The sequence below is a fragment of the Lactiplantibacillus sp. 3062 genome (assembly GCF_055413545.1).
In genome coordinates, this window is record NZ_JBVAYE010000004.1 from 57,672 (window position 1) to 115,342 (window position 57,671).

Consider the following 57,671-nt stretch of genomic DNA (forward strand, 5'->3'; position numbering starts at 1 on the left):
TCTCAATGATTATTTCGAAGTGCAAGACTAGTCCAATCGGTTACTTTAGTCTGAGCGACTAAATTGACGGCGGAATTAATGGCGATTTAAAAAAGTTCTTTCGGAGTTTTAGTTGTTCCTGAAAGAACCTTTTTGCTGGGAATGATTGGTATCGTTTAGTTAATAATAATATGCTAAGAACGCCAGTTTTTCGGCCGGAAATACTTGCTTGAAAGTAGCTGCTGGACTACTATAAACATGGTTTCAAAGAGCCCAAGAATTTTACTAAATAAGGAGTTGAGTTTGTGATGATGATGACGGGAATGATGGTTCTATTTGTATTGTTAGTTGGTTTAGTTTTAAGTGGGATTTTCTTCCGATATATGGATACAACTGCCGGTATCTCATTCAGCTCACTGAAGTTCGCTGATTTGCGGATGGAATTGTTAAACTTGGTACTCGTTATTGGACTATTGCTGTGGGCACTGGTTTTAATTCGTTAAAGCGACAATTAAACTTATCAACTTAGCTATTATTGCGAGTCCGGTTAACGCCGGACTTTTATTTTGGCTTGTGATTGACGAATTATGTTAGTGCGGCCGCCAAAATACTTGCGCTTCAACGTGGAACACCGCTATTATGGATAAGTGATTATTATCTAGAAGGGAATGAATAACTATGACGCAGTCGCCATATTGGCAACGGATCGCGGCCAAAGCTCAGGCCGCCCAGCGACCGTTTTTTAGTTTAGCACCGATGGAAGCCGTGACCGGCTCCGTTTTTCGCCGGGTCGTGATGCGCGCTGCGGCCCCCGATGTCTTTTATACTGAATTTACGAATGCGTTAAGCATTACCCACCCGAAGGCTAAGTTTACAACGCGGGGACGACTATATGTTGATGAGGCCGAGTCGCCCCGACCAATCGTTCAACTTTGGGGCAATAGTGGTGAGGACTTTACGAAAGCGGCCCATGAAGTGAAGAATCAAGGTTATCAAGCCATTGATCTTAATATGGGCTGCCCAGATATGGCGGTCATTAAAAATCATAGTGGTAGTGATTTAATCCGACATTTTGATCGTGCCAAAGAAGTGATTGAGGGCGCACGTCAAGCAGAGCTTCCCGTTAGTGTTAAGACGCGGTTGGGCTTTGACGATGTGCATGAGTACGAGACTTGGATTCCATTTTTGTTGCAACAGCAGGTTCCCGTGTTAACGGTTCACGTGCGTACGAAGATGGAGATGAGCAAGGTACCAGCGCATTATGAGTTAATTGATAATTTAGTTCAAATGCGTGATACTTTGGCACCAGCGACGCTATTACAAATTAACGGGGATATCCTGGATTATCAGGCTGGTCTGAAGCTTGCCAAAGCCCATCCAGGAGTCGATGGTATCATGATTGGCCGCGGTATTTTTCAGAACCCATACGCTTTTGAACCGATTCCCCAGCCTCATTCAACGCGTGACATGCTAGAATTGTTACGGTATCAAGTAGATCTGTATGATCAATTTATTGGCTTAGGTCTACAAGGGCATTTCGCACCGCTTCAACGCTTCTTTAAGATTTATGTTCGCGGTATGCGTCATGCGGCCGAATTGCGCAATGAATTAATGCAGACGAAGACAACGGATGATGTCCGTGCGATTATTGATCGCTTAGAGGCTAAGCTACCAGCGGATTAGGTCGCGTTATTTTAACTAAAACGGCTATATTTTTGCCATTTAGCTGTGCTTGATTAAAATGGTTTTAATGTCGAACGTACCGCATCTAAAGTCAACTGCAAATTAAATGCTAGCCTGTAAGTGGACCATAAAATAAGCTAGGTCCTTCAAGACGTTAATTTCTTGGAGGACCTAGCTTATTTTGTGGTCTAAATTATTGTAAACCGGTCATCGAGTAAGGTAACTTGTTCAGGTGATAAGCCAACGATTTGAAGCTCACGTTGTTTAGTCACAAAAATGGCGCCGTAAATATCGGGTCGCTGAGTTGCCCAATCGGGAATCGGTTGGCCCGCAAAGAAGAGCCGCGTTGTTTCGATTTCACCATCAATGGAAGCTTTCGAGAAAACGGTGACACTTTCAAGGTCGTTTTGTCGGGGATAACCCGTTTGCGAATCTAAGATGTGGTGGTAGGACTGGCCGTTAAATTCAAGGTGCCGCTCGTAAATACCGCTGGTCACGGCCGAGCAGGGGCCAATCGTAACGCTGGCAATCGCGTTACCGCGGTCAGTGGTGGGATCTTGGATACCAACGCGCCATTGCCCATCCGGATGAAGTGGGGACGTCCCCACCATTAACAGATTACCACCTAGGTTGATCATTCCGGCCCGCTGTCCAAACGCTTCCCAGTAATCTTGAATGCGGTCGGCAATGTAGCCCTTGGCAATTGCGCCTAGATCCAGCTCCATTCCCGTGACCTTGAGAAGCACACTGAAATCAGCGTCATTACAAATGACGGCTTCGGGGTCGATCAAGGCCAATCGTTCGTTAATTGCAGACTGTTCAGGGACGTGCGCGTTAGTAAAACCAATGTGCCAGAGTTTCACGAGCGGACCAATCAACGCATTGAAACCAAAATGTTGTCGACTGAGTTCGACAGCTTGCCGAACGAGTGTATAGGTGGCGGCGCTCACTTGAACGGGGTGTTGGCCCGCCGCCTGGTTGATTGCCATGACCTCAGAAACAGTCCGGTTGACAGTCAAGCGGTCTTCATATTGGTCGATAAGATCGCAAGCAGCTTGTAGGTACTGGTCACTATCACTACCAAAAAGGGTCAAATCAATGTCGGTACCGAGCGCGTGATGAGCTTGGTGTCGACGCTGCTGAGCGAGTGCAGGAATTGCTGTCTCGCCATTATAAGCTAAAGTTGTCATAAAACCAGTCCTATCTTTCATAAATATCAACGAGTTCAGCAAACTGAACATTTATTCCCGCTCAGTTAGAAGTAGGCACAATTAAATCAGTTTCCCTGCACAGTGATCTAATTCATGTTGAATAATTTGTGCTGTGAAGTCGTTGAATCGTTGTTGTTGCGGTTTAAAGTGTTGATCTTTATATTTCACCGTGATTTGGTGATAGCGGCTAGTCGGACGTTCACCAGGTAAGGACAGGCAGCCTTCCTTAGTCTCGTAAGTGCCGTGATGATCAATGATCTTCGGATTGATCATTGCAATTGCAAAGGGACCGAGTTGCACGACAATAATTTGTTTGTTGACCCCAATCATATTCGCGGCCATTCCAACGCAATTATCGGTGTGTGCGGCGAGGGTATCCAGTAAATCAGTCAAGACTTGAGTGTCTGCAGGGGTTGCTAAGTCAGCAGGGACACTAAGCGCGGCGGGATCATGCACAATTGGTCGAATCATTTGATGTTCCTCCATTGATTAGTCATATTAATTTAATTATAGAGAGCACGGTTGACAGAAGCAAGTCGTTCGCTAGTTGTCAGGCCCTAAAAAAAACACCACACTCACACAAGTCAACGTGCAAATGTGGTGTGGCCTTCAATTAGTACGACAATTTAAATGTTGGCGTTAAGGTGCCCGCCTTTAAGGCGTCATTAGTTGTGGTGGGAACCTGGTTGTGTTCAGGCTGCCAATTTGGATCTTTAATCAGTGCGATATTAGTCCCTTGATAATTCATGGTCATTTGATTAGCGTCGTTGAGGGTCAGTTTTGCAACATTGTGATCGATTGTGAACGTGGCACGTGTATCACTTAACGTTAACGTTGCGCGACTACGAATGGACGTATGTCCGCGTCGGAACCAAGCAACTTGATGATTGGTACTGAGGTACAGACTCATTGCTGGTCTAGCGCTGACCCAGCGACCTAAGAAATCCCGAGTCGTGACTGAGCGAACGGCGCTGACTTTTGATGTTGCTGGTTGAACGGTGGGCGTTTGTGTGTCAGTGGCAGAATGGCATCCTGTCAGTAGCCCTGTCAACAACAAGCCAACGATTATTCCCCTGCTTTTTTGCATAATTATTCTCTCCTCCAATGTCCACATCCCTCAATGAGGACTTAATTTCATTATAGCGAATCCGCCGCATGAGTTAAACAAAATAGTCATAAGTTAATCAGTTTACAACAACTTGGTTGTGTTCAGCTTAATTTTTAACGAATTAAAATTCGGTTTATGGCGTGTGAAAAATATTGAAAGCAAGCCGTATCAAGGTTGGTTCGGTAGTTAACGAGATTGATTAAATATTCTGATATTAGATAAAAAACAGTATAAAAAATATTTTTTAAATATTCCAAAGACGCACTAACCGGACGATTAAAGCGATTTGGTGTACACAACTGAAGGTGACAGTTAATTTTGGCAATGGGCAAGTTAATGGAAATGAGCTACTATATATAGTATTGATTCAAACAGAACGCACTATCAATTGTATTCAATCAATGACTTTGAAAAGTGGGGAATTAAGATGCTAACAACGACAACTAACGATATATTAGACCAATTACGGCCACTGACCGTCACAAAGCGGGGTGGCGAACAAACGAAATTTCATCCGTATAAAATTGACTTTGTCTTACGACGGTTGTTAGCGACTGATGACGAGGTACGGGTCGTCAAGCAGGCCCTTGTTGCCCAGTATCAAGATGCTGACAACATTGATACTCGGGAGCTACGTAGTACCATGATGCAGATTTTGAATGCGCAAGGCCTGACCGCGGCAGCTAAGGCATATCAGGATTACTTTGAAGCTGAACAGCAGCGGTTTGCGGCAGCAACTAATGTTCAAGGACGGATTGAAAAGTTGTTTGAGCGCGATGCCAGCGTTGTGCATGAAAATGCAAATAAGGATAGTACGATTTTTAACACGCAACGCGACTTAGAAGCCGGTGCTGCAAGTCGCGCCATGGGCTTGAAGATGCTACCAGATGTCGTGGCTAAGGCGCATCTGCGTGGCGATATCCATTGGCATGATCTCGATTATTCACCAGTCACGCCTGAAACGAACTGTTGCTTGATTGATTTTGACGGCATGTTCAAAAATGGGTATAAGATTGGGAACGCCGAAGTTGCCTCACCCCGGTCGATTCAAACGGCTACAGCGCAAATGGCGCAGATCATTGCCAACGTGGCTTCATTACAGTATGGTGGCTGTTCCGCTAACCGGGTCGACCAATTATTGGCTCCCTATGCGGCAATCAACTATCAAAAACATATGACTGATGCGAAAAAGTGGGTCCCTGCCGATCAGCGGGAAGCTTATGCGAAAGCCAAAACTAAAAAAGATATCTATGACGCGATGCAAGCCCTTGAGTATGAAATCAATACGTTATATTCGTCACAGGGCCAGACGCCGTTTACCACGGTCAATTTTGGTCTAGGAACTAGTTGGATTGAACGAGAAATTCAAAAGGCGATTCTCCAGATTCGAATCAAGGGACTCGGTAAGGAGCACCGAACTGCGATTTTTCCTAAATTGATCTTCACGATGAAGCGGGGGTTAAATTTAAGTCCGAATGATCCCAATTATGATATTAAAATGCTCGCGATTGAGTGTTCGACCAAGCGGATGTATCCCGACCTTTTAATGTATGACAAGATCAAGGCATTAACGGGGAGTTTTAAGACGCCGATGGGGTGCCGGTCCTTCTTACAAGGTTGGCGTGATGAAAATGGTGTCGAGGTAAACTCGGGCCGGATGAATTTGGGCGTGGTGACAGTCAACCTGCCACGAATCGCGTTAGCCGCACATGGGGACCAACAGTTGTTCTGGGAAATCTTCGAGGAACGGATGGCGACTTGTCATGAAGCACTCGCGTACCGTATCGAACGAACGAAGGAAGCTAAGCCGGAAAATGCACCACTCTTATACATGTATGGGGCGTTTGGTAAGCGGCTACCAGCAGGTGGTAATGTCGATGAGCTCTTCAAAAATCAGCGGGCGACTATTTCACTGGGATACATTGGAATTTATGAAGTCTGCACGACCTTCTTTGGTCCGAACTGGGAACAAGACGAGCACGCGTTAGCTTTTGCGGAGACCGTGGTGAAAGCGTTACGGGATAAGTGTGCGCAGTGGGCGGCTGAAAGTGGCTATCATTATAGTCTGTATTCAACGCCGGCTGAATCGTTGACGGATACGTTCTGTCGTGACGATATTGCGAAGTTTGGCCGGATCGCAGATATTACGGATAAGGAATATTACACGAATAGTTTTCATTATGATGTCCGTAAGCACCCGACGCCCTTCGATAAATTAACTTTGGAGGAACGTTTTCCACAATATGCGTCAGGCGGCTTTATTCATTATTGTGAATATCCTAATTTGACTCAGAATCCTAAAGCCTTGGAGGCCGTCTGGGACTGGGCCTATGATCATGTCGGCTATTTGGGAACGAATACGTCGATCGACCAGTGTTTTAAGTGTGGGTTTAAGGGTGAGTTCAAGGCCACTGCCCGTGGGTTCGTCTGTCCAGAATGTGGCAATCACGACCCTAAATACTGTGATGTTGTTAAGCGGACGTGTGGGTATCTAGGTAACCCACAACAACGACCAATGGTACATGGTCGCCACGTTGAAATCGCGTCCCGTGCTAAAAATATGTCTCCGGAGATGATTAAGAATGCCGCGCGCTACGAAAGGACCAAACAATCCGATGCCCAAAGAATGGCTGGCAGAGGACTTAAGTGAACAATATGTTGCTGATTATAAGGCATTTAACTTTGTTGATGGGGAAGGGGTCCGCTGTAGCTTGTACTTGAGCGGCTGCCCATTCCACTGTCCAGGCTGTTATAATGTGGCGGCACAAAATTTTCATTATGGACAACCGTATTCACAAGAATTGGAAGATCAGATTATTGAAGACCTTGGGCAAGATTATGTGCAAGGGTTGACGTTGCTAGGTGGTGAACCGTTTCTAAATACTCAAGTCGGCATTCGGATTTGTGAACGCATTCGCTCCGAATTTGGAAACACGAAGGATATTTGGTCGTGGTCAGGTTATACTTGGGAAGAATTGCAACAAGACTCTGAGGATAAACTGAAGATGCTATCATTAATTGATATCTTGGTAGATGGGCGCTTTTTACAAGATAAGATGGATCTCTCGCTACAATTTCGGGGGAGTTCCAATCAACGTATTATCGACGTTCCTAAGTCGCTAACAGCTGGTAAAGTCGTCATCTGGGATAAGTTGGTTAAGTGAAATTAAGACTGGTAAAAAGAGCGTTATGACGAGGTCGTCACGACGTTCTTTTTTGTTACGGTCAATATAACGGTTACATATAACCCTTAATAATTTTTTTAATTAAAGTCTGTAACTATGTCTCGATATTTTAGTTAAAAGCGGTTATACTTTACAGGAGTTGTCAATTTATATTGACATAAAGAAATCATTAAAAGCGAGGCTTCATGAATGTATCGTTTTTTTGTTCAACCCCAAGTTGATCACAGCCATCGAGCTGTTTTTGGTTATGAATTACTGTTACGTAAAGAGATGAATGGTCACTGGGCCGTTCCGAAGTCGTTCACTGAATTATCATTAGATAAACAAGCTGAATTATTAGAACAACTTGCTAGTCAATTGCAGACGAAAGCGACTAATCAGGTGTTAGCCCTTAATTTAAACCGGCAACAAGCTGAGGACGACCTGATGTTAGGGACGATCATTTACCTAAAAAAAAGGTTGAATCCGGCCGCGCTGACGATTGAGTTGACAGAATGTCCTTCATTAAACGAGATTCAAAAATATAGTCTCTTTTTCCACCAACATGATATTAAATTAAGCATTGATGACGTGGGGACGGGCTCGAACACGTTTGAGAATATTCGCCACGCACTACCGTTTGTTGATCAAATCAAGTTTGCGATGCAAAACTTACGGATGAGTGGGCAAGCGGAGCGCATTCCTCATGAATTAGCATTTTGGCGTGATATTGCTCAGTCTTACCATCTGGAATTTATTCTGGAAGGTGTCGAAGACCAGGGTGATCAAAAGATGGCCGAACAACAAGGTATTGAATGGCACCAGGGTTACTATTATGGGAAACCGCGGTTAGTCGATGATGGTCGGCAATTGGTCAACGGCGGATGCTGAGAAAGGATCCTTACGATGACATGGTCTAATTGGCGAATTTCGCCGTTCGTAACGAGTATTTTCTTTATATTAGGTGTTCTAACACTTTACTGGGTCCTCTTTAATTGGATTACGACGTGGTTTCATGCCCGTCACATTAACATTGACGATGATACCGTCAATGCTTGGCACGGTGTGATTTACATGTTGGTCTTTGTGTTTGTCATGCAACTGTCGGTCGTCGGTAAAGCAGATAGTTGGGAGTTTGTTAACTTTCACTTGATTGCCGTCGTGTTCTGCTCGTTTTTTTTGAATATTCGAATGCCGTATTATTCATTGTTACCTGTGGTCATAGTGTACATGGTTTTCGACCAGTCGATTTTTTACTGGGAATCGTGGAGTTACGCCGTCGTGTTCGTGCTATTTTTCTGGAGCATGAATTATCTACGGCTGTGGGTACCTAAGCATCGGTATCCTTGGCTATATTACTATGGCGCGGTCGCTTTTTACGGCGGAATCTTGTGGGGCCTGATCAAGCTTAAATATTCGCTGGATTGGGACAATACTTTACAAGAATATGGCTACTTAATGATTTTTGCAGGATTATTGTACGCCTACGTTAATATGCTGACCCAAGATAGTGAGATTAAATTACGGTTGGCCCAGTTTGCGAGTCACGACGCTTTGACTGAGACTGAGAACTTTGCCGCTTACACGGAACATATCAAATATTTATTCGATGATAGTGCCAAGAACAATCTCAACTTATCGATGATGATGTTCGATATTGATCACTTTAAGCACGTTAATGACACGTACGGTCACCTTGCAGGGGACCGCGTTTTGCAAGAAGTTGCCGCCACGGTCACAACGGTCTTGGCCGCCAATGACGAGAAGGTCAAGCTGTATCGCACCGGTGGTGAAGAATTCAATGTCCTGTTTCCCGGTTATGATCTGGCTAGTACCAAAGTGATTGTCCGTCAGGTCTTTGAAGCAGTCAATCATCTCGTTGTTAAGTATGAAGACGAGGAAATCAATGTGTCGATTTCGGTTGGTGTCTCGACACTGCATCAAGCCGATGGTAGTCCGATTGATTTGTACAACCGTGTTGATCAGAACCTCTATTTTTCAAAGCGGCACGGGCGGATGCGTGTTACGGTTGAATAGTGGCTGAGATTAAAAATAAATAACGTTGACTTGTTGAGCTCCCGGAATAAAAGCCGGAAGCTCTTTTTTGCTCGCAATCGGTCTGACTGAAATTGTAGGCCTAACCGTCATTGCCTGATTGACGTATTGGGGAAACATGATGTCAAATCTACAAGATTGATTGAGTGCGACATTGGGGTTATGGTGGCCAATTTCAGCTATTTAGTAGCATCGTTCGTTAATTGAGTTTACGAATTAACGCTAACAGATGTAAACCTTAATCGAAACCGTTAATTATGCTGGTATTCTAGTTTAATTATGGTATGGTTTATGTTGTAAAGATAACAGTCAATGACTTAAACTAATTGACTTACATATTAAAGAAAACAAGTTTTTTACGTTACGTTTGTTAAGGTTATTTAAATACGAATGGTTGCCAATTTATAAAGTAAGGAAGTGAGAAGTGTGCCAGTGGTCATTAGCTCATTAATTCCCGTAGTTGCGCCGGTTAAACGCCAAGTGATCAATGTGACGACCCTTGCAAATACGGTTCACTTATATGGGTTACTAGGATTTAAGCAGCAAATTATACCGGCAACGGATCAAATTGTTGCGCCCTTTGCTGGGGTTATCACAGCCGTGGCAGCCAATCAACGGTTAATTGGCTTTCGAGCGGCCAACGGTCTGGTGGGCTGGCTACGGATTGGTCAATTAACCAGTGCTTTGGAATCGCCTACATTTAAGTTCAACGTTAAACCGGGTGACTGGGTGGTTGCTGGGCAGATGTTGGTTGAAGTGATTTCACTACTGACACAACGGCTCCAACCAGTTAAAACGACGGTGGTATTGACGATTAGACATGCGGTTGTTCGTGTTCGAGAACGGTTGCTGGCAGCAAGTAATCAAGTCGATCCGATGGGAACTGTTATCTCAGGTATTACGACCAGTATGGCTGGTAATCATCGGGTCGCAACGATCGGGCCACCCCAAGGTAATTAATTGTTTGACAATAAGCAATCGACGTCCTAGATACGGGGTGTGTCTAGACGTCACGCTTCGACGCAGCCCATTGAATGGGCAGTAGTGGCTGAGGTGTGCGTTTTAATAACGCAGTTAGGGGCAGTACTGGACACATGAACAGTACTGGTTCACAAGGTCGCCGTACTAGGAGGTACGGCGTCGCTGATGTTATAAGGTATTAAGATTAAGTAGTTGTGGGTAGCAGTAATTGGTCAGCGATTAAGTTTTGGCAGACTTATAAGCACAACTGCTATCACGGGTACGATTAATTGGGTGCTAACGTAAGTATGGTTACCTAGTCAATTAAGTTTCGTCGGTCAAAGGTTAGGCCGGTATTACCGAGATGGTTGTGGGGGTATAACTACTTCGGCGATCGTTTGATGTCGCGTTATGTTCAAGATAGGTCAATTATTTGGTTTAAGAACGGATCACTTGCTTTTACTTGGCAGTCCAGTTTATCATGACGGTAAATTGTGAAGGAGTGATTCGGCATGAATTCAGCGACATTTAATCAAACTGAATTAGCAAAATATAATGGTCAGGATGGTCAACCCGCATACGTGGCGGTTGATGGTGTCGTTTATGATGTAACGGGGGTTGCAGCATGGGCTGGCGGTAAGCATCATGGTAATCTTGCGGGGCAAGAATTAACCGCAGTCATTGACACCAAATCACCACATGGACGTAAAGTGTTAACGGGACTGACCGTCGTTGGTCAATACGTGACTAATTAAATTATTGAAGACTGGTTGATTGTGACCAGTCTTTTTTTGTGTGGATATGCGGCTGTTGTGATTGCTTAAACGAGCTTTCACACCAAAATTTTTCGTACTGCGAGGCAAGTATTGACCAATTTTAGGCGACTGTTTGTGGGCTTGAGACATTGTGTAAAATAAGTGCGTGATGATAATCGATATTCCAAGTAAACGAATAGATAACAAAAATACTAACTTATGATTAGTTAAGACCTGTAATGGTTGCTGGCACGTCTATTGACAGTCATCCACTGTTTATATAACAATACAAAATAAATTATATAAAGAGTTGAATGTTGTATGAAAAAGCGTGAAAATAGAATTGAATTAAAGGAAAGTTAATAAACTATATTTTAGGTGGGTAAATGATGGAGCGAAAACGGACGAATTTTAAAATGTACAAAATTGGCCGTCGCTGGGCGTTTGCATGTGCCGTTATCTTGACGATGGGCACAACAACGCTGGTGGCTCGGGCTGATGATGGAACGACTGCAACGGGGACTGATACGGCATCAACCAGTTCAAGCACAACCAAATCAGTCACGGCTAAGACACAAACTTTGAAGACTACGGCCACAACTGAAGCGGATGTGACTAACCAAAATCAGCCGGTTTTAGATACCGATGGTTCGAATTCAAAGACTGCTGCTGGCACAGTGGCTGGAACTAAGGCGGCAACGGATACTGATACAAACGCTACCACCAATTTGGATGAGACAACTAGTGCCAATACTGAAACTGGTTCAGATACGACAGCTGGTTCAAAGACGGCAAAAGAGACGAATGCGACAACCGGTTCAGAGTCGACAAAAGAGACGTCGACCACAACTGATTCTGCCACTGCAACGGCTGCGCGGACAACAACTAGTTCTAATAAAGGTGCGACTACTGACTCAGCTACCAGCAATGATACCGCGGCAACGGTTGCTAAAACTACCGATGCTAGTGCTAAGACTACCGGTACGACGACTAGTGATAGTGCAACCCAGCAAACCGCGACAACTAAAGACCAGTCGACGACAATTGCGACGCCTCAGACCGCCGCGGTGGCGCTTAGTCAAGCTGTGACCCAAGCAAACGATGCCGTTGCCGATGGTGGCAATGTGACGGACGACTACCCGGATCTACATAACATGCTCGGGGTTTCGTCTCAATTCCATATTTTTGCGCGGGAAGCGGAACTACATGCCCATACGAATGGGAACGTTGCGGTGCAAAACTTAGTGGGCAACGTTAACTTTGGGACGAACATTATTGAAGAATTACTAGATAAAGATATTTCGTATATTCAAAATATCAGTAATATTGCTGGGAGTTCGTTTGTTTCGGCTGGTGAGACGCGGAGCAATAAAGTCATCTTTGGCGAAAATATTGAGATTGATGTTTCGAATCCTAATCGGCCGATGGTCAACGGGGTCTATATCGACCATTTACTTGCCTCTGAAGTTTATCAAGACAAAGATGGTAACGTCTATATTGATTTTGACAAAGAGTTTGCTAAGTTGGAACAATTGAGCGCTAGTCTTAGCGAAGCGTCCGCGAACGCCACCTATACGAGTGACAGTTTTGAAGATATGAATCAGCGGGTCATCGATGTGACGGATATGCAACCTGATGCGGATGGACACATTGTGATCAATCTGTCAGCGGATGTTTTAAACACGAGTACGCCGCTGACAATCAAGGGACTATCGGCAGATGCGGATGGTAATACGGTCATTATTAATGTTGATACGGCAGGTGCGACCAACTATCAAGTTAACTCGCAGATCAAAATCATTTATGATGACGGTACGGAGCGGAATAATAAAGAAACTGAAGACTTTGGTGATAACCATTTGCTTTGGAACTTCTATGATTCAACCGCGAGTGACAAGTTAGCAACTGGTGTCATTAGTGTCGACCGGCCATTTCAAGGCAGTATTTTAGCCCCAGCGGCGGAAATTGATGCAAATCAAAATATTGATGGCAACATCATTGCTAATAAAGTCAACGTGAAGGCGGAGACCCATCGTTGGGATTTACAGGATAATGTTGATAATGAAAATGATCCAGAACCAGTTCCGGACTATGAGAAACCGGTACATCCAAGTATTGATGCCGAATTACCAGATGGTGGCGAGGGCGAAGAGCCAGAATACGACAAACCGGTACATCCAAGTATCGACATTGAAATGCCAGATGACGGCGAGGGGGAAGAACCAGAATACGACAAACCGGTACATCCAAGTATCGATATCGAGATGCCAGACGATGGCGAAGAAGAAGAACCAGAATACGACAAACCGGTACATCCAAGTATTGATATCGAAATGCCAGATAATGGCGAAGAAGAAGAAGAGTACGACAAACCAGTTCATCCAAGCATCGATGTTGAAATGCCTGACTTTGACGAGATTGAGGACGAAGAAGAAGCTGAAGACGCAGAAGAAGAATTTGAAGACGATATTGAGGATGAAATCGAAGCTGGTGTGACGCCAGACGAAGTTGTCGACCAAATCGAAGAAGAAGTCGACAATGAAATTACAGCTGACTGGGTCACGGACGAAACTGCGACTGAATTGGAAACGGCGTTTGAGGAAGTTCAAAAAGAAGCAGTGGTTGGCGATCAGATTAAGGATGAGGAAACACTGATCAACTTGATTGACCGGGCAATCGCACAAGCTAAAGCGCATCATAATACGGCGTTAGTAGCGCAATTACAAGCTCTACGAACTAAGGTGGCTAGCGCGTTGGCAGTGGCTAAGGGGCAAGCATTACCACAGACTGATGAAGCGCCAAGTCAGATGATTAGTTTAGCGGGAATCGCATTAGCAAGTACATTAGTATTAGGTGCTGCAGCGGTTAGCCGGCGGAAGCGTCAGTATTAAGCTTAAAATTGTATTTTGAAGCAACTGTTGATTCGGCAAGTTTAATCTTGCGAATCAACAGTTTTTTTGCATAAAAAAGTCACTAAACCAAATTGGTCTAGTGACGCTCAATTCTCTCTACTCCATGACCGACCTAATCTCTTGACCCCAAATGCGCCACTAGTGAAACGTGGTATAAATGCTAACCCCCATTAGCATTTATGATATTTATTATAAATAATTCAGCACATTAGTCAACTTTTATTCGAATATATTTTTAATTTATGTTGAAACCTATTCACGGATAAATTTAATTGACCGACTGAATTGGTCTAAAGTAAGTAACCATAATAAAAAGCTGGATGGTCCGGATGACCATTCAGCTAAGTAATGTTGGTAAGGTTTAATTACGAATTAATTCATTGAAGTTAAATTCGTTCGGAATAAAGTGGGATTCAGTGTATTCAACCTGGCGTCCTTCATCGTTAAATGCGATGCTAATCATATTACCGACGCAATTATTATCACCGAGCGCTAGCTGAGCTTTGTCGAGTTCGTTGGCGGATTCGACTCGTAGCATTCTTTTAACGACAGCAATTTTCAGACCATTTTTTTTGAAGTGTTGATAAATTGAGTGTTGGGCAATGGTCTTAGTCAGAGTGGGAGTGCGCTGGGCGTTAAAATAGTTAATGTCCAGCACTGCCCGAATACCGTCTACGATCCGAACCCGTTGAATAGCATACACTGGAATACCCACCTCAAAAGCGGTATGTGTGCTAAGCGGCTGGTCAACGATTCGTTGCTGAAAGGCCACGACCTCGGTCTGATAATCGAGGTGGCGCTCCGCGTTGAGGCTCTGCAGACCGTTGAGATTATTTAAAGCCAGATTGAATTGCTGGGTTTGTGGCGTGTGCTCCAATAAGACCACCCCGCGCCCCTTAACGCTGTAAACTAGGCCGTCTTTGGCTAGTTGTGCGATTGCCTTACGAACAGCATAGCGACTGCTATCAAATTCTGTAATTAATTCGTCTTCAATGGGTAATCGCATCTTAACGCTGTAGTGTCCCGTGAGAATGCGGTCCTTTAAAACGTGATAGATGTCGCTGAATGTTTGTTTCCCCATTTTAATACCCCCGCTCATCATATAATTAATTTAATTATAGCAAATAATAGTCATTAGCGAGTAAACAAGCGAATAAATATCGATATTTATTCGAATAAAAATTGACAAGCAATCATGTGACCTACTATAATGAAAGCGAAATCAAGTCGGTAATACGGGAGTAGGAGGGGGAACATATGCAAGTTGAACAGCGCACATTAAATACTGCGGCACACCCATTTCAGATCACGGCGTATTGGTTAGACCAAATTAGTGATTTTGAAACAGCTGTTGATTATCCAATCATGATTATCTGCCCGGGAGGTGGCTTTACTTATCATTCTGGGCGGGAAGAAGCGCCAATTGCAACCCGGATGATGGCCGCCGGAATGCATACGGTGGTCTTGAATTACCAATTAATTGTGGGAGATCAGTCCGTCTATCCTTGGGCGTTGCAGCAATTAGGTGCAACAATTGATTGGATTACGACCCAGGCGTCCGCGCACCATGTTGATTGTCAGCGGATTATTCTTGCCGGGTTTTCGGCTGGCGGCCACGTGGTTGCGACTTATAATGGTGTTGCGACCCAACCAGAATTGCGCACACGGTATCATTTGGATCATTATCAAGGCCAGCATGCTGCCATTATTTTAGGCTATCCAGTCATTGATTTGACAGCGGGGTTTCCCACGACTTCGGCGGCGCGTAATCAGATTACCACGGATGCCCGGTTGTGGGCAGCCCAGCGCCTAGTCACACCAGCTAGTAAACCCGCTTTTGTCTGGCAAACGGCGACGGATGAGTTGGTCCCGCCAATCAATTCGTTAAAATATGTGCAGGCCATGCTACAACATCAGGTCGCAACTGCGTATCATTTATTTGGTAGTGGGATTCATGGGTTAGCGTTAGCCAATCATGTGACGCAAAAACCTGGCAAGGACAAGTATTTGAATGACCAGGCTGCAATATGGCCACAATTAGCATTGCGGTGGTTACAAGAACAGGGATTGTTAGCTGGTAATTATTGAAAATAAATCTGGGCGATCAGTCGTGCTTCACTGATCGCCCGTTTTTTGTCAACGATCCTGACACCAATTAATTTTCTGCGGTATAATAATACGAATAAGCTTATTAAGTAAGAAGGAGCGATTGAGATGGCAACAAATCAACACTTGGTCATTATTTCCTTAGATGCGTTAGGATTTCGTGATTTACGCGAACATCAAGCAGAATTACCCGTTCTGAGTGGATTGATGACCGGTGGTACTTGGGTCAAGTCGGTGACAGGCATTTATCCAACACTGACATATCCGTCACATACCACGATTATTACGGGACAGTATCCCAGCGTGCATGGAATCGTTAATAATACTAAGTTACAACCGACACGCCGTTCACCAGATTGGTATTGGTATCAAAAGGACGTTCAAGTACCAACACTATATGATTTGGCACGGCAAAAGAAGCTAACAACGGCGGCTTTTTTATGGCCAGTGACGGCTGGCAGCAAGATTACATATAACCTTGCCGAGATCTTTCCTAACCGCATTTGGACGAACCAAGTTCTCGTCTCGTTGAAGGCGAGTTCACCGCTCTTCTTACTCGCGATGAATCATAAGTATGGGCATCTTCGTAATGGGATTAAGCAGCCCCAACTAGATGAATTCATCACGGCTTGTGCAGTCGATACGTTAACGAATAAGAAGCCGAACCTAACGATGATTCACTTAGTCGACATGGATAGTATGCGCCATCGCTATGGTGTGCGATCCAGTGAGGCCATGGCAGCTTTACACCGGCTAGACCGGCACGTGGGCCAGTTGATTGACGCGACTAAAGCTGCGGGCACGTTTGCGGATACCAACTTTGTTATTTTAGGTGATCACTATCAAATCAATGTGGATCACATGATTCATTTAAATACGTTATTCGCTCAGCAGGGCTGGTTGACCGCACGTCAAGATCAGACGTTTGAAGATGACTGGTCCGTGATGGCGAAGACGGCGGACGGCTCAACGTACATTTATACGCGACCGGAATTTGACCAGTTAGATGAATTGAAGGCCCTGGTTAGTCAGGTGGAAGGTGTTGAGACCATCATTACTGGGGAGGCAGCTGCACGTCGTGGTGCCGACCCCGCTTGTGCATTGATGGTTGAAGCCCAGGAAGGCTATTATTTTACTGATGAAAGTCGACGACCAACTGTGGTTGAACCCGTCCATCCAGCGACACTCGGACAACCAGACCGTTACCACGGGGTTCATGGATATGACCCGACTAAGCCTGACTATCAAACGACCCTGTTATTCAATGGACCAGCAGTTAAAGCTGGTGGGACGATTGAAACGGCTAACTTAGTCGATGAAGCGCCGACATTTGCGCGGTTACTCGGATTGAATTTCGATGGCCCCATGCCGGGACATTGCCTCGATGGTGTTTTTAAAGACTAGACAAAAAAGAGAGAGAGAGGAAAAGCGGGCGGACATCAGCACCACTAATATTGTGGTTAGTGCTCGTTCCGCCTCCGATTGCGATCAGAGGTTCCCGCGAAGTAACTTAATGAAATTTAATAAACAGCAGTGGGGTTGGATCTTTTACGATTGGGCCAACTCGGGCTATGGCATTATTGTCACAACGGCGGTGCTACCCGTTTACTTTAAGGCAGTTGCCCAAAGTAGCGGTGTGACACCGGCTAATGCAACGGCTTACTGGGGTTATGCCAATAGTATTGGGACCTTACTAGTTTCGATTTTGGCGCCCGTCCTAGGTGCACTAGCAGACTATCCCCATGCCAAGAAACGAATGCTCAACATCTTTTCGATACTTGGAATGGTGATGACGCTAGGGCTGAGTGTTGCCCCGACTAGTGCCTGGAAGTGGCTATTAGGTATTTATATTTTATCAATTATTGGTTATTCCGGTGGTAATCTGTTTTATGACAGTTTTCTGACTGACGTGGCGCCAAACGATCAGATGGATCGATTATCGTCATATGGTTATGGGTTTGGCTATCTCGGTGGTGTCTTGGCGTTTATCTTATTCTTGGTCTTACAATTAACCAGTGGTTTTGGTCAATTATCAAGCTATGGGGTCGCGCGGTGGAGTTTTGTCTTAGCCGCTGCGTGGTGGATTATCTTTTACATTCCTTTGTTGAAAAACGTTCACCAAAAGTACGCGTTAGCACCCAGTGCACATCCGGTGCGTTCAAGTTTTCAACGGGTATGGTCGACTTTGAAACACATCCGGAATTATCGCGCTGCGGCGTGGTTCTTGGTGGCGTACTTCTTCTACATTGATGGAGTCGACACGATCTTTACAATGGCAACTTCGATTGGGATGGATATGGGAATTACGACGACCACGTTGATGATCGTCTTGCTGGTTGTTCAGCTAGTCGCGTTTCCGTTTTCACTGCTTTACGGGTGGTTAGCGAATAAAACGTCGACCCGGACGGGCATCTTGCTTGGCATTATTATTTATTTAGGTATCTGCTTGTACGCGTTGCGGTTGAATAGTACGACGGATTTTTGGATTTTAGCCATACTAGTTGGAACCAGTCAGGGTGGGATTCAAGCGCTCAGTCGTTCGTACTTCGGTCGTTTGATTCCTAAGACTAGTGGGAGTGAGTTTTTCGGCTTTTACAATATTCTCGGTAAGTTCTCAGCCGTGATGGGCCCCGTCCTAGTTGGAATCGTGACCCAAATGACGGGGAAGTCAACGATTGGTGCTGCTTCTTTAAGTATTTTATTTGTTATTGGATTAGTGATTTTCTTAGCTCTACCGCATTTGAACCAGACAAAGTCGGTTTAAGCCAGGGGTTGTTTTATATCATGCAAAAAGAACTTCTTCTAATTTGGAGAAGTTCTTTTTACGTTGCTCAAGCTCAGACCATCATGAGTTATAAATTCATTTCCGTATTCCGCTGTAATACACGCAAGATGAGATAGTAGCCAATACCAATAAGTAACCAAATTCCGCCAATTTCTTTTGCTAATACGTTTAAATTAATCATAACGAAGCCAATAATGATAAAACCGATAATTGGTACAATGAGATGATGCCAATAGTCATGGGAATGTTGCTTGATAAAGAAGTGGTTAATAACGGCAATATGAATCACTAGAAAAGCGGTCAGGGCACCACAATTGACGATTTCAGAGAGTGTCCCACTGTCATTCATAAAAGTTAACCCGACAAGCAGTGAAATAATAGCTACTAGTAAAGTACTCATATATGGGGTCTTGAATCGGGGATGTACACGGGCAAGAACGTGTGGCAAATTGTGGTCACGGGCCATTCCGAATAGGATTCGTGAAATTGCAGCTTGGGCAGCTAATGCATTGGCAAATCCCCAAGAGAGAATGGTGGCAATAGTGGTTAAATCAGTTAGGAATGGGCCACCGACCTTGCCGGCGACGACGTAAAATGCAGTATTTAGATCGTTAAAAGAATGCCAGTTAGGAACGATTAGAGCAGCTAAGTAAGTCTGAATGATGAATAATGCGCCTACAATTAATAGCGACCATAGGATACCTTTTCCCACAGCCTGATTACCACCAGTGGTTTCTTCCGCTAGGGTACTAATGCCGTCGAAACCTAAAAAGCTGAGAACTGCTACTGAAGTGGCTGTCATGACAAAATTAAGATTAAAGTGACTTGCGTCATAAAATGGTTTTAGTGTGAAACCATTTCCAATTCCCCGCATTAAGCCATAGCTCCCGAGGATAATGAAAAAAACAAGTACAATTAATTCACCAATGAGAAAAATTCGATTTGCAATAGCAGTGAAGGCAATGCCTCCAACATTAATAAGGGTATTGATTGCAATAAAACCAACCAGCCATAGCCAAGTTGGAATGGTTGGTAGGAGGGATTTTAATGAATTGGCAGCGATGATGTAGAGTAATGCGGGGACAAAGATATAATCTAAAATAATCATCCAACCAGACAGAAAACCAATTGATTTATTGATGCCAAGTTTTGCATAGGCATAAACTGATCCAGCCACGGGAAAGGCCTGTGACATTTGTCCGTAGCTGAGAGCGGTAAAGAACATCGCCAGCATCCCAATGGCATAGGTCAACGCAATCATACCTTGTGAAACCGAAATAACAGCGCCATAAATCCCCATTGGTGCGATTGGCACCATAAAGATTAGGCCGTAAATAACCAAATCTTTAACAGATAGTGTTCGTTTTAATTCTTGTTGATAGCCAAATTCGTCAAGGTTAGTATTAGATGAACTAGGGGTGTGTTTTAAATCCATAGGCAATTTCTCCTCAGTATGGCATAAAGTCAGGGCATTGAGATGGTAAACGAGTGAGCGTAGATGTTTTCATAAAGTGGCACTGTGGTTGCTGGCGTTGACAATTAGTGAGGCGTCGTTTGTCGCAACTGACAACGGTGCTTTGTTAGCGGCCCAATTGATCAGAAAAATAGTTTCGTAGATAAGTAAAGAATACGGCTGGATTGTCGACCATATGATTATGCCCACTGTCCGGTGTTACGACTAACTTTGCGTTCGGCATGCGCTGTTGCATTCGTTCAGCCGTTGCTAGTGGCATGGTTTCGTGATCAGCAAACATTAACAGTGTCGGTACTTGGATTGTTGCAAGTGTATCCGAGAAGTCCCAGTCATCAAGTACCCCATAAACGACAAACTCGTTGTCGCCTTGAAAATGGTTGTAAACGGGCTTGGCTTGAATATCGAGTTGATGTTGCATCATACTGGGGTGACGACGATTGATATATTGGTGGTAGAGGTGTGTTATTAATTGGCGATAGTGGGGGTTATTCCATTGTTGACGTTTTTCAATTGCGAGCATAAAGGCATTTTCAGCTGGTGAAAACTCCGCGGTGCGAATTGCGTGCATCCGCTTTAAGTAATCGGCAATATTGTCGATCATGCTAATGATGATTAGCCCGTCAAGTTGGTCTTGATGATCTGCTGCGTATGTCATTGCGAGCATGCCACCCCAGGAGTGACCTGCGAGATAGCAGTGTTTATACCCTAATTGTTGGCGAACCTCATCAACCTCGCTCAGGTAATAATCTTCGGTGAGATACTGTTGTCGGATAGCATCGTCGTCCCAGTTAGGGGTGTCGGAGTACCACGAACCGAGTTGGTCATACATCGTCACCTCAATGTCGAGGTCGGCTAATTCAGGACCAAAACGTTCAAAAACTTCATGAGTATCTCCAGGGCCACCGTGAAGGCAGAGCAATTTTGTGCGACCGCCTAAGTTACTAGTGTGGCTCCAAAGATGATACCCATTACTAAGCGTTAAAATTCGTGTCACGTTTTTCATTAAAACGCCTCCTTAATTATTTGGTTGACATAGACGATACGCCAAAAACTAATTATTTTCAAATCTAATTTTAATGAAGACGTCTGCTCACCAGTATCAATACATACTAAAAATCATACATGTGCCCAGGTGTCACCAGTTTTTGATGGGGTCTGTGTGTACACTTACGGCTCAACTCTTACGATTTGTAAACTAAGTAACTTAGCGCTAACTGAACGAGCATCTTCAAGGTTGAGTAACCCTGAAGAACCAGACAGGGCTATATCAAATGGCAGTTTCTCAGTGGGCCTTGCAGATTGTTGGTCTTTGGGACTGGCGCAAGTGAGACTGTATTATTCAGTAAGCCTTAGGCCAGTTAATCAGTATGTGTGATTAAGAAAAAGCCTGTTCCAGTCTGGCATAATTTATTGCCAGGCTAGAACAGGCTTTCGGTGTTAAAGATGCTTGTGAGACTGATGCGATTGGCGATAAGTCTGGGCTTGCTTAGTGCGAACGTTACGAATTGCAAATAACGTATTATCAATCCGGGGGTGATGATGTGTTTCTAAGACGCTGACTTCATCAAGCAATTGGTTGCCAATTTGCCAGTCGCCAAAGTAGAGATTCCAGATGCCAAGCCAGAATTGTTGGCTCAACCGCCCATCCCAGTTTAACTGGTGACTGTCGATGGCAGTGAACTTGGTTTTCAGATTTTGAGCGGATTGAAAATCATGAAAGTTCAATTTAGTTTGAAATAGTGATCCATAAAAATCGAGTAAGTCGTTGCTGACGTGAAAGGGATCGCCCCAAGCCGTTTGATAACTGGCACAATTGGCGGCCATACGGGTTGTCAGTGGTGTTAGCGCGGCCAAGCCGTCGATGGATGCAATAATTGGAATTAGAACGGGCACTAATTTTAGTTCCTGCAGGGTCCAAGTCTTGGCTTGGCGCAGGTGATCAAAAGCGGGCTGGGTCGTGGTTGTTATGCCGATTGAACGATGGTCATAGGATAGCATCAAGATGCTGGCATAACTGGCGATGAGTTGTTCGTAGGCGTGGGGGCTGTGTCGATGTTCGCGAATCCAAGTGGCTAGGGCGGGAAAATTTAGCGTTTCATAAGCGTGACGAATTGTCCAAAGGGCCTGGTCATATGCTGATGGTTGGTAGTTTTGGTGTATGAATCGTAACTCGTCGGCTGAAATTGCTAAGTTATCCAGAATTGCAAAGAGTTTACTGGCGCCAATATCGTTGGCACCACTCTCAAAGCGTGAGGCGAATGAGCGCGAGATAATACCGCTATACACTTCTTGTTGAGTTAAGCCCTTACTTAATCGAATCTGATGAATAGTTTCTCCGATGTTTGTCATCTAGCACTCCTTAATGTGGCATATATGCAACCTACTTGCTGATTGTACCACGGTAATGACGAGTAAGCTAAGTCCATTATCTTAATGGGAGATGGGCTAATGCTGACTTTATTAAAAAATCGGACCCTCCAAACGATTGCTAGTGCAAATTTTTTTACGACGCTGGGGGTGAGTTTGTTCAATATCATTTTACTCACGTACGCAAAGAATTTTCCAAATCCGCATTGGTTTGTTGCCATCGTTTCGGTGGTGACAGTTGTGCCGTACGTTTTTGGGGGATTAACGGGGCGACTCGCTGATCAGACGCGTCGAAAAACTAACTGGCTGATTGGAATTAAGGTCGTTCAAGCGGGGTTATATCTCGTCTTGGCCCAAGTGATTACTCAGCAAACGGTGGTTGTTTTCTACGTGGTCGTTGCGATTAATTTTATTTCGGATCTACTAGGTCGATATGGTGGCAGTATTTTGACAATTGTTATTCAAGACCGGATTGGGCCTGACGATCGCCAACAAGTGATGGGGCTTAATGCGAGCGTAAGTACACTTGTTGAGCCACTGGGTCAAACACTAGGGGTCTTGATTATCGCCCAGTGGCATGATTATGCGTTAGCTGGAATAGTGAATGCGATGACTTTTATTGGAGCCGCTAGCTGCTTGTTGGCCGGACGTTCAGCGATTCAGTCGACTCCCAAAGTTGCTGTACGACCACGACATATTGAGGCCTGGCCCGTGATTCAGCGAGTGATGCTGACGACGACTAGAATGGGTGCAGTCAGTTATCTGGGTATTCTGATGATTTTAAACGTCGCAACGATGAGCATTGATGCGATTTTGAACTTAATGTTTATTGATTTGGCGTCCCGCATGCCCGTGAGCTATTCGGTCGCAATTTTAATGGTCAACGTGGTCTTTGTTACCGGGAGCGTATTGGGTGGCATTACTAAAAATACTTGGTTTGATCGGCTCTCATTGTTTCAATTGTTACTGGCAGCGATGCTAGCGCCGATGCTGACCTATGTGATTTTACTAGTCGTTCCACAACTAATCTTGATTCTTGGGGGCATATTTGCAGTGGGCTTCATGAGTGGCAAACTGGACCCGAAGATGTTCGCCATCATGATGCCACAAATTGACCCGCACTTAACAGGGACGGTCTTTGGTACCATCAGTTCGATTGTGACGTTCGCGGCACCCGTTGGTAGCGTCGGCATCGTTTTATTATATAACTTAGTTGGTGCGACGGCGGCGTGTTCGGTGATGATTGGTGTGAGTGCGCTGGCGTTGATCTGGGCAGTGATGGCGCACCGGCAGTGATTAATTGTTAATCTTTTGTTATTGATATTTCAATTTGGCGTTAGGATGTGGCTATCAGCTTTGTGATGACTTACGAATGGATTTAGTGAAATGCAGTGCTCAAAAAGACATCTTGGGACGGCTGACTAACTGAAATGGTACATTAAGGAAAAGGACGTTAGTTTCGTCCGCTTCATTGGCACCATCGCAGCACAACAAAAGCGTGTCTAACCCCTAGCAAGTTGACTAGCTGGGGGTTAGACACGCTTTTTGATTAAATATTCGATAAGACCGTTGTGATGAATGAGGTCGGTCATCAGTTCATTGGTTAAACGTGGAATAGGGCCAAATGCGTCTTCAAATATTGCCCTGTTACACTAGTTGGATTTTGACTAACGGCTAATGGGGTACCGGTGGCGACAATGTTACCACCGTTGATACCGCCCGCGGGTCCCATATCGATAACGTAATCAGCGTTGGCGATTACGTCGAGATCGTGTTCGATGGCAATGACGGTTGCCCCTTGTTGAATCAGTTGGTCAAAGACTTTGACGAGTTGCTGAATGTCGAGCGGGTGCAAACCGACTGAAGGCTCATCGAAGACAAAGAGCGTTCCCGTTTGGCGTTTGCCAATGCGGGAGGTGAGCTTCAGGCGCTGAGCTTCGCCACCCGAGAGTGCCGGCGTACTTTCACCTAATAGTAAGTAGCCTAGTCCCATATCATGCAGAATCTGGAGTGTATTAGCGATGGCGGATTGCGCTTTGAAAATTGGTAGGGCCTCGTCAACCGCGAGATCTAAAATATCCGCAATCGAATAGCCATGCCATTTGACGGTCAGCGTCTGTTTATTGTAGCGCTTGCCGTGGCATTGGGGGCAGACTTCGGTGATGTCTGGCAGGTATTGCACATCTAAGGAGATTTGGCCCGTACCACCACAAGTTGGGCAAGCACCCGCAGCGACGTTATATGAAAATTGGCTAGCGGTCCAACCGGTTGCTTGTGCTGCTGGGGTGGCGGCGAATAATTGGCGTAGATGGTCGAGAATGTTGGTATAAGTGGCGACCGTTGACCGTACATTCTTACCAACGGGCACTGAGTCGACGGTAACAACGTGCCGAATGTGACCATTGTCAAAGGCCTTAACGTGGGTTGGGAGTGGTCGCTTTTTAGCTGTGGCAATCAGTGCTGGAATCAAACTATCTAGTACCAGAGTCGTTTTACCAGCGCCGCTCATACCCGTGACGGTCGTGAAACGGTTTTTGGGAATGCGCGCCGTAATGTCTTGGATGTTAAAGTGATGAGCCACTTCAATAGCAAGGGCCCCCTTTTTCCAGAGCGCATCGTCGGTTAATACGGGGCGTTCACGCAGCGTGGCAGTACCGGTGAGAAATGGCGCAATTAAGGACTCTTTGTCCTGCTTGATGGCTGCGACAGTGCCTTGTCCGACAACGGTACCGCCGTGCTTACCAGCCCCCGGACCAATCTCAATAACATCATCAGCTGCACTGATAATACTAGTGTCGTGGTCAACCACCACGACGGAATTTCCTTGGGCGACTAGCCCGCGGAAAGCTTTGATTAGGCCCGCCACGTTAGCTGGATGAAGTCCAACGGAAGGTTCATCAAGGACATATAACACGCCAGTCGTGGTGCTACGCAAAGTGCGTCCGAGCTGAATGCGTTGTAATTCACCAGTTGACAGGGTCGCGCCGGGGCGACTGAGTGTGAGGTAGTCGAGTCCAAGTTCTTCCATGGGTTGCAGGCTGAGTAGCAATTCATCAACAAGGGATTGTCCAAGATGATGCATCTTAGTAGGTAGCCACGGGACAATCGTGGCCGCAAAATCATGCAAGGCGGCGACAGTCATATCACTAACCGTCGCAATGTTTTGACCATTTAATTCGTAGTTAAACAACTGAGGATTGAAGCGTGATCCGTGACAATCTGGACAAGTATCAAACTTGTAAAAGCGATTCAGCCGAGTAATTGCCCGTTCATTTTTGGTCGTCGCCATACTATCTTCAACGGCGGCAAAGGCGTTCTCGTAGACAGCGTTGTCCATGTGAAAGATTTTACCTTTAGCGCTTGGAATGTTGATGGCAACGGTTTGCTTAGGACCATGCAATACGCGTGTTTTATCGGCTTCACTAAGGTCTTTATACGGAATATCGATGGGAATCCCAATTTCGCGTGCAACGATCGGCATAAAGTTACGTCCAGGCAGGTGCCAAGAAGCAACGGCCCCTTCTTCGATAGTTTGATTTTCATCCGCAATAATGAGTGCCGGGTCAATTTGGCGAACTTGGCCTAGGCCACCGCAAGTCGGACAGGCCCCACCTGAATTGAAGGCGAAATCTTCGGCGCCGGGCGCTCTGAATTTGGCGCCACAAGTCGGACAGGTGACGTAACCATCATTTTCAGCCACATCGAGCGTTGGTGGCATGCGGTGACCATTGGGGCAAACTGCTGAGCTGAGTCGTGAGAAGGCTAGCCTTAAGATATTTAAGCTTTCAGACATGGTGCCGACGGTTGAACGGACGCCGGGAACCTGGGGGCGTTGGCGTAGCGCTAATGCAGATGGTAAGTATTGTACTGAATCAACACTGGCTTTGCCGACCTGATTGATTCGGCGGCGGGTAAAGGTTGACAGGGCGTTTAAGTAGCGGCGGGCCCCCTCAGCGTACAGGACGCCCATTGCGAGTGATGACTTACCGGACCCACTGCGACCAGTAATCGCAACAAATTCGTTGAGTGGAATGTCGATATCGATATTTTTTAAATTATTGACGTGTGCGCCTCGCACTTGAATGTGAGTCGGTAACGTGGTTTGTGGCATGACTAAAACCCCTTTCGTGTCACTTTATATGCTACAACAAAAGGACGGCTTTGCCTAAGAAAGCGGTGGCAGTATCTCGCGCCCCACGACCGGGGGAGTATGATAAACTAGGGCTAACGATTATTGGAGGGGGCGATGGTGAGATGTCGAAGAAGCGACGATTAAGTTGGCTGAGCGTGCTCGGACTATTGGCAGGATTTTGTTGGTGGTTTAGCTTAGCAATGCGCGCGGCTGCGGATTATGATATTGACCAATATCAAGTCAATGTAGCCATTCAACGTGATGGTAGTGCGAATGTAACGCAAGCGATGACTTATCAATTTGATGATGATTATCACGGGGTATTTAATGTTCAAGATTTGAAAGGTATTCAGGGGGCCCAGTTGGAAGGGGTCACGACGCAACTGAATGGTGGGACCACGGTGACGGCGGCGCCAAGTGAAACGGGGGCCAACAACACGTATCAGTTGACCCAAAATGCTGACCGGATGCGTGTCAAGCTCTACCGGCAAGTTCAAGAAGATGATAAGTTACGGGTTGTCTATCGGTATCGGCTTAAAGGGGTCGTAACGAACTATGCAGACACGGCCGAACTGAATTGGAAAGTGATTGGTAGTGGCTGGGATGTACCACTGAATAATGTCAAAATCGTGATTCAGTTACCTGCCAAGAATGTGAGCGCGTTACAAGCCTGGACGCACGGACCGTTGAGTGGTCAGACGAAAGTTGAGCGCGCGGCAGGCCGGGTGACGATGACGTTGGGACATAATCCCGCGAACCAATTCGTTGAAAGTCACCTACTATTTCCAACCACGGTCACGGCGACGAATACGCGGACGAATACTGCCAAGCGAAAAGCGACGGTCCAAAAACAAGAAGCTAAGTTGGCACAGGAAGCTAATGAAAAACGGCGACGTAATCAGTTACTGCGTCGCGTTATCTTTGGTGCCGCGGTGGCTGGTTGGTTATTGGTCATGATTGGCTATCTTTGGTGGCTGGCTCGTCATCCGGCTAAGCCACATCAGCAGCCGATTCCCATCAATCATTCATTTGACGTGCCACCAGTAACACCAGCAGTTGCTGAGTCATTGTGGGCACAGCGGTCGCCGAATACGGATGCTTTAACGGCTGAAATTTTGCGAGCAGCAGCTAATCACGAAATAACGATTGAAACGGTTGCGGGTCACCGAAAACCGGATGTGCGGTTAACGCAATTGAAACCAGTGACTAACTCATTTTTGGCTCACTGTTTTGATAAAATCGCGGTTGACGGGCAGTTCATGTTAACGGATCTCAAAAAATATGGGAAGCGTGATAAAGCTGGTCGGTTGGGCAAATGGTTTAGCCGCTGGCAGACCGAAGTAGACCAAGACGTGGCGGTCTATCAAGACGAAACTAATTATCGGCTTCGTAATCAATGGCTGATGGCAGCAGTTGTCGTGAGTGTTATGGGGATGATTGCCACGGGTGCTGGGTTATTAGTTAGTCCGAAGGTCGTGACCCTGATGGTGATTCCAGCGGTAGTGGCCGCGGTGGCTTTCTGGATCGGCTGGATAATTCAAAGGCGGCGGATTGCCATCAATACTGACGCAGGCTTGGAATTACGTAATCAAATCAATGGACTACGCCGCATGCTTAAGGATATTGGGCACTTTAATACGGTCCAAGTCGGTGATTTGATTTTGTGGGAACAAATCTTGCCATACGCCGCGGCTTTTGGACTAGCTAATCAAGTGACTAAGCAATTGGCGATTGATTTTGGTACGGAAGCATTGGCTATGGGGATGCTCGTGTATTACCCACTCTTCTATGCGAATGGTGGGCTGGACTTCGATTTGTCCGGTGCAATCAACGATAGTTTTAGTGGCGCCTTAGATGCCTCTGGAAGCGCTAGTTCGGCGTCGGGTGGTTCAGGAGGCTTCTCCGGCGGTAGTTCTGGTGGCTTTGGCGGTGGCTCCGGTGGTGGTGCCTTCTAACAAAGTATCAGAAAAGACTTGTACTTTGCGGGCATAATCGGTAGGCTAAGGGGTAGAAAAGGCTTACATGAAATGGATGATTAGTAATGACGATTAAATTAATAGCAACGGATATGGATGGGACGTTTTTAAATGATCATGGTGATTATGACCAGGAGCGGTTTGCCAACGACTATGCGGCGCTACAGCGGCGCGGTATTCAGTTTGTGATTGCCAGTGGTCACCAAGCGGCGGAACTAGCCACGACCTTTAGTGCTTACCCTGAAATGTGGTTGATTGGTGGTAACGGCGCAGAACTGTGGCAACGAGAAGCGGGACTCAAAGCCGCGACGTTCAGTCCCCAAGCGACTCAGCAAGTGTTAGCGGCCCTGGCACCGTATCCTGAATTACAAGTGGCATTGTGTGGCACCCAAACGGTCCATGTGTTGGCGCACGCGAACCCGCAGTTTGTAGCTAATATGCGTGACTACTATTACCAATTAGAGACATGTGCGGATTTAACCACAGTTACTGATCCGGTTGTGAAGTTCGACGTTATTTGTCCCGCGGCAATGACGGACCAGTTAGTATATGAACTTACCCCTAAGCTCGCTGGCATTGCCGTACCCGCTTCAGGTGGTCAGGGCAGTATGGATTTGATTCAGCCGGGAATGCACAAAGGCCGCGCCCTCAAACAGCTTGGTGAACAGTTGGGTATTCTGCCGGATGAGATGTTAGTTTTTGGCGACGGCACCAATGATCTTGAGATGTTTCACTATGCGACCCATGCGGTTGCAATGCAAAATGCGCCTGAAAATGTCCAAGCCAATGCGACAGCGGTGACAGGTACCAATGTGGACAATGGTGTATTGGATTATATTGAACAACATATTTTGAGTTAACTTTTGTGAGACCAGTATTTTGCTAACTTGGGTTACTTGGTGTGCGTGATGATCGTCAGACGGGGCTTTGGTCGCGCAAGCCTGTTCACTAGACACGGTTCAAACTGGTGTTTACGGGTGGGGTTAATTTAGTTTGTTTATGAAAATGATAAGATACTTTCAGAAAATCACGTATGGTTTTGATTGCCAAACGAGCTGAAAGCATGCTAAAATTAAAGTTATATAATTAACGACACAGAGGTCTGGAAGGTTTGTTTAATTCCGACCTCTTTTCTATCGGACAATTTCACTTTAAAAAAGAAGAGGTAATGGAATGCTCACCGTAAATAATGTTAGTATGCAGTTTTCAACACGTAAGCTTTATGAAGATGTCAATTTAAAATTCACGCCGGGAAACTGCTACGGCGTTATTGGTGCCAATGGTGCTGGTAAGTCGACGTTCTTAAAAATCTTGGAAGGTAAATTACAACCGACTACTGGGACGGTCTCGATGGGGCCTAACGAGCGGATGTCTAGCTTGAATCAAAATCACTTTGCTTTCGAAGATGAAGAAGTGTTAGCAACTGTTATTCGTGGTCACGAAAAGTTATACGAAATCATGACTGAAAAAGATGCGTTGTATGCCAAGCCTGATTTTAGCGATGAAGATGGGATTCGGGCCGCTGAATTAGAAGGCGAATTTGCCGAAATGGATGGCTGGAACGCGGAGTCGGAAGCGGACCAGTTGTTACAAAACCTTGGTATCGATGAATCGATGCAACACTTGAAGATGAGCGAGTTAACTGAACCGCAAAAGGTGAAAGTCTTATTAGGTCAAGCGCTGTTTGGAAGCCCCGACGTGCTATTACTGGATGAACCGACGAACGGGTTGGACGTCCAATCAATTAGCTGGTTGGAAGACTTTTTGGCTGGTTACGAAAAGACAGTCATTGTCGTTTCTCATGACCGGCATTTTCTAAATCAAGTTTGTACCCACATGTGTGATGTCGACTTTGGCAAGATCACACTATTTGTTGGGAATTATGATTTTTGGATGGAATCTAGCCAGTTAGCGGCCAAGTTGCAAGCGAATGCCAATGCCAAGAAAGCTGACCAAATTAAAGAGTTGCAAGAATTCGTGGCGCGATTCAGTGCCAATGCTTCGAAATCTAAGCAAGCCACCTCACGGAAGAAACAATTGGAGAAAATTACGTTGGATGATATCAAACCATCATCACGTAAATATCCGTTCATTAAGTTCACGCCAGACCGTGAAATCGGTAATGACCTTGTGAAGGTCGAGAATGTCTCCAAGTCGATTGAAGGCGTTAAGATTCTTGATAACATTAGCTTCACGCTCCGTCCCAATGAAAAAACGGCGTTGATTAGCCGCAACGATTTGGCAACGACAACGCTGATGCAAATTATTGCTGGGTCGATGGCACCAGATAGTGGCACGGTGACCTGGGGACAAACGACTTCGCGGACTTATTTGCCTAAAGATATTAATGAAGAATACGCGGGTAGTGAATTGCCAATTATTGATTGGTTACGCCAGTTTGCATCGAAAGAAGAAAGTGACAATACTTTTTTGCGAGGTTTCCTGGGTAAAATGTTGTTCTCTGGTAGCGATGTTGAACGACCAGTGAACGTGCTATCTGGTGGTGAAAAAGTACGGGGAATGTTATCAAAGATGATGCTTAGTCGGGCTAACGTCTTATTATTAGATGATCCGACCAACCATTTGGACCTGGAATCCATTACCGCACTGAATGATAGTCTGATTGATTTCAAAGGCGCCATCGTCTTTACTTCTCATGACCATGAATTTATTCAAACGATTGCCGACCACATTGTCGAAGTGAGTGCGAAAGGCGTTGTTGATCGTGGTGATACGACTTATGATGAATACTTGGCCCATGAAGCAACACAGGGCCGGGTGCAAGATCTTTATTAGTTAGTCGTGGAATCCGATAAATCTAAACAAAATCACGTGTGAGCGTCCCCCAATCTGGTATGATTAATGCATATCAGATTGGGGGATTTTTTTTATGACGCCGGAAACCGAACAATTATTACGACGCTGGTACATGGGGCAGCTCATCGTGTTATTTGGCGCGGCCTTTATTCAACTATTTACGTTTGATGGTGGTGTGTTTTTCCCAGTTGGTGGTATGCAGTTGCTGATATGGGGACTGTTAGCCTGGTGGCCAGCTGCCGAGGAGGACCAAGCACAGTGGCGGCGTTTGCGACATGTTAATTATTATGTCCAAACAGTACTGCAGTTCACACTCTTGCCGATTTTACTGGCGAACCTCGTGGCTTGGTTAAGTCAGCTGTCATGGTTAGACGAGCAGGGATTGATTGCTGTGGGGATGGCTTATTTAATGGTCGCATTCGTACCGGTGGCAGTGGTGGTCACTAAACCGATCGAATCTGTGATTGGCCGGATTGCGGTCCTAATTACGGCTATTTTTAGTGGTGTCGTCAGTGCGCAGCAGACTTTTTTGATTTTACCGAATCTGCAAGCACCATCAGTATTCGAGATGGTCAGTGATACTGGTATTTTAGGCGCCCTGGGCTTTGTGATTGCTGTTGGGGTCTTACTGCGGGGATGGGGATTGACGGGCCCATCGTGGCGGTTTAATCGTCAGGCCCAAACTAGTTTAGTGGTTGGGCTGATCGTGGTGGGAACGGCTTTTAGTCTATGGAATGCCTTTAGTGCGGGTGGTTCATGGGCGACAACGTTCACACATTGGGACTTCCAGCTACGGTCAGCGACTTGGAAAATGTTTTTGAGTGGGTTAGAACCGGGAATCGCGGAGGAATGGTTGTATCGTTTTGCCGTTTTAACCTTGTTATTACAAGCTTTTCGGCATCGGCGTTACCAGATCGACTGGGCAGTGTGGCTAAGCGGTGGCCTATTTGGAATGTGGCATATTACAAACGTTTTTGCGGGCCAACCCTTGTCAGCCACGGTTGAGCAAATCATTTTTGCAGCGACACTAGGCTGGTTTTTAGCCTCGACGTACCTATACTCAGGTAGTATCTTGCTGCCGATGGTGATCCATGCTGCTATTGATATTTTGAGCATGATGGCATCAGGTAGCCAGACAATGGTTAAGCCGGATGTGTTCGAATGGCAAACAATCGGTGCTACCGTCATTATTTTTGTTGGCATAACGATTTATTTCTTGACCGGTTCTCGGCGACAAGTTATTCAAGCACATGTCAATCAACGGCTTTCAGCTCAATAAAGGCCGACTGTTAAGACCATAGTGGGCGACTTTGTTCGTTAAAGATAAACTGGGTGTCCGTAGCCAGAGACGATTAAGCAATACCAGGCTAACTTTTAGTTGGTTTAGACCAGTTGTAACATTTTTGTAATCTTCGTGTTATCTAAACGCAATGCTGGCTCGCTATACTAAAGACAAAGTTATGAAGCAATACATACGCTTTGTCAGCGGATTTAGGTTGGGAGCCGGATCGATTTACTTTGTCAGGACATTGTTAATAAGCAATTATTGATAGTGATAAGTAGCTCAGTTAGCTGAATCATAACGTTTGACAAGCATTTATACCTCTCGGGATGGGCTGGGTCCATGACGAGGCACATACACAATGGCAAGCTTGGGGTTTGCAAGTCGATCAGAGAAAGGGACGGTTGGTTACCGGCCCTTTTATTGTGGTTAAAATTTGCGAGAATTGGATTTAGGAGGACGAAATGAGAACGCTGCATAAAACGTTAACACGGTTATTACAGGCAGACTTGATTCCGATTGCGCATGTTTCATTTAATGAGATGTATACCGGCTATAGTCGCCGCTATGACACCGTAGTTTTTGTTAAAGTTTTCAGTCCGAATCACGAACGTAAATTTAGAACTGAGCAGCAAGTGACAGCGCAACTCACAGACCGGGTCTTAGCCAGTTTTCAATTAGCAAGTCGCGAGTGGGTGTTGGTGTTGCGAGATTGGCAACTAACTCCTGTACCGACAACTTTGACTCCAGCGCTCGTTTACCAAATGGGTCAGGTAGTCTCCAGATTTCACCACGCAATTCAACTTCCAACAACCGCAGACCTGATGCCGGTTCTGGATTTCGATGGGATGGCCGCCCGGGTTGAGCGGTTAAAGACTAGTCCCCATTACGACGCGCTGGTGTCCTTATTACCATACTTTCTCGACCACCGGACGATGATTATAACCGCACTAGCACCGCAACCAGTCATGACACTGCATGGGGATATGGGTACTCGTAACTTTCGCTACCATCATGGTCAGCTTGTTCTGATTGATTTTGAACGAGCCCGTCACGGGTACGCCCTCGAGGACTGTTTGAAATTCTTTTTTGAAGATCTTCAACAATCTGCAACGTTGATTCAAGCTTTTTGGGCTGGTTATGGGACAGACTTACAAATACCACCATTAGTGACACAGTGGTTACTGTTACAATGTAGTACTGGGATATTTACGTACGTTAATCAGATTACTGACCCCCGATTTGAAGCGGTAGGAACTGCGATGCTGGCACAGGTGACTTTGCCAAATCATTGAGAGTGGAACGAAATAATTTACATTTGCCAGTAGATTATTATAATTAACGAATCAATAATAATTTGGAGATGGCAATTTGACTCAGTTTGAAACGGAACGGTTGATATTACGACCAATGACAGCGGCGGATCATGATGCGTTAGCGGACATGCTTTTTGATTCGCAGGTTGTCGCTTATTTACGTTACCGACGGGTTCAGAGTCCGGCCGCGTTCGAGCAACTGTTTACGACGCACTTTTTGGCAGACACGACCACTGTTTTTGGCATTGAACGTCGCCGTGATCATCAACTGATTGGGTTTTATGAGTTTCATGGTAGTGGTGCGACTGGTGAATTGACGTACGCTTTAAGCCCAGCTGCGTGGGGGCACGGTTATGTTGCGGAAGCCGGCAATTGTTTGATGCATTATGGGTTTGAAACGCTGAACTATGAGACCATCGAGGCTCACTATGCGAGTGCCAACCCTAATTCTGGCCGAGTGATGGCTAAGATGGGCATGCAAGCGGCTGGAGAACTGCACACGTTTACCAGTGATAAAGGTGAAGTGATCCACGTCATGCGGTACTTACTGACCAAAGCAACCTGGCGCCAACTTAGTGCTTGACCTGAAACGCGTTTCAGCAGCTATACTAAAATTGTTGCGACAGCTTGCAACACACGCTTAAGACTTATGACCACCATTCTTTCAGCCAGAATGGTGGTTTTTTTAGCTGTCGTTGTCCCTAAGTGAGCTAAAGTCAAGGACGGCCAGCTTCGGTTCGCTGGAAAAGGGGCCGTTTAATGTAAGTTTATATGTCCACGAATGTGATTGTTGTTAGGGTGGTTTTTCGATATAGTAGACCTATGAATTGAGAGGGCGTGATCAAATGACGGCAACAATTACAATTCGACCGCTTCAGCGCGCAGAATTAACGATGCTATGGCAACTAGGTTTTAGTGATCCAAATGCGGAGTGGACGCGCTGGAATGGACCGTATTTTCATGACCAACTACCGACTCAAACAGACTTTGAGACAATTATTGGCCCCCGTGATTGGTTGATTCGACCGCGTAACTGGGTCATCACACGGGATGGTGTGATTGTCGGCAGTGTTAATTGGCACTTTGTGGATGGTTCCCTCAAACGCTGGTTAGAGGTAGGCATCATTATCTATAATCAGGAGCATTGGGGTGAGCATATTGGGCGCACCGCGTTGACTAAATGGTTGACCCACTTATTCCAAGAGGAGACGACTTTGCCGCACATTGGATTGACAACGTGGTCGGGGAATATGCGGATGATGCAGTTAGCGGAAGCCGTGGGATTAAAGCAGGAGGCCTGGATTCCACAAGTTCGTTATTGGCAAGGGCAGTATTATGACTCGGTCAAGTATGGGATTCTAAGGAACGACTGGCAAGTACAAAAAGATTAAAAGAAAACGTTTGTTCCCCTTGTAAAAGTACGGTATGATAGAACCGTACTTAAAAAAGACGGGGTGGAAGAGAATCATGGTGAAATTAATGCGACGCGTTGGCATAGCGGGTCTCTTGAGTTTGAGCTTGCTGTTGGGTGGTTGTAGCTTGTTAACGTCTGGTACGGATACGACGAGTTCGACGACTAGTCAGCAGTCTGAATCCAGTCGTAATCAAACGACCAGTACGACTGGTAATACGCAACAAACTTACAAACAACTGGCAAAAATGACTTATCAATCGGGCAGTGCTGCGGCCATCAAAGTTAATAGCGGTAAGAGTACGCTGGCAGCGAGTCAGTGGAAAAATTCTAAGATTGATTACGGTAATTTAGATTCATTGAATCGGACAACCACGGACACGGCTTACTTGAGCAAGGCCAATTTAGGACGGTCTGAAGGACGGACGGCGCAAACGTGGAGCCCAACTGGCTGGCATAATCAACCGCTTACCGTTAATGGTAAGCGGGTCTATCCGCAAAATCGCGGGCACTTGATTGCTTACACGTTATCCTTTAACTTGACGTCTAATGGGCAGTATCGCGCTGGTGAAGATGGTAGCTTAGATAACCCGAAAAACTTGGCAACTCAGACGGCCTACTCGAATCAAAAAACGATGCAGATTTATGAAGATCAGGTGCGTACGGCGTTAGAACAAGGTAAAAAAGTCATTTATCGTGTGACGACGGTTTTCCGTGGCAACGAATTGATGCCTCGTGGTTACTGGTCGCAAGCAGTCTCAACCGATGGCAGTGTCAATTTCAACGTCTATATTTGGAACGTTGAGCCTGGCGTTAGCTTCGACTATGCTACTGGTCGTGGGAAAGCGGATTCGACGATGCAGGTTGCTGGGGCTGATAAAGTCAGCAGTAGTCAGAATACAAGTACGAGTCGCTCGTCTCAATCGACGACCACTAGTAAGCAAGTCGAGCGCGAGTTGGTTAAGTATGGTTACAAATATGTGAAGAAGGCGTTGAATTAAGCGGCAAGACAGTCATCTAGGTCAGCATAATGGGCACGGTCGGCTGTTAAACGTCGTTTTTTCATACAACAATTTAATCTAAATGTCCTGTTTTACGACAAAAGGTTCAAAGTAGGACTAGCAAAGTTTCACTGAGCGATTATACTGTAGTTATTCGAGTTACTTAACCGCCGTTAATTTGCTGATGTTTCTGTCATTATTAACAAGTAACGCGATGTCTTAGATCATGGGGCCTTCCCAAACACCTATGATTTTCCATACAACGGCTCCGGCTCCCAACCGGACGTTGCTATCAATCGTTTTGATTGCTAGTACTAATTACCCTTGGAGACGTCTGACTGCGTGGTCAGGCGTCTTTTTTTTGCGTCAAATGCGACAAAAATAATAATTTGTCGCGTTTATCGACAAAGTGGATTTAGGTGTTGCAAACGGATTCAAAAAGCTTTATCATTGATACATTCGAACATTAGAATATAAGAATATAGGAGGCTAATCGCATGGTCAGTAGTGAAGAAGCACTGCAAGAATTTCGAGAAACAATTCCGATCTTTGAAGTCTTAGCCGATGAACGGCGTCAACAAATCATGATCGAACTTTCGCAACACGCGCAGGGCATGACTGTTGGTGAATTAACTGAACGGATGCATATTTCGCAACCGGCCGTTTCGCATCAATTGAAGACGTTAAAGGAACGACACTTTGTCGCAGTTGAACATCAGGGGACCCGTAACTATTATCGGGTGACGTTTGACGCGCCACTAACGCAAGTTGAGCATTTGATTCACACGCTTAAGGCGGACTTGGAATTGAAACCGTACTTGCACTAAACTGCATGAACACCAGCAATCGTTGCACGGGGATGCAGCGGTGTTTTTATGGCAAATATATTCTTCTATTCGAATATAAGAATTTAAAAAACGGGGTGATGGTAATTTCAATTCGTACGGAGCTGGATTTACAGCGGGCGATGTACCAATTGTTGGAGCAACGTTCAATCTCACAAATTACGGTTGAGCAGATCTGTAAGCAAGCATTTATACATCGCAGTAGTTTTTATCGTTATTATACGGATAAATTTGATTTGCTCAGGCAGATGGTGATGCACACGTTAGATGAACTATTGGCTGCTGAGCGAACTGATACGGTTGGTTCGGCAATTATGTCGACGTTTATCGGGGCGCACACGCAAGTTTTACGACATTTATTAGTGACGAACAATGAGGGTGACAATACCCGTTCTCAACAAGTGATCAATGACTGTTTTGTCACGGTCGCCGAGACGGGGGCGGATGATCGGGTTTTTGCGATGATTCGCCAGTCGCAGCATCCCGATTTGACGGCGTACTTAGTCAGTGGGGTCGTCACAAGTATTGTCCAGTGGCTCAATAACGGTCATCGTGATGGTCAGGCGGCCAGCACGCAGGTGATGATTCAGGGGACGCTTGCGACGGTGTTTTCACTTGAGCAACACACAGTTTAATTATTTGAAGGAAGGTTTCAGGTTGTGAAAATGATACGCGACGAATGGCGGTCAATTCGTCATAGCAAAATACTATGGATTTCAGTTTCAGTCATGATTTTGATCCCGTTTTTATACAGCATCTTCTTCTTGAAGTCGGTGTGGGATCCATATGGGGATACGCAAAACTTACCAGTGGCTGTCGTTAATGAAGATAAGTCAGTGAACTATCAAGGCGAAAAGTTTGCAGTTGGTAAGCAAGTCGTGACGAATTTAAAGAAAAATAACGATTTAGATTGGCACTTTGTGTCGGCTAAAAAAGCCAAGCAGGGATTGAAAGACCGGAAATATTACACGGTCGTCACGATTCCTAGCAATTTCTCAAAAAATGCCACAACGATGACGGATACCAATCCGAAAAAGATGAACTTGCATTATGAAACCAACGAATCGTTGAATTATATTGCTAAAGTCATTACCGATACTGGTGTTTCACGAGTTAATAAGAGTATTCGGGCGCAAGTCACTAAGGCCTACGCATTAGCAATCTTCAAGCAGATTCGGACTGCCGGTAAGGGCTATCAAAAAGCCGCCGATGGGGCTACCAAGCTTAAAGATGGTGGCGTTGAACTGCAGGATGGCTTGACGACGTATACGACGGGTGTTCATACGTTGAAGAACGGGACGACTGAGCTGAATACGAAAGTGCAGCAATTACCTGCTGGGATTGCTAAGCTTGCTGATGGTGGTAGTGCGTTGAAGACCGGTCTGGATACGTTGAATAGTAAGACCGGGGCATTAGCCAGTGGTGTTAGTCAGTTATCAGATGGTTCCGGGCAGGTTACTAGTGGGCTTGGAACGTTGGATAGTAAGACTGGGGCGTTGGTTAGTGGCGTCAGTCAGTTGGCAACTGGATCAGCAAAAGTAAGTAATGGTCTGACGACATTGAATGGTAAGACTGGTACGTTATCAACTGGCGTTGTTAAGCTAGCAGACGGCTCTAAGGCCTTGCAAGTAGGAATTGTAAAATATACTGGCGGTGTTTACACTGTCTCGCAAGGGTTAAGCAAACTGAATAGTCAAACAGGAGAATTGTCAAAGGCTGTGCCGCTGCTGAAAGACGGTTCCTCAACATTGAAGACTGGTGTTTCAGATTATACTAGTGCTGTTAATAAGATTGACGGCAAACTAAAGACCGCTTCTAATGGTGCTGGTATGCTTAGTCAAGGTGCAAATCAATTAAAAGAATCAACAAGTGGTTTAGAAGCACAATCAACTCAGTTGCTATCTGGAGCAACAGATGTCAATAATGCGTTAAAAGGAATTCATAGTGGTAGCAGTACAGTAACGACTGGACTCTCAGATTTGTATAGCGTGGCGACATCTGATAGTGAAAAAAAGCAGATTGCAACGTTACAGTCTGGAATGACTGCGATGGCGTCAACATTGGAAGATGTTGATGCACTTATTGCAAATTTAAAGGGCAATGCTAACGCAGCAAATATTTCTGCTCTAAATAGTGCGATTAATAACGATGTAGCTACTTTGACGGCATCCACGGATACTAGCAATGTAAGTGCTGAAATTAATACTAAAATTGAAAGTATTAAAGATGCACAACATTTAACGGATGCTCAAGTTAAAGCGCTTGAAGACACACTGTCCAGTGTTGGTAAAGGCAACTCGGATAGTACTGCTAAACAACAAGCAGCTACGGACTTGAATGCCAAGATGAAGCAAGTTCAGACAACACTGGGAACAGTTTCTAAAGCAACGACAGTCGATGCTAGTTTGGCACAAAGCTTTGAAAAGTTGCAAAGTGGTGTGAATACGTATATTGATTCTGTTAATCAATTAGCGGCCCAAATTCAAAAGCTTCAAGCTGGTTCTGCAAAATTAACCGATAGTCTTGAGCAGGTTCAGTCCGGAACGAGTCAACTGACTACTGGGCTAACTCAATTGGATGAGGCGGTACCAGGACTAACCTCTGGGATTTCAAACTTATCAAGTAAGACCACAGACTTGTCTTCTGGTCTAGGACAGATTTCAGAAGGAACGACTGCGCTCAATAGTAAGTCTGCTGATCTCAATAGTGGTGCAGGCAAAATCCAAGGTGGACTAACCGCGTTAAATGGTCAGGTCCCAACTTTAGTGGGTGCTATTGCTCAGCTAAATAATGGAACCACGGAACTAAATAAAAGCTCTAGTACATTGAACAGCGGGGCAAATCAAGTGGCCGCTGGCAATCAAGCATTGAACGTGCAGGTGCCAACGCTAGTTTCTGCAATTAGCATGTTAACCGGTGGCTCAGGTCAGGTTACAAATGGGTTAATTCAGCTCAACGGTCAGGTACCAGTTCTGGCTAGTGGCGTTCAACAACTCTTTGCTGGTTCAAGTAAGGTCACAAATGGTTTAGTAACGTTAAACGGTCAAGTACCAGTCTTAGTAAGTGGTGTTCAACAACTTGACACCGGTGCGGGGCAACTAAACAGTGGCTTGCAAACTTTACAAGGTAGTACCGGTCAATTAACGAGTGGTGTCAGTCAATTAAATGACGGGGCCACCCAGCTTGACAACAACTCTGCCAAACTCCTATCCGGGACAAAGCAGATTAAGAACGGTAACAAGACACTTGCGACTTCCTTGCAAGAAGGTGCGGATCAAGTTAACGCGACACCATTAAAGAACGCGAATGCGAAAATGATGGCGGCGCCAACTAAGACGTCCTATAAAGACTACACGCACGTGCCAAACTATGGTCATGCGTTAGCACCTTACGTCTTGTCACTGGCTTTGTATGTTGGGGCAATCGTCTTCAACTTCGCTTATCCAATTCGACGGATTGCGGATGACGACGGCACGCCAACACAATGGTTCTGGAGTAAAGTTGCTGTTGGTGGTCCCGTAGCACTTGCGATGGCGGTCATTGAAGCGACAGTGTTATTAGTTGCTGGTTTGAAACCAATCAGTGTACCTGAATACTACTTGACGGCAATCATGATTGCCTTAGCGTCAATGTTCCTAGTCATGTTCTTATCGATGCTATTCGATAACCCAGGACGGTTCGTCGCAATGGTTATCTTGATGCTACAACTTGGTGGTTCTGGTGGGACCTTCCCAATGGAAATTACCAACAAGTTCTTCAACGCTATTCACCCGTATTTGCCATTAACGTACTCGATTCAAGCGTTCCGGCAAGCCTTAACTGGTGGTTGGGGTAGTGGTATTTTCTGGTCATCAATCGTTGTCTTAGCAGGAATTACGATTGTGTCGCTGGGATTACTGTGGGCTTCCATGGTCTTCCTCAAGCAACACGATATGCAAGTTCCAGCCGAGGCTGAAATTCAGATGAAAGCTGGTAAGTAATTACTGGTAATCATATTATCGCGCTTCTAAGACGAAAAACCGCGTCTTGGGGGCGCGGTTTTTTTCTCGAAAAGGGTTAAATTTTAATTTTACTGATACCATAATTCGAAGACATTACTTTTTTCTACGAGTGAGCGCAACTAATGAATAACTAGGCACATCTAATCGCGTACCAGGCCAATTGTGCGGCGATAAATCCGACTCCGATGCCATCTCCAAGGTATCTGATTAGTAATTTAGCCGCTGCCTTCCACGCCTTTCTTTGGATTAATCCTTGAATGCCTCCGCGTAATAATGCTTGGAAAGTTTGGTAGCCAATCATGTCCAATAATTGATTTTTCATACAGGACCAAAAACTTCTAGTTTGAATACTATTTAGCTTGCCTTGGTTGAATTGCAAATTTCGCTTGTATTCATATTTCATTATCTCGTTGATATGCTGCAATTGGTTCTGGTTATTGGAACCGTATTTTGATACTAAAGCGTTCACATCTAAGTTTGTTGCTAATCCAGTCTGGGGATCATACCGAATGCTATTTGATACATCTGCTAATTCTTGAGCGATACAATCTATGGCTTGTTGTGACGATGATGTTGTATTGGCAGAAATTTTCAAAGTTATGGTAGTAGATATTAGGATACTGCTCAATAAAATAATGACCAAAGTAAATTTGTGAATGTTAGCTTGACTGGTATAATTCATTGAACTTCCTCCTTATTCCGGTAGTGTACATTTTTGAATTGCGTATGTATAATAAGACAAAACGAAACCGGTTTCAATAGATGGGAGCAGGATATGATGGCTGTTTTTAAATCAAGTTTCAAACAAAGCATGATTGTTTTTGGAATATCAGTTATTTATTTTTTTGTTTTACATGGTGGATATGATTTTCTCACACAATACAAATATTGGTTTACAGAATACTGTGCTAATGTTTTGGGTATTTCCATTATTTATTTTGTAATGTCACTAGCTTTCAATTATGTCATCATAATATGGAAACTCTATTTGAGAAAGCATTGAGATAGTAATTTGCTTAATAGTGTGTTTATTGACGCTAGAGTACGCGAAAAGGCCCAGGTCAAAGAAAACCTGAGCCTTTTCGATGTAGATTTAAAGCATTTAAATAATTAATCTCCAAAAATGCAGCAATCAATCCACTTGCAAGACTAACGATGCTACCAGTCAATCCTAGTTTTGCCCCGCTTCAAGTCGTTTAACATGCAGAACACTAACCAAAATGGCGATTGCCAACACGAATAATAGCAAGAAATCCAACTTGCTTCCCATAATCGTTCCAGTTACGGTGGAATGATGAATTTCAAAGCCGGCAATTACAGCGGACATAATACTGGTCCCGATTGAACCGGCGTACTGTTGCATCATACTGAACATCGAGTTTTGATCGGATTTTTGAGGCAGAGGGACGCGGGTGCTACCATCCGAAATCGCAGTCCCAAAACCAGTATTAAAGCCGACGCGTAGTAGCGCGTAAATGACAGCCATGATGATGACTGTGAAGTAATCGGTTGTCAGCCAGAATAATAGTAAGGCGGCGCTCGCCATGATGGCACTAAATGTTAATAAGGTCGTTGGGCCTTGTTTATCGTAAATTCGACCGGCGATTGGCCTAGTGATGGCGCCGACGATTGCGCCGGGAAGCATCATGAGCCCCGCCGTCATGGCCGAAGCCCCAAGGACGGTTTGGGCGAAAAGTGGCAGAACGAACGACAACCCGATATTAATGAATTGTAAACCAAAGTAATTAAATAGCCGAAGTCGCAAGATTGGCAATTTGAGAATTGAATAATCAATCAGTTGGCGACGCCCCTTGATGGCGTACGTCACCATTGCACCAATCATCACGATGCTCCACAGACACCAGAGGCCGAAGTTCGGCGACAGCCAGCCGTGAGTTCCCGCGTTGTTAAACGTGAACAACAGACTAGTGAAGGTGATGGCTAAAAGGATTGCGCCCAGATAGTCGAATTTTTTATCGCCAACACCTAAGGCCTTCCCCGAAATGTTGAACGCCCCTAAGATTGCCAGTAATGCCAATAACGGTACGATACCAACGAAAATTGCCCGCCATGACCAGACGCTAGTTAAAATCCCGCCATAAGTTGGTCCGAGAGCCGGGGCTAGAGACACGATGACACTAGCTAAACCGGTATAAGTTCCTAGTTGATTGCGAGGGACGTAAGTGAAAATCAACTGGAACATCAGTGGAATCGAAATCCCAGTGGCTACGGCCTGTAAAAGGCGGCCAGTTAATAATACGGAGAAATTCGGCGCTAACCAACAAAGAAGGCCCCCAAGCAGACACACGAGGGCGGCAAATAAGAATAAGGGCTTGGGGTTAAACCGCTTTAGAACATAGGCCGTGGTACTCATGACAATGGTTGTCAGTAATAGGTAACCGGTCGTCAGCCACTGGACGGTATCTAGTGAAACCCTCATTGTTTTAATCAGCGTGGGGAACGTCACATTCATCGATGTTTCCACGAGAATCCCGACAAATGAGAGTAAACCAACGGATAAGATTGCCAGTTTGGTTTTTAAAGTGACGGTACTTGGTTGGGACACAATCAACACTCCTTATAAAAATAATTGGCGTATTTTGGACAGCTCACCAAGCCCAATAGTCGGTGGTAAAAATCAGTAATCTGAATTTTTACGATTGAAAGGGACGATCGTAATGACCGTCCCACTAACGTCCCCAGTTTAAGCTTATTTTCAATCTGGTGCAATCACTTTGCATTCGGGATGGAACTTATCATTAAGGGGTTTGCGCGAGGTATGGTATTATAAAAAGTTGTCTAATTAAATTTTAATTAAATTATTGGAGGTGCGCTGTGAGTATATTTTTGAAATTAGGCTGGTATTTTCGGCGTGAATGGAAGTTGTACCTCGCGGGGGTGCTTGGACTAGTTTTGACTGCCATTATCGGCATTGTGCCGCCCCGGATTATTGGGGACGTCGTTGATGGGATTAATCAGCACAGCTTGACGGCGCACACGCTGACGGTCTATTTAGTTATTATTGGTGTGGCCGCCGTTGGTCAGTACCTGGCGCGTTATTTATGGCGGAATGCCATCTGGGGTGGTGCAGCCGGCCTTGAACGAACGCTGCGGGAACGACTCTTTTGGCATTTTATGAAGATGGATGCGACGTTTTATCAGCAATACCGTACCGGGGACTTGATGGCCCATGCGACCAATGATCTCACGGCGGTTGAACGGGTCGCTGGTGGTGGCATTCTCCAATTTGCGGATTCCATTATTACTGGTGGGACAACGCTGATTGCGATGATGACACTAATCGACTGGCGACTGACGCTGATTGCGGTGGTGCCTTTCCCATTATTAGCGATCGTGTCACGGTATTTGGGTAAAAAAATTCACGTCGCGTTTCGTGCCTCCCAAGCCGCCTTTTCGCGACTGAATAATAAGGCGCAGGAGAGTATCAGTGGAATCAAAGTGATCAAAGCGTTAGGTCAGGAAAAGGCCGATGTTGCTGACTTTAATCAACAGATTGATCAGACGATTAAGATCAATCGGCATGTCAACGTACTCGACTCGCTATTTGATCCCGCGATTACCATGATTATTGCGTTATCTTACGGCGCCACAATTATTTTGGGCGGGTTGTACGTGACCCATGGTGTCATCACAATCGGTAACTTGGTCTCGTTCGTCACTTATTTGGGAATGATGGTCTGGCCGATGTTTGCGGTCGGGATGTTATTCAACACGATGGAACGGGGAAACGCCTCGTATGATCGGGTCATGGAATTATTGAATCAGCAAAGTGCCATTATTGATGCCAAACGGGGCATTGAACAGCGCCCGCATGGTGATATTCAGTATCAAATCAAGCAGTTCAATTATCCCAACGATGCAGGAACCAGTCTGAGTAACGTGGACTTTACTTTGAAGGCGGGACAGACGCTCGGAATTGTCGGGCGGGTTGGTGCTGGTAAATCAACGATTATGAAACTGATTTTGCGTGAATTTGATCAGTACGAGGGCCACATTACTTATGGTGGTCACGATATTAAGCAGTATGCGCTTGATAGTTACTTACCAGCTCTTGGTTATGTGCCCCAAGATAGTTTTCTGTTCTCGAATACGATTCGCGAAAATATTCGTTTTGCCGATCCGACTGTGAGTCAAGCCGTTGTGGAAGCGGTCGCCGCCAAGAGTGATTTGAGTGGTCAGATTGCCAGCATGCCCGCTGGTTACGATACCCAAGTTGGTGAGGAAGGTATCTCGCTATCTGGAGGGCAACGCCAACGACTAGCCATTGCGCGGGCCTTACTCATCAATCCTGAATTGCTGATTTTAGATGATGCATTATCCGCGGTTGATGCCGAAACTGAGGCAGAAATTTTAGCTAATCTAAAGGCAGAACGAGCAGACAAAACGACGATTATCGCGGCCCACCGGTTAAGTTCGGTGATGAACGCTGATGAGATCATTGTGTTGGATGCCGGTCACGTTGTTGAACGAGGGACCCACGCGCAATTAATGACGCAACACGGGTGGTATCAGAAGATGTTTACGCGCCAGCAATTGGAGACCAAAGTGGAAGGAGCGGTGCAATAATGGCAGCACGTCAATCGGTATGGGCACGTTCCATGCCTGTTAAGGAACAACTCACGGTTATTCGGCGACTATTGCCGTATGCGAAACCGTTCAAATGGTTTTTTATTGCGGCCATCGTTTTTTCCGGTCTGATTAGTGTGGTTAATATCTATCTGCCGCGTGTATTACAGACCTTTATTGATCATTATCTCAAAACAGGACACGCCACGGTACCGGTCATGTGGTACTTTGCGGGCCTGTATTTCTTCGGCATGGTTGTGCGCGCGTTGATGCAGTTCGTACAGAACTTCAGTAGTACGATGGGGGCAGAATATATGCTTGAAAATGTCCGCCGACAAATGTTCGCCAAGTTGCATCGGATGGGCATGCGCTACTTTGATCAAGTCCCTGGTGGCTCAATTTTGTCACGCCTGACTAACGATACGATGTCGTTTTCCAATTTTTGGGCGTTGTTTAATACATTATTTACCGCCTTTTTTGCGGTGATTTCGTCGTTTGTCGCGATGTATCTCACCGATGCGCAGATTGCCTTGTGGTTATTGGTTTTCATGCCTTTTTTGGCTGTAACGATTTGGTATTATCAACGGTATAGCTCACGGGTTTACCGGCGAATGCGGGAACGGCTCAGTGAGTTGAATACCAAGTTGAGTGAAGCAATTACTGGAATTAGTGTTATTCAGCAATTTCGACAAGAACACCGCATCAATGGTGAATTTGATCATACCAATGATGCCTATTTTAAGACCCGCCAAGCGATGATCCGGACGAACTCATTATTATTAAGTCCACTGATCGACTTGTTTTATGCGTTAGGGACGGTCATGGTTCTGGGAATCTTCGGGGTTCGTGGACTCAATGGTTATGTGGCTGCCGGGGTCGTTTACGCGTTCATCACGTACCTGAATAACTTCTATAATCCGATGACGTCGATGATGGATAATTTGTCAGACTTTCAAGATGGCGTCGTCGCCGGATCACGGGTTTTACGGGTCATGGATGATCCAACGATTGCCCCGGCCCAACACGCCGATCCTACGGCTAAGATTACGCGCGGTAAGATTGAATTTCGGCACGTCACCTTTGCCTATGACGGCCAGCATCCGGTCTTAAAAGACGTTTCATTCGTGGCTGAACCAGGCCAAACGGTGGCACTAGTTGGTCAGACGGGGAGTGGAAAAACGTCGACGATTAATGTTTTGATGCGGTTTTATGAGTTTCAGTCAGGAGAAGTTTTAATTGATGATCGCGACATTCGTGAGTATCCGGCTGAGGAATTGCGACAGAAGATGGGGTTGGTCTTGCAAGAACCGTTTATGTTTTATGGTGATATTAATTCCAACATCCGAATGTTTAACGATCAGATTTCAGATGAACAAGTTCAAGCAGCGGCACGGTTTGTAAAGGCCGATGACTTCATCAACGATTTACCTGAGAATTATCAGTCACGCGTCATTGAGCGCGGGGCCAGTTATTCTTCAGGACAGCGGCAATTGATTTCATTTGCGCGGACGATTGTGACTGACCCTAAGATTTTAATCTTGGACGAAGCCACGGCGAACGTCGATACTGAGACCGAAGAGATGATTCAGACTGGTTTGGATCGGATTCAGGAGAACCGCACGACGATTGCGATTGCCCACCGCTTGTCCACGATTCAAAATGCTGATTTGATCCTGGTCTTAAATCAGGGGCAAATCGTTGAACGCGGTTCCAACGACGAGCTATTGCAACAGCATGGTTACTACTATGATATGATTCAGTTGCAAAATTCCGCTCACGTCGATTAAAGTGTGGTATGCTCGATTTAAATTAATTGAGGTGATGCCGAATGCGTCGAAAATTATCGTTAATGGTCGTGATGACTGTTATTAGTACGCTGGTTAAAGTGGGCTGGCAATTAATCTTAGCGCGCCATCAAGCGCCTAAAAAGTTAAAAATTAAGGTAAAACTGAAATAAACATTGTCGTCGTGTCGGTAGCGATGCTTACGGCGATTCAATCAGTTGTCATGACCGACCGTTCTGGAAAAGGTGTAACTTCCAGAATGGTCGGTTTTGTGTTGGAAAATTGAGTTGGCGGAGGTGGTCACGGTGAGTTGTGGTGGTGCCCACAAAACCGGTTTATCAGTGGTTCGACCTTAAAATCGGTCGGTGACACTCACTGCAGGATGTGGCCTGGTATGGTTGCAATCGTGCTGTTCATTTTTGGCCCAACACCTGGAGTACGGTGCCACGCTTGGATGTCGCCAGGCACATTGAAAATAAAGGTCGGTGACTAATAACGGTCATTAATTCCTAAAACAACTGGATGACGGATAACTATACGGAATGGTTATAATTGATTATTTGAACTAGGTATTTTACTCTGCCAACGGATCGCGTTTTAATAAAGATGGTAATGAGTTAACGAAGGGAGTTGTGATGCAATGCAATATCGACAATTAGGAACATCCGATTTAAAAGTCTCGTCGATCGCATTTGGGTGTATGGGCTTTGGTGCGGGGACTGGAACGGCACTTAATCAGCGCTCATGGGCGGTTGGTCAAACGCAGGCGAACCAGGTACTTGATCGCGCGATATCACTGGGGATTAACTTTTTTGATACGGCGCCGGTCTATCAAGCGGGTGCTAGTGAACGTGTCTTGGGACAAGGACTAAAGAAATTTCAGCGAGATCAATTGGTACTGGCAACCAAGTTTACGAATCGGACAACCCAAGAAATCGAAAATCATGTCAGTGGGCGTGAACACGTCTTGCGGTCCCTCGACCAGAGTCTACAGAATTTACAGACAGACTATGTTGATTTATATATTTATCATATCTGGGACTGGTTAACACCAATGGCTGATATCATGGCTGGGCTTAATGAAGCTGTTCAAGCCGGTAAGGTTCGTTACATTGGAATTTCTAACGCCTATTCCTGGCAGATTGCACAGATCAATGCGCTAGCGGTTCGTTATGGTTATCCACAATTTGTCTCGATCCAGAGTCATTATAATTTGGTCTATCGCGAGGATGAACGGGAACTGTTCAGTTATGCTCATGAGAACGATTTGGCAACGACGCCGTATAGTCCATTAGCTAGTGGCCGGTTGGCACATCCTTTTGGCACCCAGACTACTCGGCGACAACAGGATACGTTTGCTGATACCAAATACCAAGCTACCAGCGAGATGGATAAACCAATTATTGATTGCGTTGAGGAACTGGCCCACCAACATCATGTTTCAATGGCGGCCATTAATTTGGCCTGGCTACAACAACGAGTAACGGCGCCGATTATTGGGGCAACTAAGCCGCATCATTTAGATGCAGTGGCTGAGGCAGCGGGGTTGGCGTTAACTGCTTCGGAAATACAGTACTTGGAAACCCCTTACCGACCCCATGACTTGGAGGGCGTGATGGCACTTAACCGGTCACGAACTAATAATTGGAATCAGTATTCCGGACAGTAAGCGAACAAGTTAGTTGACTTAACGTGCAGTTGAAGTAATACACTGATCCTATCGTGCGACTAAAGGTCCACGTTTCAGTATAAAGGAGTTATTGAGATTAAATTGAAAACAATCACACAACAGTATTTAACGGGCGAGCGGGCACTCTTTAAAGCTCACGACCTTGAAATCGACAATACAACGTTTGCTGATGGTGAATCACCACTGAAGGAAAGTCGCAATGTCACGTTGAAACAGCCAATCTTTAAGTGGAAATATCCCTTGTGGTACAGTCAACATGTGACTGTGGATCAAGGTTTGTTTGAGACAATGTCTCGCTCTGGCATCTGGTACACCAAGGATATTACGATTACGAATAGTACGCTACAGGCACCTAAGCTATTTCGGCGGGCCAGCCAAGTTAAGTTAGCGCACGTTCACTTTTCAGATGCGGAAGAAACGTTATGGAACTGCCAAGATATTACGTTGAATGATGTTCAAGCAGCTGGTGATTATTTTGGAATGAATAGCCAGAATATTCGCATTGATGGCTTCAACCTCGTCGGTAATTACGCCTTTGACGGTGCTAAGAACGTTGAAATTCATCATGCAACGCTGATGACCAAGGATGCGCTATGGAATTGTGAAAATGTTACCGTTTATGATTCACAAATCATTGGTGAGTACCTGGGCTGGAATTCGAAGAATATTCGGTTCGTCAACTGTACGATTGAGAGCGATCAGGGCCTGTGTTACATGGATAATGTTAAGTTGGAAAACTGTACGTTACTCAATACGGACTTAGCTTTTGAATATTGTCGTAACATTGACGCTGACGTGGTTTCAACGATTGATAGCGTTAAAAATCCGCTTAGTGGTCGGATTCATGCGCAAGCCATTGGTGAAATCATCATGGATGATCCTGAAGTAGATCCTCATCAGACCCTGATTAGTGTTGACCATGAAAGCCGTGCGCCCCATGCCGTTTGATTTTGAGACCGTACTTAATCGGCGGCACACGAATGCCGTTAAGTGGGACGTCGCGGATAATGAATTGCCGATGTGGGTCGCTGACATGGACTTTGAAACGGCACCAGTTATCAAGCAAGTGTTGATAAAACGCGCCCAGTTTGGCGTCTTCGGTTACGAAGAAGTCCCCACGGCTTACTATGAAGCCGTGGCAGACTGGTGGGCAACGGAACACAACTTCCGTCCGCAAATTGAGTGGTTGATGTTCTGCACCGGCGTCGTTCCGGCGATTTCATCAATTGTTCGTAAAATGACAGCGACCGGCGATAACGTGTTAGTTCAGGCTCCGGTTTATAATATCTTCTATCATTCAATTGAAAACAATGGCCGGCATACCTTGAGTAGTGACTTAGTGGCACGTGACGCGTCGTACGCGATTGATTGGGACGATTTGACGACGAAACTAGCTGATCCGTTGACCACGATGATGATTTTGTGCAATCCGCAGAATCCGATCGGCATCGTCTGGTCGCGTGCGACGTTGCAACGCCTTGGCGAGCTGTGCTTGAAATACCATGTGCTAGTCGTTGCCGATGAGATTCATTGTGACTTGACCCTTAACGGTCACACGTACACCCCATTTTCATCATTGACTGCGCCAGTAGCACATAACAGTATCAGCTGTATCTCACCAAGCAAAACTTTCAACGTGGCAGCCTTACACGCGGCAACGTTGATTATTCCCGATGCACACGTCCGCGCATTAGTGAGCCGGGGTATCAACAATGATGAATTGGCTGAACCCAATTCATTTGCGATTCCAGCCAGCATTGCGGCCTATACTGAAGGCCATGACTGGGTAGCCGTATTGCGAACCAAACTAGCTGCCAATCAACGTCAAGTTCAGACTTACTTGACCGCTGAATTGCCGCAAGTCAAGTTGGTGGAAGCCCAGGCGACGTATCTATTATGGTTGGATGTGAGTCAAGTGACAACCGACAGTGCCGCTTTGGCCGCTTTTATTCGCCAACGGACCGGGTTGTTTTTATCAGCGGGCGATGTTTACCGTGGTGATGGCAACCGCTTCTTGCGACTGAATGTGGCCTGTCCAACGACTACCCTGACGGATGGATTGGCACGGTTAAAAGCTGGTATTACGGCTTATCAACAAGTGCAAGCTTAGTTGACGCGTATGAGGTGCAATTCCATAACTATTTCGCTATCATTAAGATAAGCTGGTTTGGTCTAGATGACCGCTGACAGTCCGTGATAACGGACCAGATAAGTCGGTTAATTCAAACCATTATTAAAAGATGAGGTGGAGGATAGTTATGGAAATTGGAATTATTGGTGCCGGTACGGTCGGCACAGTATTAGCCAAGACCTTTGCGCGCGGTGATCATCAAATCAAATTAAGTCGGCACAGTGGTGCGGCTAGTTTAGCAACACGGCGCGCCGAGTTTGCTGCCAATGTGGCTTTTGTAGAAGTTGCTGAAGCCTTACAACAACCGTTAGTCATTCTTGCAGTGCCGTTTGAACAGGCGCCGGCAGTATTAGCGCAGGTCGCCGATTATAAGCAACGGATCGTGGTGGACGTGACGAACCAGTTTACGGCCGACTTTAAGAAAATTAAGACGGCCCCGTTGACTGGAAGTGAAGTCATTGCTCGTGCAGCTAACAATGCCCGGGTCATTAAAGCCTTCAATACGATTCCGCCGGAGTTTATGGATGGGCACGTTGATGGGCCTGGAAAGCGGGTCTTGTTCTATGCGGGCGATGACGTTGCTGCCAAGAAAGAATTCGCTGCGCTCGTCCGGCCGTTGAATTTCCGCCCCGTTAACTTGGGCAAGCTTCGGCATGGCGGCAGTGTCATGCAAGTTGGCGGTGGACTAGGTAACACACACTTTGTTCAGATTGAAGAATAGTGGATTGTAAAAAGGGGTTCACTTTTGGACCAAAATAGTTAGTGCTGACCTTGTAAGAAAAGGTGTGGCTAGTGTCACTTTGATTGGGCCGTGCGGTGGGCATCAATTGACAGGTGTTCCTGCCAATCGATGCCGCGTGGTTAAATTTGAATCGTGTTATGGGTCATGAAGCCTGATTCTTACTGTGTCGTAACTGTAAGAATGGGGCTGCATGGCTTTTTTTAATTGAGGTTAATTATTGTTTATACGGTTTGATGAGGACAATGGTATTGATACGAGTCTAGTCAATCAAATCAGCCCACTTAGCTACGGAAATATCCGATAGGCACAATAAGAAGGACGTGAAAATTCTTATGTCTTTACGTTATTTTGGTTAAATAAAAGTGTGAACATTACCTGCTTTATATCGTATGAGATGCAGTGTGCCCATTCAATAGACTTTGCAGATTACGTTAATGAATTTCAACTATACGCACAATACATATTATTATATTTAGCCACGGGTGTTCTTAGTTCCCAGCTACCTATATACTAGATCAAGCAATGATACTTTCAACTATTATCGAAATTTATTGGAATAATGCAGGTTTTCCACTTACAGCGCCTGAATTTAATCTCCGCTGTCAAAGCAGGTGCATGGGCAATAACCCTTGTCTGACCTGATGAATCATAATAGTGTTATTCTTCAGGCGTATAATCATTTATTTTCTAATACCAAAAGCGTTGTGCTTCATTTCAATGAGAAATCTAGACACAACGTTTTTCATTAAATACTGCTATCTAAGCTAAGATACTTAGGTGACTTCAGAAAGGATTTTCTAAATTAATGTCTTCATATTCGAATGAGCTGCTCATGCTGATTTTCCAATCGACGCTATTCAAACAAGTTATCATACTTTTCGCTTATGGTTGCTTGTACTATTTGGTAACTCATTTTATAGATAAAAAAATTCAGCATAAAAAAAATTTCTTATTGAAATTAGGCCTAGTTAAACTCAAAAAAAGAAATAAGACAAGGTGGGAAAAAATACGATTGATAATGCAACTGTTCTTACTGGCATCGATACCGGTCTTAGTCTTTAGTGAACTCGTGCTAAATACTGATTACCAGTACATGCTTTTGGTTTCTTCTATTATGAAGTGTGTTGGTTTCATTTCTTTTGTAATTGCGTTTGTGGATAGTTTAGGCCCAATAAAGGAGATGCAGCAGTTGATTGCTGGCGCACAAAGCAGTGATACTTTAGACAGTGATAAAAAGGCGCTAGCGGTGACGAGCTTTAAAAAAATTAGATGGATGCTGATATTATATCAGGTATTAAAAGTACCCTTGCTTGTAATTTTTTTGAGCTTAAGTGTTGATTACCGGCGCGACGGCTTCTTTTCATAAAAATTTGAATATAACTCATTTTTAATCCCGTTCCTTTAGCTATTCTTCTCGCACGTTAATTGATAGCAATCGTCAAGTGGATTAAATCTGAAAATCTTATCACCTGAGAAGAAAGGGCACGTTTTGACAGATTACCCAGATGAACTGTTATTAGCATTGTTTCACGGCCGAATCTTGAATTAAGCAACGACGACTGTTTTATATAAATTGCTTTTCTTACTGATTCACCAATTGGTCTTTTTGTTGATTGGAAATCAAGGTAAGCAGGTTATTGAGTTAAAAGCCGTCAACACAACTACTCCGCATAGGACCTAATATGTTAAATAGTTCAGTTTTTAAGATACGTTAGGCCTGCGCGCAGAGTTTGCTGATTGTTTTTGCGTTTAAGCTGTTAATAACAGTTTTTGCAGTTGCTTAAAGTTATCCACAGTGTAAGTTGGGGCAATTGTTGTGTCGTTATGCGCATGCTGTGGATTGTACCAGATACTAGGTAACTGGACGGTGGCCGCTCCCGCGATGTCTGAACGCAGGCTATCACCAATCATGACGGTATTCGTGGCATTCATGTCTGGGTATTGGTCATGAATAGCGTTGAAAAAGTGTGGGTTCGGCTTGGCATAGCCGATACTTTCAGAGATGAAGATATGATCAAAATAGGGCGTCATATGGGCACCTGCCAAGCGACTGAGCTGGGTGTGTTTGATACCGTTAGTGCCGACGAGTAAGGTCAGCCCAGCGTTGGTCAGCGTGCGCAAAAGTTCGTGGGCGCCGGGAATTACCTGATAACTGTGCGCTAATAATTGGTCGTATTCTTGTTGAACCGCAGGACCGTCAACGGTGATGCCCAGTGTGCCTAGAAAGACTTGAAATCGTTGGTCTAACAAGCTATCACGATCGGCACCTTGTTCGATTTGTTGCCAAACAGTTTCGTTATAGGCCTGATACTCATTTTCTGCACGGCGAATATCAGTGACGCCATGATGCTGAAAGACGGCTGCGAGGTTAGCCGCTTCAGCGCGGTCAAAGTCAAGGATGGTATTATCGAGATCAAAAATTGCGTATTGCATGGAACCACTACTTTCAATAGGTTTATTTAAACCATCATACAGCAATTTTGAATGGTGTGGTATGCTTAAAGTATCATACTTAAAAGGAAGTTAAACATGGAAATCGATAATGACCCAGCGTATCAACAAATGATTAATGGTGAATTGTACTTAGAATCACCAATCCTACAGCAACGTCGGCGAGACGTGCGGACGAAGTTAATGCAATATAATCAGATTGCTGATAATGATGAACGGAATACTAAGATGAAAAGTCTCTTACGTTCAGCCGGTGACCGGTTCTTCGTTGAACCGACCTTTGAATTTAGTTATGGCGTCAATATTCGTATCGGCAATCATTTTTATGCTAACCATGGGGTCACGTTATGTGATGAAGGACTTATTACGATTGGTAATGATTGCAAATTTGGTCCTAAAGTTGGCTTGTACACGCCTGCTCATCCATTAGACCCAACTGTGCGGCGGACTGAAGCGGAACGGACTGCACCGATTACGATTGGTAATGATGTTTGGATTGGTGGTAGTGCCGTGATCTTACCCGGGGTGACGTTGGGCAACAACGTGATTGTTGGTGCCGGTGCTGTCGTAACACATTCATTTCCAGATAACGTCATCGTAGTCGGTAATCCGGCGCGTGTCTTGAAACAAAATGCACCGCAGTCATAATTGACAATTACGCCTAAATTGATGAAAATAAGGGTGTAGTCAGATTATCAGAGAATGGGGAGTGGAGCCATATGTCAGAGATGAGTCCTAAGGAATTTAAGCACATCTTAGTCGGGGTTGATGATTCGGATGACGCGCAGTTAGCGTTTCGGTACGCCATTAACCGGGCCAAGAGTGACGGTGCTAAGTTGACCATCGTCTCGATTTTGGAACAGGATAATATGAATGTGTATGAGGCGATGAGCAAGGACTTTGTTCATGGTCAACGCAAGGATTTGGAAGAACACGTCCAGCAGTATCAGAAGTTGGCCCGTGACTTCGGGGTGACGGATGTTAACGCGGTCGTTGATGAAGGTGACCCTGGTGAAACCATCGTGAAGACGGTGATTCCAGCGTTGAAGCCCGACTTACTAGTCATTGGCTCAGTTGCCAAGCATGGTGTTCGTAAGTACTTCGGTTCGCAAGCCGCATATATGGCAAAACATGCACCGATTTCAGTACTGGTGATTCGGTAGTGATAAGATGAATTTTGATTGATCAGGCCTTCCGGTTATGGAGGGCTTTTTTTGTTGTGTCTTGAGTATCATTTTCCGGCGATGGTGTTGATGATGAATAATAGTGGTTGTGTCTTGAATACCGTTGTTATCAAAGCAGTGTTCATTTGAGCAAATCAGATGTTTGCTAGCTTCTATGACTTCGTGGTAAAGTTACCGTGACATGTCGTTGGGATTAACTGAAAATTAAGTTGTGATGGAAAGGTGTGCTGATAGATGGAAGTGAGTATTCGTAAGATTGGCAATGCTCAGGGAATCATTTTTCCCAATGAACTGAACCTTGAAGTAGGGGCACGTTATAGAATTGAGCAAAGTGGTCCGGCACTGATTATGACACCAATCAATTCGGAACTTTTTGCTAATCCAGATGATTGGGTGGGTTTTCGTGACAGTATCTCCCAAGCAGACCGTGAATGGGACCAGCTAGCTGACTCCTAAACTGTTTAGTGACAGGCAATTATAGTGTTAGTTACTTAAAGCGCATCATTTTTTTGGTGGTACTAGTATTCTGATGTTGTTAAATAGGATTGTTCAGTAGGGCGCTGAGCAATCTTTTTTTATTGAAGCGACTCTTTTTGAGGGATTGTTTTAACAAAGAGTAAAGGAGGTTAAGTATAACTACTGAAAATTGGTGATTAAACATTTAAAGTATAGTCAGATTTGAAAAGTCAAAAATTGAAGCTAATTCATCCGTAGTCAGGAACTGAGCTAAGTAACGCTGTTCATTTTCGATAAAGCCGCTCTGATGATTGCAAAGATACGTAATCACATTCGCACGACGTAAGAGTTTTAATCCAACTAAGTGGTCGCCACTGAGGTAGGTAACTAATCCCTGTAAATTAAATAAACGCGCTGTATGGTAATAATCACGTTCATTATGCTGGAAGTAGTGTGTGAGTGATTTTAATATGATGTGTGCGTTTGCTAAATCATGTTGATCAATCAAATACAGAATCAGATTATTATGAATGTAAAAGAGCATGGAAAAAGAATCCGAGCGAAAATTATTGTAAAAGATGCCCTTTTTGAATAATTCCTTGAACAAATTAACAGCCATTTTCTTATCAAAAAACTGTAATGAATGACCATACAGGTATAACTCAAAAAAAGTCCAATTCGTAATAGTATTAAAATGAGCTTCAAGTGTGTTAATTTCCTGTTTTGAAACCAGTGGCTGGCCGAGAATAGTTAACATCATTTTTAACTGGATCACTTGTAACTGTGCAAAATCGCCCGATTGGCGTTGCCAGATTAGCAAGTGATTTTTTAAGGTAATGGTGTCTCCAGATTGAAAAGCACGCTGAAATGTCGGAAGTAAATCCGTCGTCATCTCATTTTTCTGATTGTACATATATTCAAATTCAGATAATTGAACATTGATGCGATCAAGTAGTTCTAATAAATGGTTAAACGAAATATCATAAAGTCCACGTTCGAAGCGTGATAGAAAAGCCAATGAAACGATGCCATTACTAGCATCTTTTAATGTAACGTGCTTCCCTAGTCTTAAATCACGATAAATTTCTCCAATTTCAGTCATGTTTTTGTCCTATACGCAAATTTTGCGCTACCTTTCGTTAATCAGTTTATCATAATGGCAATGCCTTGAGGAGGGTCTTCATGGCATGAAAGTGAGTAAGCTAAACAAGGAAGTGATGAAGTGGCACAATCAGTATTTCGTTTTTTATGGCTCAGCTTTTTAATCTCAAGTATTGGTGATTGGTTGTACAAATTGGCTTTGCCA

Annotated in this window: 48 protein-coding genes (1 of these 48 only partly in view); 36 read left to right on the forward strand and 12 right to left on the reverse strand. The window is 45.0% G+C overall.

Annotated features, from left to right (window positions below):
* Positions 1–287: 287 nt before the first annotated feature.
* The gene (locus tag ACWQAU_RS07990; protein ID WP_003642209.1) at positions 288–482 is read left to right on the forward strand and encodes a hypothetical protein; all 195 of its coding nucleotides are present in this window, start codon (positions 288–290) and stop codon (positions 480–482) included.
* Between the two features lie 175 nt (positions 483–657).
* Positions 658–1,662, forward strand: coding sequence for a tRNA dihydrouridine synthase (locus ACWQAU_RS07995; RefSeq protein WP_003642208.1), 1,005 nt, complete (start codon positions 658–660; stop codon positions 1,660–1,662).
* 188 nt (positions 1,663–1,850) lie between these two features.
* Here ACWQAU_RS07995 and ACWQAU_RS08000 read toward each other — a convergent pair whose 3' ends face one another.
* The 3 genes from ACWQAU_RS08000 to ACWQAU_RS08010 all read right to left on the reverse strand — a co-directional run bounded on the left by ACWQAU_RS08000 (position 1,851) and on the right by ACWQAU_RS08010 (position 3,960).
* A complete protein-coding gene (locus tag ACWQAU_RS08000; protein WP_011101977.1) occupies positions 1,851–2,852 on the reverse strand; it encodes an FAD:protein FMN transferase in 1,002 nt (333 codons plus the stop codon).
* A gap of 81 nt (positions 2,853–2,933) precedes the next feature.
* Positions 2,934–3,344 (reverse strand): peptide deformylase, encoded by a 411-nt coding sequence (locus ACWQAU_RS08005; RefSeq protein ID WP_003644790.1) that lies wholly within the window; start codon positions 3,342–3,344, stop codon positions 2,934–2,936.
* A gap of 142 nt (positions 3,345–3,486) precedes the next feature.
* The gene (locus ACWQAU_RS08010; RefSeq protein WP_027821775.1) at positions 3,487–3,960 is read right to left on the reverse strand and encodes a hypothetical protein; all 474 of its coding nucleotides are present in this window, start codon (positions 3,958–3,960) and stop codon (positions 3,487–3,489) included.
* Between the two features lie 448 nt (positions 3,961–4,408).
* Here ACWQAU_RS08010 and nrdD point away from each other — a divergent pair, with 448 nt between their 5' ends.
* The 7 genes from nrdD (at position 4,409) to ACWQAU_RS08045 (ending at position 13,806) form a co-directional block, all read left to right on the forward strand.
* On the forward strand, positions 4,409–6,631 hold the full coding sequence (nrdD, locus tag ACWQAU_RS08015) for an anaerobic ribonucleoside-triphosphate reductase (RefSeq protein WP_027821776.1): 2,223 nt from the start codon (positions 4,409–4,411) through the stop codon (positions 6,629–6,631).
* Positions 6,597–7,145 (forward strand): anaerobic ribonucleoside-triphosphate reductase activating protein, encoded by a 549-nt coding sequence (gene nrdG / locus ACWQAU_RS08020; RefSeq protein ID WP_003642203.1) that lies wholly within the window; start codon positions 6,597–6,599, stop codon positions 7,143–7,145. The genes nrdD and nrdG overlap by 35 nt, the downstream gene beginning before the upstream one ends.
* A 210-nt stretch (positions 7,146–7,355) precedes the next feature.
* Entirely contained in the window at positions 7,356–8,036 is a 681-nt protein-coding gene (locus ACWQAU_RS08025; protein WP_003642202.1) for an EAL domain-containing protein, read from the forward strand.
* A gap of 15 nt (positions 8,037–8,051) precedes the next feature.
* Positions 8,052–9,182, forward strand: coding sequence for a GGDEF domain-containing protein (locus ACWQAU_RS08030; protein WP_003642201.1), 1,131 nt, complete (start codon positions 8,052–8,054; stop codon positions 9,180–9,182).
* Positions 9,183–9,626: 444 nt separating this feature from the next.
* On the forward strand, positions 9,627–10,160 hold the full coding sequence (locus ACWQAU_RS08035) for a PTS sugar transporter subunit IIA (protein ID WP_003644869.1): 534 nt from the start codon (positions 9,627–9,629) through the stop codon (positions 10,158–10,160).
* A 512-nt stretch (positions 10,161–10,672) separates the two neighbouring features.
* Positions 10,673–10,915 carry a cytochrome b5 domain-containing protein gene (locus tag ACWQAU_RS08040; protein WP_003642199.1) on the forward strand — a complete coding sequence of 81 codons (243 nt, stop codon included), beginning with the start codon at positions 10,673–10,675 and terminating at the stop codon, positions 10,913–10,915.
* A gap of 389 nt (positions 10,916–11,304) precedes the next feature.
* A complete protein-coding gene (locus tag ACWQAU_RS08045; protein WP_027821777.1) occupies positions 11,305–13,806 on the forward strand; it encodes a collagen-binding domain-containing protein in 2,502 nt (833 codons plus the stop codon).
* A 382-nt stretch (positions 13,807–14,188) separates the two neighbouring features.
* Here ACWQAU_RS08045 and ACWQAU_RS08050 read toward each other — a convergent pair whose 3' ends face one another.
* The gene (locus ACWQAU_RS08050) at positions 14,189–14,908 is read right to left on the reverse strand and encodes a UTRA domain-containing protein (RefSeq protein ID WP_011101975.1); all 720 of its coding nucleotides are present in this window, start codon (positions 14,906–14,908) and stop codon (positions 14,189–14,191) included.
* A 176-nt stretch (positions 14,909–15,084) separates the two neighbouring features.
* Here ACWQAU_RS08050 and ACWQAU_RS08055 point away from each other — a divergent pair, with 176 nt between their 5' ends.
* The 3 genes from ACWQAU_RS08055 to ACWQAU_RS08065 all read left to right on the forward strand — a co-directional run bounded on the left by ACWQAU_RS08055 (position 15,085) and on the right by ACWQAU_RS08065 (position 18,697).
* A complete protein-coding gene (locus ACWQAU_RS08055; protein WP_003642196.1) occupies positions 15,085–15,915 on the forward strand; it encodes an alpha/beta hydrolase in 831 nt (276 codons plus the stop codon).
* A gap of 126 nt (positions 15,916–16,041) precedes the next feature.
* Positions 16,042–17,337, forward strand: a complete 1,296-nt coding sequence (locus ACWQAU_RS08060) for an alkaline phosphatase family protein (protein WP_027821778.1) — start codon at positions 16,042–16,044, stop codon at positions 17,335–17,337.
* Positions 17,318–18,697, forward strand: a complete 1,380-nt coding sequence (locus tag ACWQAU_RS08065) for an MFS transporter (RefSeq protein ID WP_079111840.1) — start codon at positions 17,318–17,320, stop codon at positions 18,695–18,697. The genes ACWQAU_RS08060 and ACWQAU_RS08065 overlap by 20 nt, the downstream gene beginning before the upstream one ends.
* Before the next feature lie 88 nt (positions 18,698–18,785).
* Here the strand turns inward: ACWQAU_RS08065 and ACWQAU_RS08070 are convergent, their stop codons facing one another.
* From ACWQAU_RS08070 to ACWQAU_RS08080, 3 genes are all read right to left on the reverse strand, one after another.
* On the reverse strand, positions 18,786–20,153 hold the full coding sequence (locus ACWQAU_RS08070; protein ID WP_027821780.1) for an APC family permease: 1,368 nt from the start codon (positions 20,151–20,153) through the stop codon (positions 18,786–18,788).
* A gap of 145 nt (positions 20,154–20,298) precedes the next feature.
* Complete coding sequence (locus tag ACWQAU_RS08075; protein WP_027821781.1) at positions 20,299–21,195, reverse strand: proline iminopeptidase-family hydrolase; 897 nt, start codon at positions 21,193–21,195, stop codon at positions 20,299–20,301.
* A gap of 434 nt (positions 21,196–21,629) precedes the next feature.
* Positions 21,630–22,541: a helix-turn-helix domain-containing protein gene (locus ACWQAU_RS08080; RefSeq protein WP_011101970.1), complete on the reverse strand. Its 912-nt coding sequence runs from the start codon at positions 22,539–22,541 to the stop codon at positions 21,630–21,632.
* 99 nt (positions 22,542–22,640) lie between these two features.
* Between ACWQAU_RS08080 and ACWQAU_RS08085 the strand changes: the two genes are divergently transcribed.
* Positions 22,641–23,855, forward strand: a complete 1,215-nt coding sequence (locus ACWQAU_RS08085) for an MFS transporter (protein WP_027821782.1) — start codon at positions 22,641–22,643, stop codon at positions 23,853–23,855.
* A gap of 307 nt (positions 23,856–24,162) precedes the next feature.
* Here the strand turns inward: ACWQAU_RS08085 and ACWQAU_RS08090 are convergent, their stop codons facing one another.
* Positions 24,163–26,670: an excinuclease ABC subunit UvrA gene (locus tag ACWQAU_RS08090; protein WP_027821783.1), complete on the reverse strand. Its 2,508-nt coding sequence runs from the start codon at positions 26,668–26,670 to the stop codon at positions 24,163–24,165.
* Between the two features lie 143 nt (positions 26,671–26,813).
* Here ACWQAU_RS08090 and ACWQAU_RS08095 point away from each other — a divergent pair, with 143 nt between their 5' ends.
* The 11 genes from ACWQAU_RS08095 (at position 26,814) to ACWQAU_RS08145 (ending at position 41,319) form a co-directional block, all read left to right on the forward strand.
* A complete protein-coding gene (locus ACWQAU_RS08095) occupies positions 26,814–28,646 on the forward strand; it encodes a DUF2207 domain-containing protein (RefSeq protein ID WP_033608045.1) in 1,833 nt (610 codons plus the stop codon).
* Positions 28,647–28,732: 86 nt separating this feature from the next.
* Positions 28,733–29,527 (forward strand): Cof-type HAD-IIB family hydrolase, encoded by a 795-nt coding sequence (locus ACWQAU_RS08100; RefSeq protein ID WP_015380831.1) that lies wholly within the window; start codon positions 28,733–28,735, stop codon positions 29,525–29,527.
* A gap of 313 nt (positions 29,528–29,840) precedes the next feature.
* Entirely contained in the window at positions 29,841–31,463 is a 1,623-nt protein-coding gene (locus ACWQAU_RS08105; RefSeq protein ID WP_003644778.1) for an ABC-F family ATP-binding cassette domain-containing protein, read from the forward strand.
* A gap of 94 nt (positions 31,464–31,557) precedes the next feature.
* The gene (locus ACWQAU_RS08110) at positions 31,558–32,763 is read left to right on the forward strand and encodes a CPBP family intramembrane glutamic endopeptidase (protein WP_027821785.1); all 1,206 of its coding nucleotides are present in this window, start codon (positions 31,558–31,560) and stop codon (positions 32,761–32,763) included.
* Positions 32,764–33,230: 467 nt separating this feature from the next.
* Positions 33,231–34,061, forward strand: coding sequence for a phosphotransferase (locus tag ACWQAU_RS08115; protein ID WP_015825877.1), 831 nt, complete (start codon positions 33,231–33,233; stop codon positions 34,059–34,061).
* A 76-nt stretch (positions 34,062–34,137) separates the two neighbouring features.
* The gene (locus tag ACWQAU_RS08120) at positions 34,138–34,665 is read left to right on the forward strand and encodes a GNAT family N-acetyltransferase (RefSeq protein ID WP_021356584.1); all 528 of its coding nucleotides are present in this window, start codon (positions 34,138–34,140) and stop codon (positions 34,663–34,665) included.
* Positions 34,666–34,927: 262 nt separating this feature from the next.
* Positions 34,928–35,473, forward strand: a complete 546-nt coding sequence (locus ACWQAU_RS08125) for a GNAT family N-acetyltransferase (RefSeq protein WP_011101965.1) — start codon at positions 34,928–34,930, stop codon at positions 35,471–35,473.
* Positions 35,474–35,549: 76 nt separating this feature from the next.
* Complete coding sequence (locus tag ACWQAU_RS08130) at positions 35,550–36,494, forward strand: DNA/RNA non-specific endonuclease (RefSeq protein ID WP_027821786.1); 945 nt, start codon at positions 35,550–35,552, stop codon at positions 36,492–36,494.
* A gap of 497 nt (positions 36,495–36,991) precedes the next feature.
* Positions 36,992–37,321, forward strand: coding sequence for an ArsR/SmtB family transcription factor (locus ACWQAU_RS08135; protein ID WP_003642181.1), 330 nt, complete (start codon positions 36,992–36,994; stop codon positions 37,319–37,321).
* A 98-nt stretch (positions 37,322–37,419) separates the two neighbouring features.
* Entirely contained in the window at positions 37,420–37,974 is a 555-nt protein-coding gene (locus ACWQAU_RS08140; RefSeq protein WP_003642180.1) for a TetR/AcrR family transcriptional regulator, read from the forward strand.
* Positions 37,975–37,998: 24 nt separating this feature from the next.
* Positions 37,999–41,319, forward strand: coding sequence for a YhgE/Pip domain-containing protein (locus tag ACWQAU_RS08145; protein WP_027821787.1), 3,321 nt, complete (start codon positions 37,999–38,001; stop codon positions 41,317–41,319).
* Between the two features lie 151 nt (positions 41,320–41,470).
* Here the strand turns inward: ACWQAU_RS08145 and ACWQAU_RS08150 are convergent, their stop codons facing one another.
* Both ACWQAU_RS08150 and ACWQAU_RS08155 read right to left on the reverse strand, forming a co-directional pair.
* Complete coding sequence (locus tag ACWQAU_RS08150) at positions 41,471–42,022, reverse strand: hypothetical protein (protein WP_027821788.1); 552 nt, start codon at positions 42,020–42,022, stop codon at positions 41,471–41,473.
* Between the two features lie 489 nt (positions 42,023–42,511).
* Positions 42,512–43,906: an MFS transporter gene (locus tag ACWQAU_RS08155; protein WP_027821789.1), complete on the reverse strand. Its 1,395-nt coding sequence runs from the start codon at positions 43,904–43,906 to the stop codon at positions 42,512–42,514.
* 269 nt (positions 43,907–44,175) lie between these two features.
* Here ACWQAU_RS08155 and ACWQAU_RS08160 point away from each other — a divergent pair, with 269 nt between their 5' ends.
* From ACWQAU_RS08160 to ACWQAU_RS08195, 8 genes are all read left to right on the forward strand, one after another.
* A complete protein-coding gene (locus ACWQAU_RS08160; protein WP_027821790.1) occupies positions 44,176–45,927 on the forward strand; it encodes an ABC transporter ATP-binding protein in 1,752 nt (583 codons plus the stop codon).
* Positions 45,927–47,714 carry an ABC transporter ATP-binding protein gene (locus ACWQAU_RS08165; RefSeq protein WP_003644847.1) on the forward strand — a complete coding sequence of 596 codons (1,788 nt, stop codon included), beginning with the start codon at positions 45,927–45,929 and terminating at the stop codon, positions 47,712–47,714. Before ACWQAU_RS08160 ends, ACWQAU_RS08165 begins: the two co-directional genes overlap by 1 nt.
* A 41-nt stretch (positions 47,715–47,755) precedes the next feature.
* On the forward strand, positions 47,756–47,884 hold the full coding sequence (locus ACWQAU_RS08170; protein WP_003642173.1) for a hypothetical protein: 129 nt from the start codon (positions 47,756–47,758) through the stop codon (positions 47,882–47,884).
* 467 nt (positions 47,885–48,351) lie between these two features.
* Entirely contained in the window at positions 48,352–49,380 is a 1,029-nt protein-coding gene (locus ACWQAU_RS08175) for an aldo/keto reductase (RefSeq protein WP_027821791.1), read from the forward strand.
* A 102-nt stretch (positions 49,381–49,482) separates the two neighbouring features.
* The gene (locus ACWQAU_RS08180; protein WP_011101955.1) at positions 49,483–50,349 is read left to right on the forward strand and encodes a DUF3737 family protein; all 867 of its coding nucleotides are present in this window, start codon (positions 49,483–49,485) and stop codon (positions 50,347–50,349) included.
* Complete coding sequence (locus ACWQAU_RS08185; protein ID WP_079111838.1) at positions 50,339–51,511, forward strand: MalY/PatB family protein; 1,173 nt, start codon at positions 50,339–50,341, stop codon at positions 51,509–51,511. The genes ACWQAU_RS08180 and ACWQAU_RS08185 overlap by 11 nt, the downstream gene beginning before the upstream one ends.
* A 148-nt stretch (positions 51,512–51,659) precedes the next feature.
* Positions 51,660–52,253 (forward strand): NADPH-dependent F420 reductase, encoded by a 594-nt coding sequence (locus tag ACWQAU_RS08190; RefSeq protein WP_027821793.1) that lies wholly within the window; start codon positions 51,660–51,662, stop codon positions 52,251–52,253.
* An 853-nt stretch (positions 52,254–53,106) separates the two neighbouring features.
* On the forward strand, positions 53,107–53,640 hold the full coding sequence (locus tag ACWQAU_RS08195; RefSeq protein WP_235851277.1) for a hypothetical protein: 534 nt from the start codon (positions 53,107–53,109) through the stop codon (positions 53,638–53,640).
* Between the two features lie 383 nt (positions 53,641–54,023).
* Here ACWQAU_RS08195 and ACWQAU_RS08200 read toward each other — a convergent pair whose 3' ends face one another.
* On the reverse strand, positions 54,024–54,707 hold the full coding sequence (locus ACWQAU_RS08200) for a YjjG family noncanonical pyrimidine nucleotidase (RefSeq protein ID WP_021356578.1): 684 nt from the start codon (positions 54,705–54,707) through the stop codon (positions 54,024–54,026).
* 96 nt (positions 54,708–54,803) lie between these two features.
* Between ACWQAU_RS08200 and ACWQAU_RS08205 the strand changes: the two genes are divergently transcribed.
* From ACWQAU_RS08205 to ACWQAU_RS08215, 3 genes are all read left to right on the forward strand, one after another.
* Complete coding sequence (locus ACWQAU_RS08205) at positions 54,804–55,373, forward strand: sugar O-acetyltransferase (protein ID WP_003642166.1); 570 nt, start codon at positions 54,804–54,806, stop codon at positions 55,371–55,373.
* Positions 55,374–55,444: 71 nt separating this feature from the next.
* Positions 55,445–55,888 carry a universal stress protein gene (locus ACWQAU_RS08210; protein ID WP_003642165.1) on the forward strand — a complete coding sequence of 148 codons (444 nt, stop codon included), beginning with the start codon at positions 55,445–55,447 and terminating at the stop codon, positions 55,886–55,888.
* 255 nt (positions 55,889–56,143) lie between these two features.
* Positions 56,144–56,365 (forward strand): AbrB/MazE/SpoVT family DNA-binding domain-containing protein, encoded by a 222-nt coding sequence (locus ACWQAU_RS08215; protein ID WP_011101947.1) that lies wholly within the window; start codon positions 56,144–56,146, stop codon positions 56,363–56,365.
* A 205-nt stretch (positions 56,366–56,570) separates the two neighbouring features.
* Here ACWQAU_RS08215 and ACWQAU_RS08220 read toward each other — a convergent pair whose 3' ends face one another.
* Positions 56,571–57,467, reverse strand: a complete 897-nt coding sequence (locus tag ACWQAU_RS08220) for a helix-turn-helix domain-containing protein (protein ID WP_027821795.1) — start codon at positions 57,465–57,467, stop codon at positions 56,571–56,573.
* 120 nt (positions 57,468–57,587) lie between these two features.
* Here ACWQAU_RS08220 and ACWQAU_RS08225 point away from each other — a divergent pair, with 120 nt between their 5' ends.
* Positions 57,588–57,671, forward strand: partial view of an MFS transporter gene (locus ACWQAU_RS08225; protein WP_228402981.1) — the 5' portion only. Its footprint extends 846 nt past the window's final position; 84 of the gene's 930 nt are visible here — the first part of the coding sequence; the start codon lies at positions 57,588–57,590; its stop codon lies beyond the right edge, outside the window.

Excerpts from the sequence above, each read along its gene's own strand:
- ACWQAU_RS08025 (WP_003642202.1), top strand. The coding sequence starts at position 7,356 with ATGTATCGTTTTTTTGTTCAACCCCAAGTTGATCACAGCCATCGAGCT.
- nrdD (WP_027821776.1), top strand. The coding sequence starts at position 4,409 with ATGCTAACAACGACAACTAACGATATATTAGACCAATTACGGCCACTG.
- ACWQAU_RS08125 (WP_011101965.1), top strand. The coding sequence starts at position 34,928 with ATGACGGCAACAATTACAATTCGACCGCTTCAGCGCGCAGAATTAACG.
- ACWQAU_RS08140 (WP_003642180.1), top strand. The coding sequence starts at position 37,420 with ATGGTAATTTCAATTCGTACGGAGCTGGATTTACAGCGGGCGATGTAC.
- ACWQAU_RS08110 (WP_027821785.1), top strand. The coding sequence starts at position 31,558 with ATGACGCCGGAAACCGAACAATTATTACGACGCTGGTACATGGGGCAG.
- ACWQAU_RS08190 (WP_027821793.1), top strand. The coding sequence starts at position 51,660 with ATGGAAATTGGAATTATTGGTGCCGGTACGGTCGGCACAGTATTAGCC.
- ACWQAU_RS08115 (WP_015825877.1), top strand. The coding sequence starts at position 33,231 with ATGAGAACGCTGCATAAAACGTTAACACGGTTATTACAGGCAGACTTG.
- ACWQAU_RS08055 (WP_003642196.1), top strand. The coding sequence starts at position 15,085 with ATGCAAGTTGAACAGCGCACATTAAATACTGCGGCACACCCATTTCAG.
- nrdG (WP_003642203.1), top strand. The coding sequence starts at position 6,597 with ATGCCCAAAGAATGGCTGGCAGAGGACTTAAGTGAACAATATGTTGCT.
- ACWQAU_RS08060 (WP_027821778.1), top strand. The coding sequence starts at position 16,042 with ATGGCAACAAATCAACACTTGGTCATTATTTCCTTAGATGCGTTAGGA.
- ACWQAU_RS07995 (WP_003642208.1), top strand. The coding sequence starts at position 658 with ATGACGCAGTCGCCATATTGGCAACGGATCGCGGCCAAAGCTCAGGCC.
- ACWQAU_RS08045 (WP_027821777.1), top strand. The coding sequence starts at position 11,305 with ATGGAGCGAAAACGGACGAATTTTAAAATGTACAAAATTGGCCGTCGC.
- ACWQAU_RS07990 (WP_003642209.1), top strand. The coding sequence starts at position 288 with ATGATGATGACGGGAATGATGGTTCTATTTGTATTGTTAGTTGGTTTA.
- ACWQAU_RS08205 (WP_003642166.1), top strand. The coding sequence starts at position 54,804 with ATGGAAATCGATAATGACCCAGCGTATCAACAAATGATTAATGGTGAA.
- ACWQAU_RS08195 (WP_235851277.1), top strand. The coding sequence starts at position 53,107 with ATGCTGATTTTCCAATCGACGCTATTCAAACAAGTTATCATACTTTTC.
- ACWQAU_RS08075 (WP_027821781.1), bottom strand. The coding sequence starts at position 21,195 with ATGAAAAACGTGACACGAATTTTAACGCTTAGTAATGGGTATCATCTT.
- ACWQAU_RS08080 (WP_011101970.1), bottom strand. The coding sequence starts at position 22,541 with ATGACAAACATCGGAGAAACTATTCATCAGATTCGATTAAGTAAGGGC.
- ACWQAU_RS08165 (WP_003644847.1), top strand. The coding sequence starts at position 45,927 with ATGGCAGCACGTCAATCGGTATGGGCACGTTCCATGCCTGTTAAGGAA.
- ACWQAU_RS08090 (WP_027821783.1), bottom strand. The coding sequence starts at position 26,670 with ATGCCACAAACCACGTTACCGACTCACATTCAAGTGCGAGGCGCACAC.
- ACWQAU_RS08105 (WP_003644778.1), top strand. The coding sequence starts at position 29,841 with ATGCTCACCGTAAATAATGTTAGTATGCAGTTTTCAACACGTAAGCTT.
- ACWQAU_RS08150 (WP_027821788.1), bottom strand. The coding sequence starts at position 42,022 with ATGAATTATACCAGTCAAGCTAACATTCACAAATTTACTTTGGTCATT.
- ACWQAU_RS08135 (WP_003642181.1), top strand. The coding sequence starts at position 36,992 with ATGGTCAGTAGTGAAGAAGCACTGCAAGAATTTCGAGAAACAATTCCG.
- ACWQAU_RS08170 (WP_003642173.1), top strand. The coding sequence starts at position 47,756 with ATGCGTCGAAAATTATCGTTAATGGTCGTGATGACTGTTATTAGTACG.
- ACWQAU_RS08100 (WP_015380831.1), top strand. The coding sequence starts at position 28,733 with ATGACGATTAAATTAATAGCAACGGATATGGATGGGACGTTTTTAAAT.
- ACWQAU_RS08210 (WP_003642165.1), top strand. The coding sequence starts at position 55,445 with ATGTCAGAGATGAGTCCTAAGGAATTTAAGCACATCTTAGTCGGGGTT.
- ACWQAU_RS08005 (WP_003644790.1), bottom strand. The coding sequence starts at position 3,344 with ATGATTCGACCAATTGTGCATGATCCCGCCGCGCTTAGTGTCCCTGCT.
- ACWQAU_RS08220 (WP_027821795.1), bottom strand. The coding sequence starts at position 57,467 with ATGACTGAAATTGGAGAAATTTATCGTGATTTAAGACTAGGGAAGCAC.
- ACWQAU_RS08070 (WP_027821780.1), bottom strand. The coding sequence starts at position 20,153 with ATGGATTTAAAACACACCCCTAGTTCATCTAATACTAACCTTGACGAA.
- ACWQAU_RS08185 (WP_079111838.1), top strand. The coding sequence starts at position 50,339 with ATGCCGTTTGATTTTGAGACCGTACTTAATCGGCGGCACACGAATGCC.
- ACWQAU_RS08215 (WP_011101947.1), top strand. The coding sequence starts at position 56,144 with ATGGAAGTGAGTATTCGTAAGATTGGCAATGCTCAGGGAATCATTTTT.
- ACWQAU_RS08000 (WP_011101977.1), bottom strand. The coding sequence starts at position 2,852 with ATGACAACTTTAGCTTATAATGGCGAGACAGCAATTCCTGCACTCGCT.
- ACWQAU_RS08175 (WP_027821791.1), top strand. The coding sequence starts at position 48,352 with ATGCAATATCGACAATTAGGAACATCCGATTTAAAAGTCTCGTCGATC.
- ACWQAU_RS08010 (WP_027821775.1), bottom strand. The coding sequence starts at position 3,960 with ATGCAAAAAAGCAGGGGAATAATCGTTGGCTTGTTGTTGACAGGGCTA.
- ACWQAU_RS08050 (WP_011101975.1), bottom strand. The coding sequence starts at position 14,908 with ATGGGGAAACAAACATTCAGCGACATCTATCACGTTTTAAAGGACCGC.
- ACWQAU_RS08065 (WP_079111840.1), top strand. The coding sequence starts at position 17,318 with ATGGTGTTTTTAAAGACTAGACAAAAAAGAGAGAGAGAGGAAAAGCGG.
- ACWQAU_RS08200 (WP_021356578.1), bottom strand. The coding sequence starts at position 54,707 with ATGCAATACGCAATTTTTGATCTCGATAATACCATCCTTGACTTTGAC.
- ACWQAU_RS08040 (WP_003642199.1), top strand. The coding sequence starts at position 10,673 with ATGAATTCAGCGACATTTAATCAAACTGAATTAGCAAAATATAATGGT.
- ACWQAU_RS08095 (WP_033608045.1), top strand. The coding sequence starts at position 26,814 with ATGTCGAAGAAGCGACGATTAAGTTGGCTGAGCGTGCTCGGACTATTG.
- ACWQAU_RS08085 (WP_027821782.1), top strand. The coding sequence starts at position 22,641 with ATGCTGACTTTATTAAAAAATCGGACCCTCCAAACGATTGCTAGTGCA.
- ACWQAU_RS08130 (WP_027821786.1), top strand. The coding sequence starts at position 35,550 with ATGGTGAAATTAATGCGACGCGTTGGCATAGCGGGTCTCTTGAGTTTG.
- ACWQAU_RS08030 (WP_003642201.1), top strand. The coding sequence starts at position 8,052 with ATGACATGGTCTAATTGGCGAATTTCGCCGTTCGTAACGAGTATTTTC.